We start from the raw sequence: 57,671 nt of genomic DNA, 5'->3' as shown, positions 1-57,671 counted from the left end.
TTTGGCAGGCTGGACAGCGAGTTGTAAATGTTGACATAGCTTCCTCTTTATTCTCATCGTTAGCCACCCCTCTTAACCTGAGTGGCTAAATCGGCGTATACTGTGGACTTTATGCCCGATTTTAAGAAAAAAATCGACATTTTCTGTATTAGAGGGGGAGTGATATGGATGGTGTGAATCATAACACCTCTATTCGCTTCTCCTGAACAATGACAACAAAAAAAGCAGGACGATAATGACTCAATATTACGCTGAAATTACGGGCTGGGGTAAGTGTCTACCTCCCGCCACGCTCTCTAATGAAGATTTAAGTACTTTTCTTGATACTAGTGATGAGTGGATTCGCTCTCGGACAGGGATTGAAGCTCGCCGTATTAGCCATGTGGACACGTCTGATTTGGCAACGGTTGCGGCGCAGCATGCCATTGCTTGTGCGGGGATTGAGGCACAAGAGATCGATCTGATTATTGTGGCTACCTGTTCTCCGGACTCATTAATTCCCAATATTGCGTCTAAAATTCAACAAAACTTAGCTATTGATAGCGCTGCCGCTTTTGATCTCAATGCGGCCTGCACTGGATTTATTTATGGGCTTGAAACCGCAACACGTTTGATGCAAGCCAGCCATTATCGCCATGCGTTAGTCATTGGTGCAGAGCACCTTTCTTTTTATATCGATTGGACTAAGCGAGATACCGCAGTTTTATTTGGTGATGGTGCAGGGGCTGTTGTATTGAGTAAAACTGAACAGAAAGTCGGTTTACAGCAGGCGCAAATTGGGTGTGATGCTCAAGGGAGAGATATTCTTGCTGTGCCTAAGTTTGGCAGTTCGATGGACCGTTTTGCTGCTGATAATGGTTACTGGGAATTTGATTTTATTGGTAAAGAGATTTTTAAGCGGGCGGTGAAAGGAATGGGCGCAGCCGTGCAACAGGTATTGGCTCGTAGTGGGTTGGCTCAGCAAGATATTGATGTGGTCGTTCCACACCAAGCCAATATTCGCATTATTCAAACGTTGTGTGACTTAGCTGGTATTGAGCAAAGCAAAGCATTTGTGAATATTCAACATTACGGCAATACCTCTGCAGCGACTGTGCCGATTGCTCTTTGTGAAGCGGTTGAGCAAGGTCGAGTCGCTGCTGGTGATGATCTTCTCGTCGCGGCCTTTGGTGCCGGATTAACTTGGGGTGCGGGCCACATTAAATGGGGTGAACGTGTTACTCCATTCGCCACCAGTGATGCGCAACTTCCCCCTTGCGAGCAGAGTGCTTTAGCATTATTGGAAAAAGCCATTGAGCATTGTAAAAACCGTCCTCTATCTCACGAATAGCGGTTTAAACAATTGGTATTTGTAATGCGTTAAGGAGCGGTTATAGCTCCTTTTTATTATCCTTTACATTGCGGTTTCATAACTTACAGAGAGATACAATTACGCCGATTTTTCTGATGCTTTTCAGATATTTGTTGATAATCTGTTCAATAGATTGTCTTTACTAAGATCGATGAAAGGATTTGTCATGAAAAGAACCGTACTTGTTTCGGCTCTGGCAGCCGTACTGTTACTGAGTGGCTGTAAAGAACCCGCTTCTATTGCTCCCTCTGCCACCTTACCCTTGGTGGTGACTCAACCCGTGAGTGTGATCTCTTACCAACCCAGCGCGACTTATATTGGCCGAGCTGAGGCCGTAGAAGATACGGATATTACGGCTCAGATCACGGGATACCTGAAAGAACGCCATTTTGCTGAAGGACAGATTGTAGAAAAAGGCCAGCTTTTATACAGCATCGAACCTTCATCATTTCAAGCACAACTTGCCAGTGCTAAAGCAGCCGTTGCGCAATCGGAAGCGGCACATAAGAAAGCCTCGTTAGATTTTAAACGCGCACAGAATTTGTTGCCTCGCGGCAGTATTTCTCAATCTGAATTCGACACTCTGAATGCGAATCTGTTAGGAGCCGAGGCTGCGGTAGAGGCTTCGAAAGCGCAGCTAAAATTGGCAGAAGTAAACCTCTCCTATACGGAGATCCGAGCACCGTTTACTGGCCGGATCAGCAGCAGTAAAGTCAGTCAAGGTGATTTACTGTCTCCTTCGTTGGGCGTGTTGACAACGTTAGTCAGTTTAGACCCTATTCACGCCAGCTTTAGTGTCAGTGAGCGTGAGCGCTTAATCTATGCCATTGATAAAGTCAGTGGTGATGGTCGCAGCGAAGTCAACGATATTGAGGTGCAAATATTATTAGAAAATGGCGAAGCACATCCCCAACTCGGTACGTTAGATTTTTTAAGCAACCGTATTGATGTAAAAACCGGCACGATTGCGATGCGAGCCTTACTCCCTAACCCTGAACATCGGTTATTGCCAGGGCAACATGTCAAAGTTTTGTTGAGAAGCAAGCTGGCGAATGAGGTCGTCGTCATACCACGTAAAGCGGTGCAGATGGATCTAGAGGGGCATTTTGTCATGGTCTTAACCGATGGGAATATTGTTGAACGGCGTAATGTCGAGTTGGGTTCTCAGCAACCACAAGGGGTGATCATTCATCAAGGTCTTAATTCTGGTGATGTTGTGGTCACTCAAGGGCTACAACGCATTCGTAACGGCGTTGCAGTACGAACTCAAACCGCCGAGGAAAAAGAAGGATAACGCGCCATGTTAAGTCGTTTCTTTATCCAGCGCCCTAAGTTCGCGTTGGTGATTTCCATTATTTTAACGCTAGCAGGATCGATTGCACTGCTACTGTTGCCGGTCACGGAATATCCCGCGATTAGTCCACCTTCAGTCAGTGTTACGGCATTTTATACCGGAGCCAGCGCTGAAGTCGTTGAGCAAGCGGTTGCTGACCCCATTGAAACCTCGGTCAACGGCGTGGAAAACATGATTTATATGTCATCCAAGAGTGCCAATGATGGCTCTTACAGCTTGACGGTAACCTTTGACATCGGGACAGATCCCGATATGGCTCAAGTTAACGTCCAAAACCGAGTGGCGCAGATTGAGTCAAAATTACCACAAGAAGTGCGTATGGTGGGCGTAACTGTCAAAAAACGTTCACCCGATATTCTGATGGTTCTCAACTTTTATTCACCGGATGGTCGCTATGACGATCAATTTTTGACGAACTTCATTAATCTCAATGTGAAAGATCAACTCGCTAGGGTGAAAGGCATCAGTGAAGTGAGCGTTATAGGCGGGGGTGAATATGCGATGCGGGTGTGGTTGGATCCGAAAAAAATGGCGAGTCTCAAACTGACCACATCGGATGTGTATGCGGCTTTAGCGGAACAAAATGCCCAAGTTGCGGCCGGACGAATGGGAGCTGCGCCTTATGCCAACCCACAAGATGTTCAGTTTAACCTTGTCACAAAAGGGCGTTTGGAATCCGTTCAGGAGTTTGAGAACATCGTTCTTCGGGCCAACAACGATGGTTCGAGCGTTTACTTAAAAGATGTGGCTCGTATTGAATTGGGTAAAAAATTCTACGATGGTAACGGTCAATTCCGTGGCCGGGAATCATCGATTGTCGCCTTATCATTACAGTCTGATGCGAATGCATTAGACAGTGGTAAAGCAGTCATGGAGAAGCTGGAGAGCATGAGCGGCATCTTTCCTGAAGGAATGGCCTATGAAACTAGCTATGATACGACCTTATTCGTTTCAGAATCGATACGAGGGGTGGTCAAAACCTTGGTGGAAGCGGTCGTTTTGGTCATTGCGGTGACCTATCTCTTTTTAGGCAGTTTCCGTTCCACCTTAATTCCGGTTGTGGCGATTCCAGTATCTTTGATTGGTACGTTTGCTTTTATGTTGCTGACGGGCTTTACCATTAACACCGTGACATTATTTGGGCTTATTTTGGCGATTGGTATTGTGGTTGACGATGCCATTTTGGTAATTGAAAACGTCGATACAACCATGGCGAAAGATCCCAGCCTTAGTCCACGTAAAGCCACACTGATGGCCATGAAAGAGGTGACCGGCCCAATCATAACTTCCACTTTGGTTCTGCTGGCGGTTTTCCTTCCCGTTGCGATGCTGCCTGGCATTACCGGGATTATGTATCGCCAGTTTGCATTAACTATCTGTATTTCGGTTGTGATCTCCTCGGTGAATGCTTTGACATTATCTCCGGCTCTTTGCTCACTGTTATTGAAACAAGGAGGAGAGAATACCGCCCGTTGGTTTAAAAGCTTTAACCGTGGCTTAAACCATATTACTCATCGCTATGGTCAGATCGCAGGCTTTCTCGTGAAAAAAAGTGTGTTGTTAGCCGCTTTCTTTATTATCGCGGTAGGCAGTGTGAGCTGGATGGCGAAAACAACCTCGACCGCTTTTGTTCCACAGGAAGATAAAGGGATTTTGTTGGTGAATATTCAGTTGCCAGATTCTGCCTCTTTATCTCGTACGGAAGCAACGACAGCACAATTGATGCAAATGATTGAGGAAGAACCTGGTGTTGATGGTGTCACGATAGCCAATGGTTACTCCTTTATGACGGGGGCGGCGGCATCGAATGGCGCATCCATGTTTATTAAATTGTATGACTGGGAAACTCGACAAAGTTTTTCGGGGGATCACTCCGCAAACGCCATTGCCTTACGCATTAATGCCAGAGCTGCGCAAACCTTACCTCAAGCTGTTGTCTTTGCTATGGGGCCGCCAGCGGTTCCAGGAATGGGCGCTGCATCAGGGTTTGAGTTTGTACTAGAAGATTCTTTGGGTCGTAGCCGAACCGATCTCGCTATGGTGATGGATGATGTAATACGAGCCGCGACTCAGCAGCCAGAAATCGCTTATGCCTTTAGTACGTTTCGTGCCAACGTTCCGCATTATTATCTGGATATTGATCGAGAGAAAGCTAAGCAGTTAGGCATTTCATTATCGGATATTTTCCAGACACTGCAGGGCAACTTAGGCTCTATGTATGTCAATGATTTTACGATGTTTGGTAAGAACTTCCGGGTGACTATGCAAGCCGATAGTGAACACCGTAACTCAATGACAGATCTGAAACATTTCCATGTTCGCTCTACTGGGGGGGAGATGGTTCCGCTCAATACCTTGGTCAGCTATAGTGAAGTGTTTGAGCCGGATGTAGCATGGCGTTACAACATGTATCGCAGTGCGATTATACAAGGGCAGCCGGCTCCGGGGTATTCCAGTGGCGATGCGCTGGCCGCAATGGAAAGAGTGGCGGCTCAGGTCTTGCCGCAAGGCTACCAGTTTGAATGGACGGGCATGGCCTATCAAGAAGTCCTCGCTGGCAACCAAGCCATTTATGCTTTTGCTTTAGCGTTGATCTTTATCTACCTATTTATGGTTGCTCAGTATGAGAGTTGGAGTATTCCCCTGGCCATTATTTTGGTAGTTCCCGTGGCTACGTTAGGTTCATTCCTCGCATTATTTGTGACTGGAACAGCACTTAACCTTTATGCCCAAATTGGGTTAGTGTTATTGATTGCCTTAGCCGCAAAAAATGCCATTTTGATTGTTGAATTTGCCAAAATGGAGCGTGAAGAGAAAAATGCTTCCATTGAACAGGCCTCCATTGATGGTGGTAAGTTGCGTTTTCGGGCCGTGAACATGACGTCTTGGTCGTTCATTCTTGGTATATTTCCGTTGATCTTTGCCTCAGGGGCTGGACATGTGAGTCAAAACTCATTGGGAATCTCTCTGGTTGGAGGCTTATTGTGTGTGCTGTTGGCAGGAACTTTCTTGATTCCTGGATTCTATGCTCTGGTGCAACGCCAGCGAGAAAAAGTTCATGGCGGTAATACACGTTTAACAAACGTTGATGACGAATAGTCTCACTGAGATATCAGGCACCACAATGGATGAACGGTATCCATTGTGGTGCTTTTACTCTAATATTGACAAAGATTTGACATCGTCATTTCTACAAATCTTCTACCCTATGCAACAACCGCAAGGAAGATAAACAGAGAGCGCTAGGATGGCAGAGCTACGTTATCTCTTCTATAGTTGAATACATAAGTAAATGTTATGCTTACTTTTGTATATATAGTCAGTAGGCCTCCAATCGATGACACCCAAAAAAGCGCTACAGTTGGCAGATGATGGTTACGCCACCGTATTAAAATTTTTCGACTTCATTACCATTAATTTCACACTTATGTTACTGCTCAATCTATTGGGCTTTAAAGAAACGGCGATTGATCTCACCGCTGGGTTTCTCTTTTCGGTAATTTTTTTATTGATAGGTGAATACCTCCATCTCTATTCCAGTTCCGTTTTGCGTCGGATCTGTCTTTCATTTTTCCGGCTTCTATTTACCTTAGTGATCGCGGCGCTTGTCATGGAGCTGGCGAAGTTTACGTTTAAAAATCTTGAAGGTTATCGAATTACCAATCTCAATCCGGTGATATTTGAGCAGTGGTATGCTCTTGCTTTTGCGATACTTTTAGCTATCCGAGTACTAGCGATTACGTCTGTGCGTGGATTAAGAAAAATTCTAAATCGACAACATCGTATTGCAGTGATTGGCTTAACTCCAGGTGGCTTAGCCATTGAACGGGCCTTAACACGAACGCACCATAAAAGTGATCTGGACATCGCGTTTTATGATGATCGTGCCGAAAGTCGTTTTGCTTATCCGAAACGTTCTGCGGTGGTTGGGAAGGTGGCAACAGTATTAGAAAAAGCACGCGCTGGTGAGCTTGATGAGGTGTATATTGCGTTACCTATGATAGCGAAAGATCGCATCCGTTATCTGTTGGATGAGTTATCTGACAGTACCGTGAACACGTTTTTAGTCCCAGATCTTTATACGTATAACCTCAGCGTTTCACAGATAAAAACGATTGATGGCGTACAAACCTTCAGTGTATTTAGTTCACCATTCGGTGGTGTGGGGGCACTGGTAAAACGTTTAGAAGATCTGCTGATTGGCAGCATCATTACCTTGCTGATTTCACCTATCCTTGTTGCGATTGCGATTGGTGTAAAATTGAGCTCTCCAGGCCCCGTGCTCTTTAAGCAAGATCGCTATGGGCTCGGTGGGAAGAAGATCAAAGTGTGGAAATTTCGTTCCATGAAAGTGATGGAAAATGATGCCGTCGTCACGCAAGCAACCAAAAACGACCCACGGGTGACACGGTTTGGGGCGTTTATTCGTCGAACTTCTTTGGATGAATTACCCCAATTTCTTAATGTGTTACAAGGTTCGATGTCGATAGTGGGGCCAAGGCCTCATGCCGTAGCTCATAATGAACAATATCGTCAAATTGTTGATAACTATATGATTCGACACAAAATTAAACCCGGTATTACCGGGTGGGCTCAAATTAACGGCTATCGAGGTGAAACCGATACCTTAGATAAAATGGAAAAACGAGTTCGGTATGATATCCAGTACATGCAAAACTGGAGCTTGTGGTTGGATCTCAAAATTATTTTTCTGACTATCTTCAAAGGCTTTGTCAGTGAAACGGCTTACTAGTACTGTATTGATCCTGAGTTTAACCCCAGTGGCTTATGCTGATCTTACGCCAAAATCCCATATTGGTTTGGCTGGAATTGATGTGCAAAGCCAGCTCGGGGTGGACTATGGTCATGAGAGTAATGTGACGTATCAACGCTGGTCTGACGATGCAGTAGATTCTGATTTTTGGACGGTATCACCGATGCTTCAAGCGATAGGTGAACGAGGGGAAGATCGTTATACCTTAATGTACAGCGGAGAATTTCGTCGTTATGACGCCTCTTCTGCGGATGATTACCAACAGCATTTTTTGCAGCTGGAAGCTTCGTGGCGTTTTGGTCGTATGCATGGCTTGTCGGTCAACCTTTCGCAAAACTACGGGCAAGAGCGTCGTGGACAAGGGATATCCGAAGGATTTAGCCAAGAAGATTTAGTCAAGTATGGTTTTTCTGAGGCGGGGTTGAAAAATTCACTGTCAGATAACCAAGTACGGTATAGCTATGGTGCACCAGAAGGGCGTGGCAAGTTTGAAGTTATGGCTCAGCGTAAAACCTTGTCTTTTCGGGATACGGATGACTTTGAACGGGATCAAGACTTCTATGACCATTTATTGCAACAAGAGTGGCGAGAAGACACGTTAGTGCTGGATCTGTTTGATCAATACAGCAGTAAAAGTCGTTTCCGTTACAGCTTAATTACTAACCGTCGTCACTATGAACAAGCAGACAATAAACGCAGTAATGAATATTACCTGCTATTTGGCGTCAATAGTGAGCGAAGCGGTAAAACGACCATCGAAGGCAATGTGGCGTTGCTCTACAAAGATTTTCCCAATGATGACAATGCCAAAACCTTTACCGGCTTTAACTGGGATTTAACACTGGATTGGCAGCCAGTGAATCATTCAACGTTCTCATTCTCTACTTGGCAGAAGGTAAAAGATCCTGAGCAAGAGGGTGGGTATATTTTAGAAAGTAATTATGGTCTTGCATGGACACATCATTGGTGGGTTGAGCGATTAACCACCACATTGGGTTACCGTTATCAAACCGATGATTATCGCATTCCTAATCAAGACCGGTTAGACCGAGTTCAGGTTGCTAAAGCATCAATCGGTTACGACTTTAGACCCTCGATTCGGCTAGAGTTAAATTATCAGTGGAGTAAGTTAGCCTCAAATACCCCGTCTAGTCGGCTAGTATTAAAAGAGCCTGACTATAATTCGAGCGGGGCTGACGGTACAGAAAAATCTGTAAATAGGCTGTTAGGTTATGAAGACTCCCTTATTCAGTTACTATTAAAGGTACAAATATAAATGCGAGCATTGATGTTTACGTGGTTAACCATGATCTGTTTGATTCTGATGCCGGCTCAGGCGGCGGTAACGCCTCAGCCATCGGCTGAGCCAGAACAGAGCCTTCCCCTTGTCAGTCAGGATTATCACTTAGGTACTGGCGATATGATCGACATTATCGTGCATGGTGAAAGTGATATGTCGATGAAGTTTAAGATCAGCAAATCGGGAGTGGTTAACTTTCCCTATATTGGTGAAGTGAAACTCAACGGGCGTACGGCGAATGAAGTCGAAACCGAAATTGAAACCCGTTTGCGTGGTGACTACTTACTCAATCCTATGGTGACGATCAATTTGAATGCCTTTCGGCAAATTTATGTCACGGGTGAAGTCAAACAACCTAATGGTTATGAGTATCAACCTCACTTAACGGTTGAGCAAGCGGTGGCTTTGGCGGGCGGATTTACCGATCGTGCTGATAGAAAAGATATCAGTATTCGCGTTTCATCTAGCGATGAATTGCAAAAGAAAGTTCCGCTAACCCATCTTGTCCAACCTGGTGATACTATCATCGTCGAGCAGAGTTTTTTCTAATATGTCAGTAGCAATGGTAGAAAACGGCCAAAAAATGGAAAGCAGTATTGATTTTATGCCGTTAATAAAGTCACTTAAAAAATACGCTTGGAAAGTGGTGTTAATCACTGTACTGGTGGTGGCGTTGTGTGTGCCATTAGTGATGTCATTAAGTGCTAAGTATGTTTCTACGGCAACGGTATTGCTTAAAGCGCAGGAAGATAATGCCACGCCTATTGAGCAAGTGGATGGTTATGATTCCACCCGTGGGCATTATTACGAAACGCAATATAATTTAATGCAATCTCGTGTGGTGTTGGAAAGTGCCATTCATGCATTAGGTTTAATAGAAGATGCTCGTTATAACGGCGATCAACCGCTGAGTGAAACGCATCCTGAGTGGACGCTTTCAGCGAAAGAGCGAATGGAAAAAGCGCTGAAATATGTGCGTGAACACGTTACTTTTACTGTTGTTCGCCAAACTCAATTGGTTTATGTCTCGTTTGAATCGGTAGATAACCAAGAAGCAGCGCGCATGGCGAATGGGATAGCTCAAGCATTTATCGACTACTCGGTTGAGAAAAAGGTGGAAAAAACTCAGACAGCACAAGGTTGGAACGAGCAACAAATGAAAACCTTAGCTGAGCAAATTGTCGCGAAAAAGAAAGAAATGGAGCAGTTTCTTGATGATGCTGGGTTACTGACTTTTCGTGGTATTGATGGGTATGAAACCGAAGAGCTGAGCATTACCACGAACAAGCTGGCAGATGCAAAAGAGCGCCGTTTGGCCTCGCAAGCTCAGTATGAGTTAGTGGCAAAAAATTTAAATGCGCCGATTGAAGAAATTGCATCACTGCCTGAAGTCTCTAACCACCCGCAGATGCAAGACTTACGTATTGCCTTGATTCAGGCTAAGCGTCATTTGGCTGATTTACAGCTTCGCTATGGTCCGAAACATAATAAGGTTTTGGAGGCACAAGCGCAGATCCAAGCGATTGAAGATCAAACTCGAGCCTTACTGCAAGAATTAAAAGTGGGGCTACTCAAACAATATCAAACGGATTTGGGGAAAGAAAATCGCTATCGAAGTGTGTTGAATGCTCAAAAAAGTGAGTTTAAAACTTTAGTGGCGAAACGTGATCATTACGAGAGCTTAAAAACCGATTTAGAAAAAACCGAAGATTTGTATCGTGATCTTTTCTTGCGCAGTAAAGAGTTGGCGTTAGCCGCACAATATAAAGAGCCTGATGCGGTTCTGTATGATCCGGCCACTGCGGCAAAACGACCACAAAAACCCAATAAAGTGTTGCTCTTGACTATGGTGGGAGTGTTAACACCGATACTTTGCATTCTATTTTTACTGATTCGTGTGGCATTGGATAGAAAAATTTATCGCTTAGATCAAGTGCAAAGAAAGTTGGGTTTAGTGCCATTAGCGGATTTGCCGGATTTTGCGCTTGATGGACCCCGTGAGCAGTTGAGTGACTTGGTGCAAACGAACCCGTACGCGATGGAAATGCTGCTTGGTTTGAAAACGGCAATCCGTTTAACCTCTCCCGATTCTCGTTCGATTGGGGTCGTGGCCACTACCGTACAAGAAGGCAGTTCATTGGTGGCAGAGCTACTGGCTAAAGCGTACAGCCATAATCAGCGAACCTTGTTGGTTGATCTGGATTATCGCAGTGAGCAGGCGCTGTCTCTTGCTATACCTCACAAGAGCGGATCAGAAGCATTAGGCGTGGCGCAATGGGTGAATGAAACACAACCGCTAGAATCGCTGATTCAGCCTCTCAGCCCACAGTGTGATTTCTTGCCTCGAGGCGAATGGACATCATCCCCGCTGGTTTTATTCGCTAACTCCCGTTACGCAGAACTCTTCACTCTCTTGACGGCTCAGTATGAGGTGGTCATTGTGAATTTACCGGCACTCAGTGACAGTAAAGATAGCCAAGTGGCGGCGCAAAGTTTGGATACCGTTTGCATTGTGGTGGAAGCAGAGCAGCGTCAAGCGCCTGCCATCGTGCATGATGTACAGAAATTGCAACAAGAATCCATTCATGTGTTGGGCGCAGTGCTCAATAAAGTGAATGCGGAGAATGTACAGACTGAGGAAAGCCAGCAATACATTACGCAAGGCAGTTTTGCTACCTTTGCGTTAGCGGAGTAGTGCATGAGTTTACTCAGAAGCATTTCAACCATTGCTGGTTCGTCCATCATTTCGCAAGTGATTGGTGCGGTTTCAATTTGGTTGATCTCTGACCGTTATGGTATGGCCGAAGTGGGGATCTACGCATTAACGTACAGCATTGTCCTCATCGGCGCGCAGGTCTGTACTTTCGCTTCTCAGCTTTTGCTTCCCAAGCAGTCTGAGGAGCATTTAGCTCAGAATCTGGTGTTCTGTTTACTGCAAAGCTTACTGCTGGCTGTACCTTTTACTGCCGTTGTGGTCGTTCTTTTTGAGCGCCCTTTTGTGCTGTTTTATCTATTGACGGTACTGCATGCTTGGGTCTTGATTTCGGAAAATTTATTGCTGCGTGATGAAAAAATGTCACTGCTCGCTATTCAGCGAATTTCGATGTCGGTCATTGTTGTCAGTTCAATTTTTTTCTCCTCCCAAGCCCAGATGTTTTATTGGCACTGGGCGGTGGTTTCGCTGAGCTGCATTAGCCTATGGTTATTTTATTCCATGCCTTTCCAACACATGCGTTGGAAATTATGGGGCTGGCGAGAAAATCACCGCTTTTTCCAGCAACATCGCCACCATATTTCTCGGGTGGGTAGCGCTGAGGTGTTGGCGATGGCGAATAACAACTTACCGATGGTATTGATTAACTTTTGGTTTTCTTCCGTGACCGCGGGTTACTTTGCCATTGTCAGCCGTTTTTGTTTATCACCGGTGGTGATTGTCGGTAATGCCGTCCGTAATTCGATTTTCTCTAAATGGTCGGTAGATTTTCGCCATCAACGTTTTCATTTCGCTGAGTTTGTGCGGGTACGCAAACTCTTGTTGATACTGGGTTCACTGGCGACGGCCGGGGTATTTGTCTGCTACCCACTGGTGATGGATTTTGCCTACGCTCAGCAGTGGGTGAGCCATGAATGGGTTGAGTCAGTTCCAACCTCGCGTTATATGTTGCCGTATCTCTTTCCTGCATTGGCGGTGTGCCCACTGACCGTGATTGAACTGGTTTTTGGTTCGCCACGCTATTTTCTACGCATCCAATTTGAACAGTTAGCGGTGGTGGTGGTGGCGTTTGTCGTATTGCCTTATTTTATTCCGGATTATGGGCTTTCTGTGCTGGCATTTGCGCTGCTTTCTGCGCTCCGCTATGGCTTTATCTATCTAAAAGTAAACCAGCGAGCTAATTTATTGCGCAAGCAAGAAGAGGCCAAACATGCTCAATAATGGTCTCTACATGCAAGTTTTTCTGTGGATGACGCTCGTTGTCTGTGGAATGGTGCAGTATTTTTCGGGGATTGGCGCGATATTGTGGCTGCCTTTTCTGCTTGCCATTGTCATGTTGCTTCTGATGCTATTGCAAACCCGCTATAGCCCGTTTTTCCTTGACCATCAAGAACGCATCATTATGGTGATTTTTATCGCCTTATTCGTGATGTCGACGCTGTCTACCGTGCTACAAAGTGGTCTTATTGTCACTATTGTTGGCCTAAAAAATGAGTTGGCGATTGGGCTTGTGCTCTTTTGTCTATTGTTGGGTTTTTGTCGTGAATCACAGATTTACCGACTGACGCAATCGCTGTACTGGATTTTCTACGCCCAATTCCCCGTGATGCTTTATCAGTTATTGGTGGTGGTTCCTCAGCGAGTGGCCATCAAAGGGGAATTTGAAATGTGGGATTCTGTGGTAGGGACTTTTGGTGGTGATCCGATGGGAGGCGGAAATACTGCGGCGCTTGGCCTTTTCTGCTTATTAATCATGTTGCTGAAAGTGTCTGAATACAAACATGGTGTAGCGAGTAAACTCAGTACGGCGCTGCATATTACGGCCGCTTTTGCCCTGTGCGTACTTGGTGAAGTGAAATTTGTGATTTTGATTGCGCCAATGTTGCTTGCTTTTGTCTGGTTTGTCCCCAGCTTTATGCGAGGAATGAAACGCTACAATGCACAAATGGTATTGATGATGCTGGGAGGTATCATCGTCTTACTGTTTGTCGCAATCATGTTGTTAGCGGCCTCTTATGAATCTGCGTTGGATGCGGATGCGAGCAAAGGCTCCTTGACCATTTTTCTTGACTCACTGGAATATATCTTTGATCCGAACTACATCATGGACAATGGTGAGTTAGGGCGGATGACGACAATTTTTTTCTGGTTGAATAACAGTGATTTATATGGCATTCCCAATCTATTGTTTGGTTACGGGTTAAACACGACGAACCATGGGAGTGCTGTGGCACCGGGGTTTCTTAATGAGGTGTTTAATGTACTGCTCGATTCTACCTCATTAAGTATGATGCTGTGGGAAATTGGTTTGATCGGGACTTGCCTATATCTACTGTTGATCGGCCTAGTGATTTGGGTCTCTATTCCGAAACCTGTGTTAGATGCCCAGCAATTGGACTGGGCTGATAAACGGCTGGTAGCCTATCAACCAGCCTACCTTGCTTTTGGATTAGCCGGATTGATGAGTATTCCTTACAGCCAAGTTTTGATGTTGGTTCCTATGATGCAATTTATGTTTTTCTTTTCGCTCGGGGCAGCTTTAGTTATTCGTAAGTCTGCCCTTGCTGCTAGAGAGTTCAGTTATGAATGAAATTCCCACTATCTCGGTCATTATAAAAACCTATAACGAAGAGCAGGGGATAGCAAAAACCATCGCCAGTATTCGTGATAGTTTAGCGATGTATCCTCATGAAATTCTGGTCGCAGATAGCTTATCGACGGATCAGACCCAACAGATTGCTCTCGATTTAGGGGTCACCGTCGTGTCCTTGGTGCATGCCGAAGAACGGTGTTGTGGGGTGGGGCACCAGTTGGGTTATCTGTATGCGCAAGGAGAATTTTTGTTATTGCTCGATGGGGATATGCAGCTGGCTGCTGGGTTTATTGAGCAAGGTATGGCATTTTTACACGCTCACCCTGATTATGCTGGCGTGGCAGGGATGGTAGAAATGGATGAGGCGGTCAGTTATGAGTTTAAATCACGTAAGCAGCGGCTGCACCAGATTTACCCCTTAGGCGATTGTCACCACCTTGCAGGTGGCGGCTTGTATCGTAAGTCAGCAATTGATCAATTAGGCTATTTAACGAATCGCAACCTACATGCGTATGAAGAAGCCGAACTCGGTATGCGTTTACAAAAAGCGGGGTTTAAACTACATCGCTTAGCCGTCCCTTATTTTCATCACACCTCTTATGTGATGTCGACCTTTGCGTTGCTTAAGCATCGTTGGCGAAGCCGTTATTTAGCAGCCTCAGGGGAGTTATTGCGCGCCTCATGGGGGACCTCACATTTTATGGATGCGGTTAAAACCGTTAAAAATGAACTGATTTTTACGCTTTATTTACTGAGCGTCGTTGTGTCCATGATTGCGTTACCGTGGATGTGGGTGGGGATAGCGTTTCTGCCATTGCTGGCTTTTTTTCTGCTCAAAGCGGTAAAAAATTGCTCTGTGCGCGATGCGCTACTCAGTATTGTGAATTTGTCGTTCTTTTCAGCGGGGATGGTGAGAGGGCTCTGTTCTACGCTTAAAAACCCTCGTCAAGCACCCGATAACCAAGTGATCAGAGGAAAAGAGTGATGAAAGTTCTGCTGGTGAATAAATTCTTTTTTATGAAAGGCGGGGCGGAAACGGTCTTTTTTCAAGAACGAGAAATGTTGCAACAAGCGGGTGTGGTTGTGGTGGATTTTTCGATGCAACATGAAAAAAATCTTCCTTCTGCTTACCATGACTTTTTTGTGCCGAATGTTGATTATTATCAAGGTCATGGGGTAGTGAGCAGTGTCAAAACCGCGGTAGATTTTATCCATAACCGAGAAGCGTGTCGTAAGCTACAAGCCTTGATCACCCAAGAGCAGCCAGATATTGTGCATTTTCACAATATTTACCATCAATTGACCCCCTCGATCATTAAGGTGGCGAAAAGCTTAGGCTGCAAAACCGTGTTGACGGCTCATGACACTAAAATTGCTTGTCCAAGCTACACCATGTATCGGGATAATCACACGTGTGAAGCGTGTTTACACGGTTCGGTTTGGAATGCCTGTCGTTACCGTTGTCAGCAAGGTTCACTATTCAAAAGCGCGTTATTGTCTTTGGAAGCCACCTATCAAAGGTGGGCAAAGAACTATCAGGCTTTAGATGTGATTGTTTCCCCGAGTGAATTTCTGGCAAACCTGTTACGTCAAAAGCTCCCCAACAATCGTATTGACGTGATTGTTAATGGGATTGATGAACAAGTTGACCACCATGATATAACCGATCAAGGGTACTTTCTTTATCTCGGACGGTTAAGTCAGGAAAAAGGAGTAGCGACCCTTGCTAAGGCTTACCAGCATTCTGCGCAGGCTCTTCCTTTGAAAGTGGTGGGGGATGGACCGCTATTCGATGAACTGGTGGCCAACTACCACAATATTGATTTTCTTGGGTTTCAACGTGGTGAAGCGTTACACACGCTCATTAAGCATTCCACAGCCGTGATTGTGCCTTCTGAATGTTATGAGAACTGCTCCATGTCGGTATTGGAAGCGATGGCTTATGGTAAACCCGTCATTGGTGCCAATATTGGGGGGATTCCTGAGCAAGTACGAGATGGCATTGAAGGGCGCTTATTTACGGCTGGTGATCCTCATTCGCTGGCTGAGGTAATGGACAGCGTAGCGGATAACAAAGAGCAAGTGATTGATATGGGATACAAGGCGCGTCAACGCTTATTAAATAAATATTCGTTGACTCAGCATCAAGCCAGTTTGATGCACCTCTATCAACAGTTACTCAGTGAGGTGAATCCCGTATGAAAATTACTGTATTAGGAACACGAGGCATTCCGGATGTGCTGGGTGGTGTAGAAACGCATTGCCAACATTTGTATCCCGAATTGGTGAAACAGTTTGGCGTCGAGGTATGTGTGATTGCTCGCTCTCCTTATGTCGAATATCAACACTCGAATTATCAAGGTGTGGTGACGAAATCGATTTGGGCACCCAAGAAAAAATCTTTAGAGGCTATTGTACATTCCACTTTAGCGGCTTTATCGACCTTATTTGATGGTTCACAAGTGGTGCATGTGCACGCTATCGGACCGGGGTTGGTGGTACCGCTGTTACGTCTACTGGGTAAGAAAGTGGTGTTTACCCATCACGGTCCTGATTATGATCGCCAAAAATGGGGTGGTGTCGCCAAGAAAGTATTAATGCTGGGGGAAAAGTTTGCGGCTAAGTGGGCCAATGAAGTCATCGTTATTTCAGAAGTGATCAATCGTATTTTGCAAGAAAAGTATCAGCGCTATGATGCTAACTTGATCTATAACGGCGTGCTTCCCGCCCCCCCTTTAAACGATACCATTCTTCATCAAGTACTGAGTAAGTATTCGCTTACCGCACAGCATTATCTGGTGGCGGTCGGGCGGTTTGTTGAAGAGAAAGGGTTTCACGATCTCATTGATGCGTACCAGCAATCTGGGGTCACCTTACCTTTAGTGTTGGTGGGCGACACGGATCATGAAACGCCTTATAGCCAAGCTCTCAAACAGAAAGCTCAACAGACACCGGGCGTAATCATGACGGGTTTTTTAAAAGGGGATGAATTAAAGGTGGTTTTCTCTCAAGCCCGGTTATTTGTTATGCCTTCTTATCATGAAGGTTTACCGATTGCCTTGCTCGAAGCGATGTCATTTTCTCTTCCTGCTTTGGTCAGTGATATTCCGGCCAATACTGAAGTGGCGCTAAACCCTGAGTGTTATTTCCCAGTGGGAGATGTGGCGCGCTTGAGTGATAAGCTACAACAAGGCGTGGAAGCCGAACGGATCAATTATGATGTGTATTTACAAAAATATGATTGGAAGACCATTGCACAGCAGACAATGCAAGTGTATCGCAAGGCCTTGGAGCAGTAAGTGACGACTCGAAAAAAAGAGCATCAATCCGTTAGCCAGTTTTATCAAATCTTAGATAAAACTGTGGCAGACAGTTTCAGTGATGATCAAAAACAGGCGATTGAGCAGGCGATCATCAGTAGTGGCTTGCATCATCGCCATGCCCTTGATGTGAGAAAAAGCTTACCTTGGTTTGGTAAGCGTTATTATTTGGTGTTACTGATGGGACGAGATCGTCGCCAGCAATTACGCAATCCAGAATCAAAAATAGCGAATTTTCTCATGACACTATTGATTTTAATCAGTGGTGTCACCGTGTTGGGCTTAGCGTTACTGGCGTTATATTTAATAAAATCTGCACTGGGTATCGATCTTTTTGATGATTTTTCGTTGGGTATCTGGGATTGGTTTAAAGGGTTAATGCAGTGAAAATCGCAACACCGGCATACAGAAAAAATGGCTTTAAAGCAGCCCTGAGTTTACTGCTACTCTTACCATTAACGGCGTGTCTGGCCGATAGAAAACAGGAATCCGATGCTTTCGTACCAGAGATCCCTGATTCTTTGAGTGAATCGATGATCCTGACTTACCCTGTCGCACTTGATGGCCCACTCCGTAACCCAGGTGTTGGGGTCGAGAGCTTCCATAATGGATGGGGAGAGACTTTAACTGAACAGCAATATCCGACGGAAGGTATTGACTATTATCGTTTTTACTGGGATGAGCTTGAACCTCAGGAAGGGCAATATAGGTTTGATACCATTGATCGTTTACTCACACAAAACCGAGCACACACACCACCGCGAATGGTTGCTTTGCGGTTTATGAGCGCCGCAACACCATCGAGTGGCAGTAAAATTCCTCAGTGGTTGATCAATAAAGGGATTCCAGGGCAATGGACGGGAGAGGGGAAAACCTTTATTCCGGATTTAGATGACTCTCTTTATCTAGAATATGTAGAAAAGCTATTGATGGCATTTGGGCAACGTTATGATGGTAATCCGAATTTGAGCCATGTGGATATTGGCATGGTTGGCTCATGGGGCGAATGGCATAACAGTAACTTTTCAGACTTAAAGCCATTGCACCAGCGCTATTCCAACGAAGATCTGAATCGGTTAGTGGATTTGCATTTTGCGGCGTTTCCACAAACCCCGAAACTGATGTTAATCAGTGGGGGAGAAAGTTTAGTCTATGCGACGGGTAAAGGTGCGGGTTGGCGAGCAGATTGCTGGGGAGACTGGCACCATTTTTCGCAGCAATGGAGTCATATGACGCATGATTATCCTCATCGCTTAGCGCAAGCGACCGAGGACGATAGTCAATTTCCTGAACGCTGGAAATCGGCACCAGTGAGTTTAGAAACCTGTGGGAATATGAGTGAGTGGCAAAGTACTCAGCACTATAGCAAAGAGCAAGTCAAAGCCAGCTTAGATTGGGCGATTGAACAACATGCTTCAACACTCAACCTGAAGTCGTATCCGATCCCAAGTCAGTACCGAGATTTACTTGATGAAGCTTTGCTACATATAGGCTATCGGTTGCGAGTGGATTCACTCTTACATCAGTCAGAAGCCACTGCGGGGCATATGTTGAATCTACAAGTGCGTATGGTGAATGAAGGGAATGCTCCGCCTTATCAATCTTACTATTTGGCCTTTCGGTTAATGAACGATCAAAATGAAATGGCCTTTTTAGCTATTTCTAACCATGATGTGCTCAGTTGGTTGCCGGGAGAGCACATCACTAACAGCAGTTTTTCTCTGCCGGAGTCTTTGGAAGCAGGATACTACATGCTTGAGTTAGCCTTGGTGGATCGTCATGGCCGAGCCGCTATTAACTTAGCGAATGAAGGAAGAGAGCCATCCGGTTGGTATCGCTTATCTTCAGTAACTATTAATGAGGGATGATATGAGCGCGTAGTCGGTAACGCTGTAGCTTGAATTCAGAGCATGCTCATTTGTATACGTATGAGCGGGTCAAATGACCCGCTTTTTTACGCAAGAGCCATGGCCAGTAGAGTGATGGGGTGCAGGCTTTCTAGTTGAGTATTTTCTTCAATTTGCCATTTACAGGTCTCACAATCCGTCACCGCAAAATTTGCGTTGGAATGATTAATGGCACGAAATAAGTGATTGCCAATTTTCATCGAAACATCGTAGTTTTCCTCTTTAAACCCATAGGTTCCGGCCAGTCCACAGCATTCACTGTCTAACACCACCAGTTCCAACCCTGGGATCATGCGTAGCAATTCAATGGTAAACATCACATTACCACTTCGTTCTAAGTGGCAAGGGGTGTGATAAACCACTTTTAAATTAAGCGGTTTCATTTTTGGGGCATTGCCATTCATAAACTCTTTGAGCAAAAAGCGGGTGATATATTCAATGTCATTGACCACTTTACTGTTATTCACCCCAAGAACATGAGGATACTCTTGCTGAAGGGTGAATGAACAGGTGGAAGAGGTGGAAATGATTTTGGTGTGATATTCCTCAACGGCAGATTCAATATTTTTGATATTAAGTAGGGCATTTTTGCGCGCTTTATCGTGAAAACCGTTGGCAATTAAAGGTACGCCACAACATTTTTCATTTTCCAGCAATCGAACGCCGATATTCATGGCATTAAGCACTCGCACTAAATCTTTCCCTAATTGAGGGTGGTTATAGTTGACGTAACAGCCATGAAAATAAGTGACCTGACGTTGATAGAGCGGCTGGCGGGTGCAGTTTTGTTTAAACCAGCGGCGAAACGTACCGTGTGAATATTTGGGTAGTGCTTTATGATCGTGAACACCAATGGTTTTATGCATGATGGTTTTCACCACTGGCAAAGTGGTAGCGAAATTGACCACTGGTGCAAATGGTGTGGCAATGGAGCCAAATAGGTCGGTGTGGCTCAATACATAGTCACGGACGAGTTTGGGATTCAATGGTTTTTTGCCATATTTACCGCGCGCAACGGCGATCAGATCGCCGATTTTAACCCCTGAAGGACATGCAGTTTCACAGCGTTTGCAGTTGGTACAATATTTTAACGCGTCATCGTAGTATTCAGGGCTTTTAATGCGCAAACGTTCACCATCTGGACCGCACTGCTTGGGACCGGGATAGTCAGGGTTGGCTTTCGCCACCGGACAATAAACGGTGCATACGGTGCATTTAATGCATTGGTCAAAGCTGGTGTTTTGAGGTGCAGCTTGCGAAAAGGGTACGTTCATATCAGCGCCTCCTGAGTCGAATAAGCGACAGAATCGGTTTTTAGCGCTTGCATAATGGCATAGTAAGCCGTGGCAATCGCCACACCTCCCCCACTGCCTTCAAACACGGGATCGTAGCCAGAGAGCATCGAACCACAGCAATAAAGGTTTTTGATCGCCATGCCTTGTTGATAAGGGTTCAACTGCGCATTTGTCTGAACGCCAAAGGTCATAAATGGGTGAGGGGTAGGCGCAAAAAATTGCGAATGTCGCCATGATGAGCGTGGTTCTGAATAGGTGATATCCAGCTCAAAGACCGGTTCAGAAATCTGTTGTTGTGAGGCTTTCAGCCCTTGGCTGAAATAACTGCCGGTCGCCATGATAAAGTGTTTCGCTTGAATCGGCATATCTCGTAAATTTTGGGTATAAATTTCGGTTAATTGGCCGTTGGAAAATGCTCCTTTCACCACTTTATCGCCTTTCAACTGAATACCACCAAGTTGAATAAAGGTGCGATTAAGGGTTTCTTCAATACGAATACCTAGCAGAGACGGGGGCATGGTGGGGACTTCATGAAAATGCAATTGCGTGGCTTCACGTAACTGATTCATCAAAATAAGCCCATCGCCATTGCCCATAATCGCCGGAAGAATCACCAAATCTTCCGGTGTTGCCAGCATCATTAATGTGCGGCAAAGATGATCCCATGCCTTTTCCTGTTTGAGAAAGCGGGCAATATCAATCGAGCGGAGTTCATTAGGATTACGCCGATACGCATCAAAACCGGGTAAGGTAATGGTTTTATGTTTAATGTGTATATTGGCAAAATCAACGTGCTGGCGAAGATTATCCTGCAACATTTGTGGGTGGAAATCTCGGTAACCCTCAATGGCAATTACCACAATGCGCTTAAACGGTAGAGGAGCATGATGCTGATAAACAAATGGCTGAGAAAGCCAAGTCGCCTTTAACGTTCCTAGCGGGGTGATGCGTTGATGATTGGCTCCCTCGGGTTGATGATACATAGGAAGCCCAGCATCGGTCATGATGTGTTGGAACCAATGAAGCCCTTCCATTAACGATGCTTGCCCCACAATGTTATAGGGGTGTTGATCATTTTGTTGTTTCAGTTTATCCAGTGCGTCAAAAGGATGGGTAACGGCGCTGCCATCGGGTAATTTGGCTAATACATCAATCGAGCCGGAAGAGAAATGCAGAGCGCTTTGCCCTTGGTTGATCAGCAAAGTTTTCTTTCCCGCCTGTAAGCCACGAACGGCGGCGGTGTATCCCGCAATGCCGCCACCGATCACGACAATGTCATAGTGCATCATCCGTTATTCTCCTCATGATTATTTGGCTGTGGAAGATCGCCTGCACCCAATAGCCCATCATAAATCCAGTAGCTAAATTCGGCTTCCCGCAGAGCATCGCCCCAAAAAATCGGTTTGATGCCTTTCCAGCGTTCTTCAAGGAACTCAGTAAGTAACAGGCTGGATTGCTGTCCTGTAAAATGACCATATTCAGAAAATAAGGTCGCTGCTCGGTAGCTGCACAGTTCCCCCTGACAAGGTCCCATGCCGAGGCGAGTTCGACGGCGTAAATCTACTAAATTGTTCACATCCAGTTGCTTGATCGCGTATTCAATCTCTCCTGCGGTCACCATTTCACATTCACAAATGATGGCTTGGTTTTTCATATCATCCGATAAAAACTGTTTGGCTCTTTCTCCATGACGATAAATTGCAGACTCATAAACGGGTTTGGCTATACTGGCGGTTTTTTTTACCTCTTTCGGAGTTTCGTTTGAGCCAGGAAGCGGGCGAAGATGTGTCGTACAAGGTTGTTGATTACCCAGTTTTTTTGCCACCAGATCCGTTGCCCATTCCGCCATTAAGCGGTAGGTCATCAGTTTGCCTCCGGTGATAGTGGTTAAACCATTCAGACCATCACGTTCTTGGTGATCCAGCAGCACAATACCTCGGCTGATATTACGTCCACTGCCGTCATCGTCAACGGAAACTAAAGGGCGAACGCCCGCATAGGCGCGCAGCACTCGTGTGTTCGCCATGATCGGAGCAAGTTTTGCTCCTTCTCGGAGTAACACATCCACCTCTTTATCGGTGACATGTAAGTTATCGATTTGATCATAGTCGATATGTTCAGAGGTTGTGCCGATTAGGGAGATGGTATCGCCGGGCACTAAAATATCGGCATCAGAAGGTTTACGGCAGCGATTGATGACGAGGTTATTAATTCGATAATCAAGAATGAGCAAAGAGCCTTTCGCCGGAAACATTTTGATATTCAGATCGGCATATTCACAAATATTCTGCCCCCAAATCCCTGCTGCATTAATGACTTGCTTCGAATAGATATCAAACACTTGATGGGTGCTCAGTTGCAAACAATGCACGCCTAATATGGTGTCACCTTGGCGGATAAGCCCTGTGACGATTGTACGGTTAAGTATTTTCGCCCCGTGTTCTTTTGCATCCAGCACATTCGATGCACAGAGACGAAAAGGATCTATCGTACCATCAGGCACTTTAACGGCTCCCAGCAAAGCGGGATTGACATTGGGTTCTAATGCTAACGCTTGCTTAGCGGTTAAACGTGACGTTTCAATACCGGCTTGAGTACAGGCCGTAATGAAACGCTCTTGGAAGGTTAAATCATCTTCCGGCAAGGTAATAAATAGGCCATTGGTCGCTTCTACACAATGCTTGGCTATTTTTTTGAGAATCAGATTTTCTTGAATGCACTCTTTTGCGGATTCAGGGTCAGTGACGGCATAACGAGCTCCTGAGTGGAGTAAACCGTGGTTTCGGCCTGTTGTGCCCGAAGCAATATCATCTTTCTCAAGTAAAACACAGGGGATACCACGCAATGCACAATCGCGCATAATGCCGGTTCCTGTTGCTCCACCACCGATGATGATCACGTCCGTCTCTATACGTTGTTTTGCCGTCATGATCGTTACCTTATTGGTTGGCTATACACTTACTATCATTGTGTCATTTCTCAATGTTGATGTTCGCTACATTGCTCACAAAAGCTCGAACGAAATAAATTATAAGCCATAAAGCTCATTTTTGTTCAGTTTTTGGTGAAACATATCGACGATTTTAGATAACAACGGTGGTTTTTGTAACAATTTCGCTACACCATGCGTGGTAAATAGATTGGAAAATGGAAACGAAAATGCCCTTTTAAGGATAAGTGTCCGTAATATAACGTGAAGATAAACAAGGCGATGACTAAAAGGTCGCGTTCATTTCATTTAGGTAAACCTTAATTAGTCTTTATTAATGGAATATCTGTTTGATTATGAGTATTGATCAAAATACTGCGTCAATTAACAGAAAACGAGTCTCATGTTAACATTTTTGTGCTCGAACGCTCATTAATAATCTTTGTTTGTTTTCGATAAAAGTTATCTATGGCAGATTTGCTGCACACAAACAACGTGTAAACCAATAACGTGTAAATAAACACAAGGATTCTTACTATGGCTCGAACAAAACAACAGACTCTTTTAGGAGCGTGTATCGCAGAGTTTATCGGTACGGGTTTGCTCATTTTCTTTGGTGTCGGCTGTGTTGCTGCCTTGGTATTAACCAATGCTCAATTTGGTCAATGGGAAATTAGTATCATTTGGGGGCTTGGCGTAGCGATTGCTATTTATTGTACCGCTGGCGTTTCTGGTGCCCATATTAACCCCGCCGTGACCATCGCTCTCGCCGCATTTCACGGCTTCGATAAAGCGAAAGTCATCCCCTACATCGTTGCACAAATGTTAGGTGCTTTTTGTGCAGCGGCGTTAGTCTACAGTCTATACAGTAACCTTTTTGTTGATTACGAAATCGCTCACAATTTTACGCGAGATAGTCAAGCCGCACTCGCAACCGCGGGGATTTTTTCTACCTATTCCCATGCATCGCTCTCTTTTTCTGGGGCGATGGCCGTTGAATTTGTGGATGGCCGTTGAATTTGTGATTACTGCAGTGTTGATGTTTGGCATCTTAGCTTTGGGTGATGAAAATAATGGGGCACATCGTAATGCGTTAAACCCATTATTAATCGGTATATTGATTGCAATTATTGGTGGGTCGCTTGGCCCATTGACGGGCTTTGCGATGAACCCTGCACGGGATTTTGGGCCTAAGCTATTTGCTTACTTTGCTGGTTGGGATTATGCCTTAAGCGGCGCTAAAGACATTCCCTATTTTATTGTTCCCATCGTAGCACCGATTGTTGGTGCTTGTTTTGGGGCTTGGGCGTATCCGAAATTTATTGCGGTTTATCTCCCGAAGGTGGGCACCGGATGCACAATTCCTAACCAGTGTGATAAAGCGGAAGAAAACGAACAAGCACACGTGTAAACAGATCCCATAATGATAGTTAACCGATTTATTCGAACGTGAAATAATAAGGAATACACCATGACTGAGCAAAAATATGTCGTTGCATTAGATCAAGGAACCACCAGTTCCCGAGCGGTAGTACTGGATCATAACGCCAATATTGTCAGCGTTTCTCAGCGTGAATTTACACAAATTTATCCTCAAGCGGGTTGGGTCGAACATGATCCGATGGAAATTTATGCAACCCAAACCTCCACCTTAGTGGAAGTGCTTGGTAAATCCGGTATTCGTAGTGATGAGGTTGCTGCGATCGGGATTACGAACCAACGTGAAACAACGATTGTTTGGAATAAAGAAACTGGAAAGCCTGTTTATAATGCGATTGTGTGGCAATGTCGTCGCACGGCTGAGATTTGTGAAGAATTAAAAATGCGTGAGGGCTTAGAGGCCTATGTTCGGGAGAATACGGGGCTGCTTCTCGACCCTTATTTCTCGGGCACCAAAATTAAGTGGATTCTTGATAATGTTCCTGGCGCACGTGAAGAGGCAGAAGCGGGTAAGTTACTGTTTGGAACCGTGGATACTTGGCTGGTGTGGAAAATGACACAAGGCCGCGTTCATGTGACGGATTATACCAATGCTTCTCGTACCATGCTTTTTAATATCAATGAATTACATTGGGATGAGCAAATTTTAAAAGCGTTCGGTATTCCGCTAAGCATGATGCCTGAAGTGAGATCTTCCTCAGAGGTTTATGGGCAAACGAACATCGGGGGGAAAGGTGGCACGCGAATCCCGATTGCAGGGATTGCTGGTGATCAACAAGCCGCTTTGTATGGGCAAATGTGTGTGGAAGCGGGCCAAGCCAAAAATACCTATGGTACAGGCTGTTTCTTATTAATGAATACAGGTCAAGAAAAAGTCACGTCCAAAAATGGTTTGCTCACAACACTGGCTTGTGGTCCGAAAGGTGAGCCTGCCTATGCGTTAGAAGGGGCGGTATTTATGGGTGGAGCATCGATTCAGTGGTTACGAGATGAACTGAAATTGATCTCGGATGCTCATGATTCTGAATACTTTGCAACAAAAGTGGATACCTCGAATGGTGTGTATGTTGTCCCCGCATTTACTGGGCTTGGTGCGCCTTACTGGGATGCTTATGCTCGTGGAACCATTGTGGGTTTAACACGAGGGGTGAATGCTAACCACATCATCCGTGCAACGCTGGAGAGTATTGCTTATCAAACGCGTGATGTATTGGATGCGATGCAGGCCGATTCAGGCATTAAACTGGCCGCACTACGAGTCGATGGAGGCGCAGTAGCGAATAACTTCTTAATGCAATTTCAGTCTGATGTACTTGATACGGAAGTTCACCGTCCTAAAGTGACAGAAGTTACAGCACTGGGAGCGGCATATTTAGCTGGTATCGCGGTAGGGTTCTGGGACGGATTAGAAGAGCTACAAAACAAAGCGGAAATTGATCGTTCCTTTATGCCACATCAGGATGAAGAGAAACGTCAACGCCGCTATCGAGGCTGGAAGCGTGCGGTGAAATGTGCTCAGTCATGGGCCGCGCTGCATTCTGAAGAAGATTGACGGGCAGTCACTCTCTCTTAGCCAATGCCCGACATCTGCCGGGCATTTAGGGGAGAATAAATGAATAAAGATTCAGTCGTTTTAGGCGGCGTTTTGTACGCCGTCATTCTTTTTTGCTTTTTGCATCTTCACTAAAAAGTAGACGTTAACACAGGCGATAAACGCATTGGTTGCAACGACTGGCCAAGCATCAATCATTAACGCATAAGCAACAAATAAACTGCAGCCGATAAAGTTCAGTATTCTTAGTTTTACGATGTCTTTCATGGTGAGGGAAATTGCGACCATAATTGAGGCAGCGTAGCCCATGATTTCAATCATATTCATATCCATTATTGTATCCTCTTGCTGTTGGCCCAAGCCGGGTCAGTCGCGGCACGCTGTTTTTCATCATGAAAATGGACAAAGCCTTACCGAAAATGGCTGGATTAACGTTTCTAATGAAAACTATAACAACGGTTAATCTGTGATGAAACCCTCAAAAAGAGCTTCGGAGAAGGTTAGCGATTACGCAAACGATTAACGCTAATAATAAATTTGTTATTACATTATGTGTTGATATGTTCTGGCCAATCTGTATTCAAAAAGAAAGTCCGCTTATCGCGGACTTTACATAAGTAGCCTTGTTACTAAGCGGGCGTTACTTTTTTCCACCCTGAGTCATCAGCTTATCTTGTTCCGTGAGTTCACGAATACGACGGCTAATTTCACGGCGCTCTTTAGAGATTTCAGCACTTTTAATAATGTGGTCATCAACACGATCTTCATAATCCGATTTCATGTTTTTGACAATCTCAATGATCTCTTCTTGAGTCATGTCTGGTTTGATGTAGTCCACTAAGTTTTCTAGCAGATCAACACGTTTACGGTTATCACGAACTTTCTTTTCGTTATCAAGCAGTTCACGTTTTAGTTTGTTTTTACGACGAGCTAAGCTCACAATTTCAAATACGCTGTTCATAGGTCCCTTTTCCTATCATGAATGCCACTAACAGAGATTAAAGCACATCGTTAAGGCGCATAACAGACCTAAGATCAAACCTCATTGCATCTTGCTGAATAAATCACCAGAATGTGTGGTTTTTGATGACCTTAGATATACACCGCTAGTGTACATCAATAAAAAGGCGCTATATCATGTATTCAACGACGGATGAAACAACTATTTAATTATGTCAGGTTCAAAAATTGTTGTTCCAACATCGAAAGAGAACGATTCCTTTACTGTGCAACAGCAGAAATTCCGCCAAGCCTATTTGTATGAACGGCAAAATCTTGCCTTGCTTGAAATTGAATTAAACCGCTCCAAAGTGGTTATGATTGATGAGCATGGCCGATTTCTTCGTTTGGCTTTTGTGTTAGAGCACTAGGGAGATTAAGGGTGATCACCGAGGTAACTTGGTGTTTTGTGAAATAAACGCTATCTCAGATAACAATAAGGAAACGCAGATGCATAATGAACTTTCCCACTTAGAAGCGAGAGTGATTGGCTGCTTAATTGAAAAAGCGGTCACGACACCTGATCACTACCCACTTACCCTCAACAGTTTAACGACCGCATGTAATCAGAAAAGTAACCGTGAGCCCGTCCTTTCATTGTCAGAAGCTGAAGTGCAAGACACGGTTGAAGGCTTAATTGCTCGTCGTTTAGTCAGTGATGAAAGCAGCTTTAATAGCCGAACTCGTAAATATCAGCATCGTTTTTGTAATACCGAGTTTGGTGACTTAAAACTGGATGAGCAAGAGTTGGCATTAGTGTGCTGTTTATTATTACGAGGCCCTCAAACACCGGGCGAGTTAAGAACACGTACGAATCGCTTGTGCAGTTTTAGTGATGTTAAACAGGCCGAAGCTATTCTAGAAGTTTTAGTGGAACGAGAGTTGGTTGTTAAATTACCACGAGAGCCCGGTAAGCGAGAATCTCGATATCATCACCTGTTTTGTGGAGATGTTGATCTTACCAGTTTTGCCTCCAGTACACCTTCTGAGTCGGCTTCTGCTCAAATTGAAGCATTAGAATTAGAGGTGGCGACTTTGCGTAAAGAGGTGGCAGAGTTACGAGCGCAGCTTGCACAATGTCGATAAGTGAAAGGGAGAATTCTTCCCCTTCGCTCTGGTGGGTGTATTTAATTCGTACTTCAGGAAACGCGCTGTATTGCGGTATTACGACGAATACTCAACGGCGTTTCCAGCAGCATCAAACCGGGCAGGGGGCTAAGGCATTAAGAGGCAAGGGGCCGCTGACTTTGGTGTGGCAATCAGCAGTCGGTCCAGATAAAAGCCAAGCGTTAAAGTTGGAGTATCGTATTAAACGGCTGAGTAAAGATAAGAAAGAGAGCCTCGTTGCAGGAACGAGTGCTCTGTCTGAATTTCCTTGGGGAGTGATAGCATCATCCTATGCGCGGGGTGAGATTAAACCTCATCACAACAGTGATTCGGTTTAATTTTTGATGTTCAATTACCTAGCGGCTATTGGTACTGAGGAATTTACGAGATTCGGTGTTGAGACAAATTCAGAATTTGAGTACGTAAGTCATCCGTCATTTCGATCATCGAAGAAAATTTTATCCCCACGAGGTAGCCTTTATCTTTACGACGAAGGCTGACCACATGGCTGGCTAAATCTTGCGGTAGCCAAGAATCGAGCGCAGATGAGAGTGACACCGCATGGTTCAGTTGTAGCTCATTTTCTCCATCGATAAATACCCCACAGCCAGAGACAGAAAAATCCACCAAAGTTCCTGAGAAGCTTTTTTCAAAGTGATCATTTTGTTCTGTTAATGTCACCGGAAGTGAAATTTTGTATCTTTCATGCTCTCGAATCGCTTTGCTGGCAAAGTGTTTTGGGTAGCGAATGAAAAGCAGATTAAAAGGAGTTGAAATAACCTGATAGATAGAACTTCGAAAAGCAATAATATGCCCAAGTTCTGTATCTGTCATCCCTCTGATCACAATTTGTACATTAGAGAGTTTTCGCATGACTAAACTTTCATACGTTTTAATCGGCATATCTAATAATAAAAATTGTGTTGCTTTAAAACCAACGAGGGTCGTCGAAAAAGTGAGACTATCTTGTGGACCAAATTGAATACTGGCAGAGATTTTCATACCTGGTTGTAGGTAATTACCCAATTTCTCACATGGGATAGATCCCGAGGTTGTCATACTTTATCCTAGCAAATAGAAAAACAGAATGTCGCGCACCCTGATGCTGAGCCATCATCTCTACACAGCAAGGTTCCACAGAAAGAGAATTTTCTCGATCACCATGAAAATTAAGGCGACATAACTGAATAGAATACGCGAGTGCTTAAGCTTTTAAGGATAATATTATAGTACGAGTTCATAAATAACGGACTACCGCATAACGATTTACTTTGTAAGAAAAAGGCTAAAATTGGAACCTTACACCCATGCTGATCTGTGGACCCCATAACCCAGCGTTTCGAGCTTCAGCTGAAATGGTCATTTGTTGGGTGGAGTGAAAACGCAATCCGCCGATAAAAATCGAGTGATCTTCATTTCGACCCACACGAAGATGGCCTTCTATTTGATTGGTTAGCCATACACGAGTACCGATGTTGAGTTCCATCATGACATCATTTTTATTGCCTTCATCATTACTTCCACGGACACTGTGCACTAACATTTGACCATAGATATCAGTGAATGGGTTGATTGGGCCATTAAAGCCAATACCGCCTGCGGCGTCCCAGTCACCTTCAAAGCGAGAATCGATGCGAGCGACCACGTGTGAGTTTTCAGTGAAGTAGGTATTGAATTCAGCCCCCATGGATTCTGGGCTTAAGGCGGTTCTTACTTCAAAAAAATTGTAGTCAAAATTGTTTGCTGAAGCAGGGGTTGGCAGAAGGGTAGCCAAGAGTAAAGTACCGACTAAAGAGGCTCTTTTGAACATTTTGGATTCATCCTAAAAAGAAGAAAGCGTAAAGATACAACAATGCTATGCGAATTTCAGGCCATTTATGCAAATTATTCCATCTTCTTGCAGGGATTGTTGTTAAAATAAGCATAGAAAGAGAGTTTTGTACAATATTTCTCCGCTGTCCAGTCCGAGAATCTATACCAAAAAGCATTTTTATGGGTCAATGAATAAGTATGAATAACGAGTAAACGATGAAAAAACAAATTTATATACTAATTGCCCTGTTGATGAGCCCGATAATTTGGGCGCAAGAAACCATCCATATATATGCGGCCTCATCCATGACGAATGCGGTCAATGATCTCATTGATCTTTATCAACCCCAACATGAAGCGAACGTTGTGGCGGTATTTGGTGGTTCTGCATCGTTAGCTCGACAAATTGAACATGGAGCTCCGGCTGATGTGTTTCTTTGCGCAAATGAAGAGTGGGTACAATATTTGATTGATAACCAGTATGTGCGCAAAGATAAGGTCACTTTACTGGCTGGAAATCAAGTGGTTCTCATTCAGCCGTCTTCGTCTCAGCTAGCGGAGTTTAATGTGGCAGACCCGACACAGTGGCAACAACGATTAATTCAGGCTCGTTTAGCTGTCGGCAACACGGACTCTGTTCCTATTGGAATGTATTCTAAAGAGGTACTGACGAATTTGGGGGCTTGGGATACAGTACGGCCTAAACTGGCACAGACGAATAATGTCCGATTGGCTTTAGCTTTGGTGGAACGAGGAGAGGCTCCGCTGGGAATGGTTTACCAAACGGATGCTATGTCGAGTGATAAAGTCAGTATTGTCACCGTGTTTGATACCACACTTCACAGTACGATTCATTACCCCCTTGCACAGCTTAATGATAAGCCAAGTAGTCTCTCATTTGTCGAGTTCCTCTCTTCACCAGTCGCTAAATCAGTACTAGCTAAGTATGGGTTTAGAACGGATATGAAAAATGAAACATTTGCTCAGTGAGTATGAATGGAGCGCTTTACTACTCAGCTTGAAAGTGGCCGGATATACCATTGTGTGGCTTTTGCCAGTGGGCATTGTGCTGGCTTGGTTGCTGGCTCGCAAAGAGTTTTTTGGAAAAAGCGTATTAGATAGTTTGATACATTTACCTCTTGTCTTACCGCCTGTGGTGATCGGCTATGTGCTGCTCATCAGTATGGGCAGGCGAGGGGTGATTGGCCAGTGGTTAGAGACGTGGCTGGGGGTTTCATTCAGTTTTAGCTGGCGGGGAGCGGTTTTGGCTTGCTTTGTCATAGCCTTACCTTTGATGGTAAGGGCTATCCGTCTGAGTATTGAAAGTGTGGATCCTAAACTAGAGCAAGCGGCTCGGACTTTAGGGGCTTCCCCTATCAAGGTATTTTTTACCATCACCTTACCCTTAATATTACCGGGGCTCATTACTGGAACCATGCTTTCTTTTGCGCGTAGTTTAGGCGAGTTTGGGGCGACCATTAGCTTTGTTTCTAATATCCCAGGAGAAACACAAACTTTGCCTTTAGCCATGTACAACTTTTTAGAAACTCCGGGGGCTGAAATGGAAGCGGCTCGTTTATGCATTATTTCCATCGTGATTGCTTTGTTATCGTTATTTATTTCGGAATGGGTTAATCGACGTATGCAACGCCGTTTAGGGGTTAATGGTTAATGACATCCTTATTTGTTCAAGTTAGCAAGCAACTCGGTGACATGGCGCTGAGTGTTGATCTGCATTTACCGGCTACTGGTATTACGGCAATTTTTGGCCGTTCAGGCTCTGGTAAAACCTCATTGATTAACCTAATTAGTGGTTTGATTACACCTGATAATGGGCAAGTACGGCTTCCTCATCGCGTCTTATTTCATGCGAAAAACAGGGTTAGTTTACCGGTTGAAAAACGAAAAATTGGGTATGTTTTTCAAGATGCTCGGCTGTTTCCTCATTATCGAGTGCGTGGCAACCTTACCTATGGAATGACCGCGAAAGATACGGAATATTTTAATCAAGTTGTACAACTGCTGGCGTTAGAACCGTTATTAGATCGCTATCCACATGCTTTATCGGGCGGCGAAAAACAGCGAGTCTCTATTGGACGTGCTCTATTGACTAAGCCAGATTTATTGTTGATGGATGAGCCACTCGCTTCTCTGGATTTACCACGAAAACGGGAAGTGATGCCTTTTCTTGAACAACTGACTCAGACGGTCAATATACCCGTATTATACGTAACTCATAGTATGAATGAAGTTTTACGCTTGGCCGATCATTTAGTGGTTTTGGAGCATGGGAAAGAGTTGATTTCTGGCCCGATAGAACAAGTGTGGTCCTCTTCTGTTATGCGGCCTTGGCACTCTTTTAGTGAGCAAAGTACGCTTTTGTCTGGCTGCATTGTTCAACACCACGCCGATTATGGCCTGAGTTATATCACCTTAGCGGATAACGTTGGGGTCTGGGTTCAACAAATCGAGGGAGAGTTGGGGGGCTCCATCCGGCTGAAAATTCGGGCTACAGATGTTTCAGTCACATTAGAAAAGCCGCAGAGAACGTCTATTCGTAATATATTGCCTGCTAAAGTGAGCAAAATTGAGCACCTACAGCATGGGGAGAATAGAAAGAGTATCGCTTTACAATTAGCATTAACCCAAGACTGTTTTTTATGGTCAACCATTACGGAATGGGCATTGGAAGATTTACAACTGACGGTTGGTTCTTCTGTCTATGCTCAGATCAAAGGGGTAAGTATCGCGCAGCGCGATATTGCGTTGAGCCATCACTAACCCAATAGTAAGAATTTCAATAACATGTCATTAACTAAACCTATGTGTCTGCCTGTATGAAAAAAGCGTTTCCTCTTGGTGCTGTGATCCCTCACTCGTGTTGGTGGGTCGTTGCCAGTATTCCATTCATGGGAGTGGCTCAGGCTCATACGAATAGTGAGCAAGCATGGGGGATTGCTGCAATGTCTCGTCTTGCATCCATTCCCTTTAACAGCGTGGTCGGAGACTCTCACGTTACCACATTTGTACCCATGATGTATTTTCATAATGAAACCCTTTTTATTGATGGGCTAGAGGGGGGCGTGTACCTTTACAATCCAACTGATTCGGCTTTTAAAATCAGTGCTCTTACTCGCTTACGCTTTGTGGATGTCCCGCAGTCGATACAAAACTCGATTGAAGGTGACTCCGCAGATTTCGGGGTACAAGTTCGCTATCAACATAATGAGATATGGCATGTTGATACGGAAATTATGAGCGATGATCAATTTCGTTTTCACGCGAACCTTCGAGCTACAGCGGAGTATGAAGGGGGAGATTGGGAACTATCACCGAGTGTCACGATTAGATATAAAGAGGCGGATTTCAATAGCACCTATTATTCGTTTTCACCGCTTGGCGGAGAAGCTATCGGGGCGGGGGTGGATTTCAAAGTCGGGATTGATGCCCGCTATCATGTTATCTCAAATTTCTACTTGTTGGGTTCAACAAGTCTGACTCGTTTGGATAACAACGCCTATTCTAGTACAGCGGTGGATGAACGTTACCAAGGTGAAATTTCACTGGGTTTTGGTTTCTTTAATGATAAAACGAAATCGTTAAAACAAGCCTTGGTGAACAAGCGTTATGTGCGTTTGGCTCACGGCTGGGCAACGCCTTCGAATATTGGTGAGATCATAAGTTTTGATGCTGAGCAAGATCCTTACCATGATCAATTAACCTCTGTATTTTACGGTCACCCATTAACCGATGAACTGTTTGGTTTTCCACTGGATCTTTATTTTACTTCTGGCCTTGCTCACCATTGGTCATCAACGGCCCAGTCTGCGAGTACGGAGTGGATCGCGGCAATCAAAGCCTATTACACTTTTGATTGGCCGACCACATGGCGTTTCGGTTTTGCAGAAGGTATGTCTTATATTGATAATATTACCTACATTGAGCAGGTAGAAATGGATGAAAAAGGTTATACCCCGAGCCATTTACTCAACTATCTTGATTTCTCCTTTGATGTGAATGTGGGAGATCTGATTCAGCAACCAGAGTTTAAACATGTTTGGTTCGGGTATTCTTTGCACCATCGTTCGGCGATTTTTGAAAAAGCATCACAGTATGGACGAATTAAAGGCGGCAGTAATTATAATACTGTCTACTTACAGTTTGATTTTTAATTCGTCTAACGGGTTTCTTCGCTCGAGATCTATACGTTATCGAAGATGGATCGCTTTATATGCGAATATCTAGCAGGCTACCGAGCATGGCTTGCTCTCGCTGAATCACACTGCTTCCCACACGGTTGTATTGTTGAGCTTGATCCAGTTTGATTAAGGCATCATGGGTATCGGTTGTGGAAGAGGGTTTGTCAGAGGTTACTGTATTCTCAACATTATTAAAATCGAGAGCGCTGGGCTGTTTTGTATTTTCGGTTTGATGGTGCTGAATATCCAGCGTAGCATCTTCAGCCATTTTTGATGATTGCTGAAGAATGGGATAACCCGAAGAAACGGCTGAAATAGACATCACTTTTCCCTCACTGTTTTAGTAAGCTTATGTCTAGGTGCAGTGAAGTGCAAGTTTAACGAAACAGATGGGAGAGTGTTTCTATCTCTTCTTCTGTGAGTAGTGTTGAGTTGCCTTCCACCAATGAATGAGTGATTTCTCCTTGCAGCATCTTTAGTTGCTGAGGTGTCAATAATTTCACTTGAGATTTTAATCGTTCAAACTGCACTTTATCCATACCGTGTTTATGTATGGATGAGAGCGTCATGGCTGCCAATTGTTCATGTTCAGTCATCATCCTTTACCCTGGTCAACTTAACGTGATTGCTCGGTGGGAATCATTTCCCTTTTCTATTTGAAGCGGCGATTCAGTCGTTCAAATATGTTCCAGACTACGTTATCGGTCATTTGCCTACTACCTGAATGTTGACATCCAAGTCGTTTGGGTATGCTCTTATTTTTCTAAGTATAGAAAATAATCATTCTGATGGGAAAGTTGTCCGATGAATGTTAGAGATTCGTTAAGATAAAAGTGCTGTTACAGAAGAAAAAGGATGCTTCAAAGAATTGAGAAGCATCCGATCAGTTTAGTTAACCCGTACCGCAAATTTGCTGGCAAGTGAATGCAGCTCTGGTAGCATGCGATATATAAGATGCAGTTGTTGCAGCACCATTCTTGCGGAGCTATCGTCTTCCTCTCTCCATTCTGCTAGCCTTTTTTCTAGCCCTGCATCATCAATATTACTGGTATCACATTCATCACAATGGGTAAATAATTGCTGATAAAGCACCTCTAAATGCTGGTGAATGACTCGGTGTGAATCAAGTACCAGTTGATGAACGTGCTCATCATCAATTCTTGTTCGATGGGCACCTAATGCTGATATATAGCTTAATAAGGCGTGGTTCAGCGTTAAAAATCGAAAGCTTTCGTCGGTCGCGGCTCGGTATTTTCCCGGTTCTGCGAGCATGTTGCTTACCGCAGCAGAAAGCGCGGCATCTTGGTTGTGTGCATCACGTCTTGCAATTCTATAGCTGAGGTTGTCCTTTTTACCGATTCGATATTGGCCAATAATTTGTGCCAAATAATGTTTATTGGCTTCAATCGCTTCTGCCATGACCTTATGTAGTCGTTTAGATTGCCAGTCAGGCAGGATTAAAATGACGGCCGCGACCGCTAAAATACAACCGATCAACGTATCCGCTAAGCGAGGTAATACGACGGCGTAGCCTTCCCCTAATTGGTTAAAACAGAAAAGAACCAATAAGGTAATAAAGCCAGTCGCATAGCCATAATTGTTTAGGCGAAAAGCAAAAAACATGACCCCAGAAATAACAATAAAGACCAGTTGGCTTTCTTGTGAAGGGAATAACGTTAATAAGGGAACACCAATCAGTAGTCCGGCGAGTGTCCCTATGACGCGTGAAACGAGCTTTTGCCGTGTTGCTGCGTAGTTTGGCTGACAAACGAAGAGGGTCGTTAACAGTATCCAGTAGCCTCGTTCTAACCCTAATCCTTGCAAAATGGCATACCCTGTTGTAAGCGCAATTGACATTCGAACGGCATGGCGAAAAAGCAATGAGTCGGTGTTGAGGTTGGCTTTTAATCGTAGCCACATAGATTTTAGCGAATGTGCCTCGGTATCATGCAGAACATTATCTTCCGATTTATGGACGTCAGGGTTACTTACGTTGTTAAGCTGCTTCTCAACGGTAGCTAAGTTGTTGAATAAATAGCCTAACTGAGCCAATAAACGCTTCCATTCTGGGCGTTGCTGCTCTTGTAAATAGGTCAATGACAGTAATAATTCATCTAAGGCAAGAATAGAGTCACCGCGGTGTTGGTAAGGAAGTCCCAAACGAATGGATAGTGCAATATCACGGCAGGCTTGAGCTTGAGCTTGCAGCAAATGTTTAAACCGAAAGAGGACATCGGTTCGGCCAAAATGTTCAGCAAGTTCCTGATATCGATAGTGGCTTGAACTTGCACGTTCATGGATATCTTGAGCTAAGAAATACAAACTTAAAAAACGGTCACTTGCGCTATCAACATGTCCGCGTTTGGCCCGAGTCAGTAAGGTGGCTTTACATTGGTTAAGCGCATTTACCGTAGCTGCATTTAAATTGGCTTCAGCAATTCGATAGGGCTGAGGCACTAAGTCCGAGACGGGATAAAAGAGTTGTGATTTAGCATCGAGGTAGTGACCTAGTTGGATGAAAACCGAGGCCAAGTTTTGCTGTACAGGCTGCATTGGCCAAAATGCATACCACAGCATGGATAAACAATAGTACCAAGCACTGCCACTGAGCAGTAAAAGAGGTTGAAACCAGATATTGGTACTTTGGTGAGCTCCCAACATGGTATAGATGGCGATCAACAGTGAACCAAAGGCGATGCTGGCGTAACGAGCTCCCATTGCGCCTAGCATAATAAAACCAAATGTTGAGCTAAAAAGCCCAATCGCAAACAGTAGGGGGGTTTTAAATAAAATCTCAATAGAAAAGGCGGCAATCGCAAAACAGATAAAGGTTAACGTAATGGATTTTAACCGGCCGGTGAAACTGTCATCACGCTCAGCGAGAGCTGCAGCAATCACCCCTAAAATGAGAGGCGTAATCCAAGTATTGAGGTTGTAATGCCAAGTAGGAATGACGACGCCTAACAAAGTGATAAGGATCAGTAGGCAATAATTAATGGTTCTGTTTGCCCAGTAGAGCCGAATTTGATTGAGTCTTTTCACGGTAATCATCAATGCTAGAAAGAAAACGCTGAGTGTAGCAGAAGTTTAAGCTAAGGGTCTGATCGAAAATAAGAAAGCTGCTGATTCTGGAGTAAATATTGACATTAATTTTTCATTGCAATAGTCGTTTAGGTTATGATACCGAACCGTTAAAACCATGGGGTCGTCAACATGCAGCTAAGTGCAAGCAAAACTGCACAATTTTTTATCGCTAATGAATACCATCACGTTGGCTTAGAAGACGAGCGTCTGGTGCTGATCTCATTGCATAGTGAAGAGCGTATTCCTTTTACTGTGTGGAATGGACAAGTAAAAATTCGTCGAGGTTTATTATGGGCAGAACTACAATTCTTTGCTCATCCAGAACAAGTGACGCAACGATCATGGTTGGTACAAGGGTTACCTTGGCCTCAAGCTCGTCAATTTGCGCATAAACTCGTAGCTGCGTATCAGACATGGTTCAATCGTCAATGTGTTGAGTTATCGACACATCTGCCAGCTTGGCAACAGGCATTACATGAACTCGTCCATTTGCCGGCCTTTTTACCACATTCTCGCGTTGAACAGTGGGTTAGCCAAGTATTTAGTGACCTTACTAAAATGGGAATGAGTTTAGAAGAGGCCATTAACCATTTACCCCAAGCCATGGGCTCACTCACGCCTTGGCTATTAGAGACCAATCAAACCTTATTGACTCGTAATCACTATTGGTTAGAAGTTGAACGAAATAACTGGACGGTGCTTTTTTCCCAGTTAGAGTCTTCGCCTTTGAACTTATCTCAACAGCAAGCCGTATTGCTGAACGATGATCATAATTTAGTCTTGGCTGGCGCAGGTTCTGGTAAAACCAGCGTGCTGACGGCTCGAGTGGCTTACTTACTACAAAGCCACCTTGCTCAAGCAGAAGAAATGTTGTTGATTGCTTTTGGTAAAGAAGCCGCCAATGAGATGGCGCAACGCTTAAAAAATACCATTGGTTTAGCCGCAGACCATGTACGAGTCAATACGTTTCATCAGCTAGGCTTGTACATTATTAACCAAGTGGAGGGGCAGGATGTAGCTATCTCTCCGTTGGCTCTAGATGACAAACAAAAGAAAGCTTGGTGTATGGACTGGCTTAAGCGCCACTGGATGACGCCCACAAATTTCAAACGATGGCAAAAACACTTAACCCAATGGCCGATTGCTTATCTTGCGGGAGATGATGAGCTCGGCAGCCACGTAGAAGATCCTAAATTGATTGCTTGGTTGGAAAGGCAGCTTGATCAACTTGCGCAATTAGCGCTTGGTAAGAAAGCGATTCAACAGCAACTTATTGATCATCCTGACTATCCTCGGCTAAATAGTGAACTCGCATTATGCTGGCCATGCTTTCAAGCATGGCAACAGATGCTAAAAGAAAGCCATCAAATTGATTTTAATATCATGATTAGCCGAGCTGCTGAGTATGTACGCAAAGGTAAATTCACGGCGCCGTGGAAATATATCATGGTCGATGAGTATCAAGACATTTCACCACAACGGTTAGAATTAATACAGGCTTTGTGTGAACAAAGACCAGCTTGTCCGAATTTATTTGCGGTAGGCGATGATTGGCAATCCATTTATCAATTTGCTGGGTCAGATGTGAACTTGACCACAGAGTTCTCCGTGCGATTCCCTCATTCAACCCTTCATCATTTAGATACCACCTATCGGTTTAATGATCAGATTGGTGCTGTGGCAAATGCATTTGTACAGAAAAATCCTCAGCAGTTACCGAAAACGCTCAACAGCTTTAAAACTCAAAAGCAGCGAGCAGTACATCTTTGTGCCAGTAATCAGGTTGAAAAAGTATTAGACCAATTAAATCGACAAGCCAATACGACAAAACGTGTTTTATTACTGGGGCGTAATCATTATCATCGACCTGAGCACTTATCAGATTGGCAACAGCGTTATTTATCCCTTAAGCTGGAATTTATGACTTGCCATGCCAGTAAAGGAAAAGAAGCGGATTATGTGATTATTCTGGCCGTGAATGAAGGGCAATTTCCTACGCGAGTGAAAAGCCTTCATCTCGATAGCGCGCTCAGCCAGCCAGAAAAAGCATTCCCTTATGCAGAAGAACGGCGCTTATTTTATGTGGCTATGACCAGAGCGAAAGAGAACGTTTGGGTAACCTACAGTGGCAATGGTTCTTGCTTTGTACAAGAGTTATTAGCCGATGATGACTATCCGGTTATCAAACAAAAGTAATCTCATGATATATGAAGGAAGGAACCAATGAGTAAGGCCTTGATTTTAGTTGATGTACAAAATGACTTTGCGCCTGATGGGGCGTTGCCCGTTCCCGATGGTGACGCGATTGTTCCTGTTATTAATCTTTTGATGCCCCATTTTGATCATGTGATTGCGACCAAAGATTGGCACCCTAAAGGCCACGCTAGTTTTGCTTCTACACAAGGAAAACAACCGGGAGAGAAGATACAGCTATCTGGTATTGAGCAGATACTTTGGCCTGATCACTGCGTACAAGAAACCTACGGAGCTGAGTTTATTACTGGGCTCAATCTCGATGCCATTGAACGTGTAATATATAAAGGAACTCACCCTGATATCGATAGCTATAGCGGTTTTTTTGATAATCAGCGTGACCAATCCACAGGATTAGCGGACTATCTGCAAAAAATCGGGGTGACTGAACTGTATATCACGGGGTTAGCCACCGATTATTGCGTTAAATTCACCGCGTTAGATGCGCTTTCATTAGGCTTTAAAACATGGGTGATTCAAGATGCTTGCCGTGGCGTTAACCTTATTGATGGTGATGTTGAAGCGGCTTGGAGTGCAATGCAAGAAGCGGGTTGTCAGTTGACGGTATCATCATCCTTTTTACAAAAAGGGTATTAGTCAGTCACTAAAAAGAAGCGCTTTTTGAAAAAGGAAGCACTTCTTTTTTCCTACTTAAATTGGTAGGAGGATAAAGCTTCACTCTCTGTGTCGGACTTCGATCGGTAACCGATTTGAGGGCAAAAGTGTTTCAGCCAAGACTGGTTGAAAGCATGTTCATTAAGCGGTCTTTCGTCATTAACGACTAACCGATTTTGTTGTTTACTTAATCTCTTCGGAAATATGACGCAGACAGCGCCGAGCACTAGCACTGACTCCCGATAACTGATGGAATCCGTGGATAACACCTAAGTAACGTTCACAATACGCTTCAACCCCAGCATTGAGTAATTGTTTATAGCATTGCTCACCTTCATCTCTTAAAGGATCAAATTCAGCGGTAATAATGTAAGTTGCTGGCAGTCCTTCAAAATCTGCGCACTCGAGTGGGTTTAGCTCTGGGTTTTGAGTAATCAATTCTTTTCCCATATCCGCCGTGTACATGGAAAACCCTGAAAGCAGCATATTCGCGGTAATCATGTAATCTGTACCGTTTTCGACGTAACTTTTAGATTTTCCGAAGGGATCCAGCATTGGGTAAATCAAAATTTGTTTTTGAGGAAGCCAGTTTTGGTTTTGTTTTAAACGCAAAGATGTCGTTAAGGCTAACTGACCACCAGCGCTATCCCCAACGAAATAAATCATGTTCGTATCACCACCGTAAGTGCTACCGAACTCCTTTATTGCAAGCACGGCATTGTACACATCGTCATGTGCTGCTGGATAACCATTTTCAGGTGCTAAACGATATTGAATACAAATAACGATACTGTTCGATAAACTGGCTATCTGTCTCAATTGCTGTTCGTGAGTTTTAAATCCTCCGCTAATGAAACAGCCACCATGGAAGTAGATGGTAATGGGTAAACCAGTTGTGTTACTTGGTTTGTAGATTTTTAGTGTCGCCCCGTTAAGCTCATCAATGAATTCTTCAAACATCTCAGGGCTACTGCCAGATAAATCAGTACTAGATAGGTAACCAGCCCTTCTACTATCAATATCAAAAGTCGAAGGACATTGTTTTCCTTCTGCTATGAAGTTTTCGACTAACTCTTTGATTCCACTTTCTAATTGATTCAGCATGTACATCACCTATGAATACCAATTCTTTTTAAGAATTGTGCGATAAAGGTGTATATATGTACAGTTAAATCAGTATGGAATTGATAATAAGCCTTAGTCGTTCCATTCGTTTAATTAGGATAACTAACGTTCTAGGTGAGTCATCGGGTAAATTTGAATGGGGCATTTCAATTTAGCAATGGCAGCATGCCGGTTAGGCTGCTGCCATTTTAGTATGAGAGTTTAATACTTCTCATATGCACGTCACTCAAACACCTTTAGATAGGAATTAAGTGCGATCGGCAAGGTAAGCATGATAATCCGGGATTTCAATATCAACTTCTTGTCCCATCAAGATGGAATTAAATAAAAACTTTGCGGTTGCACGGTTAGTCGCTACAGGAATATTCCATACGCTGGCAATACGCAGTAGTGCTTTTACATCTGGATCATGGGGAACGGAGTTCAAGGGATCCCAGAAGAAGATCAATACATCAATCAGCCCTTCGGCAATTTTTGCACCAAGCTGCTGATCTCCTCCCATTGGGCCACTGATCATACTGGTGATTGGAAGCCCCGTTTCTTTCGTCAGCATGTGGCCTGTCGTGCCTGTCGCATACAATTCATGGTGTTGTAGCTTTTCTTCATTCTCTACCACCCAACGTAGTAGCTCACCTTTATAGTTATCGTGAGCGACTAGAGCAACATGCTTCTTTGCCGCCATGGTGCGTGTGGTCTTTTTCATAACAATCGTTCCTAATGTGTATTTGTTCTGCCTTTCATAACCAAAAGTATACGCTTATTCAATAAGTTTGGGTGGAAAAGTCGAAGTTCGATTGATAATTCTTGTATAAAATAATCAATTTTTTTGAAAGTTTAACGCCCCATCAAGAGTGCTGGCTCGAAGGTTAAGGGAAGGTTATTTGGCAGATAAGGTTTGGTTGTCCACATTGCCAATGCCGATGATCTGAGAGAGTTGTATTAAATAAAGGTTCAGTTTCAGGGGGGATTTTATCAAGGAATAGAAGAGACCTAAAAATGTAAGAATACATTGATTTTGGAATTTTAATTCCATGTTTTTTTTGTATTTTACAATGGTGATGCATACTTAAAAACAATTGGTTGAAGCTTGCTTATGGTGATGTTTTGTACGACATGTTTATCGTTAGTGTTAATTGGTTCTACCATTAGTGACAATTATCACATTAGTGATTATTCAAGTTACTTTACATCATTCTATTTAAGCTATTATCGAGGTATTAATTATGTACAAGGATGTTTAGCCTGATGCTAAAAAGCTTTATACCAATCACGGCTATCGTGATCACTCTATTAACGACTTCATCTTATGGTAGTGAATCGTTAAAACTGTCAGGAAAACCTGATGATGATAAACTTCATCTAACTTTGATTAAAGAAATTGTTCATCGTTCTGATCGATTTGATCGTATCGAATATATTTATAAAGAGACAGGAGACCCTGCGCCATCGCGTATTATGGCCGACTTAGAATTAGGGAAATTAAGTCTCATTTGGTCGGCAACCAGTAAGGAGTTAGAAGAGCGTTATACGCCTTTATATTTCCCTATATATAGAGGCATGCTTGGGATGCGGATTGGACTTATTCATAAAGAAAACTCTCGTTTACTTTCTAATATTAGAGGTAAATCTGATCTACAAAAATTTAAAATTTGTACAGGTAAGACTTGGCCGGATACATCAATTTTGGATGCGAATCAATTACAAACAGCAAAATCACTAAAATATCCCAACATTTTTGAAATGATGCTTGCTGGCAATCGGTGTGATTTTTTTGCTCGAGGAGTTATGGAACCATTTTCAGAGGTTAAGAATCATCCACACTTACCGATGGCAGTGGATAGTCATATAATGCTTCGCTATCGAATGCCGTATATGCTTTTTGTTAGTAAAGGTAATATTGAATTACAAAGCCATCTGATGGAAATCATTGAAGAAATTTTTAATGATGGAACTTATGAAAAAATGTTCTTTTCAGATAGTGAAGTAAAAATGGCTTTATCTAAAGCTAAGCTCAATGAGCGAGTAATTATCGACCTTGATAATCCATTTCTGACTGAAAAAGCAAAATCTATTCCAGTGAAATATTTCTTTGACCCGCTATCAGAACGAGAATAATATTATGAACAAGCTAACAAAAAAAATACTCATCATGACTACACTTGTGATGGCTACGGTTTCGATTATTACACTATCTGGGCAATATTTACTTAATAAAAATAAATCGGAAAAAGATGCTGCTATCAATGCACAATCTGTAGAAGCTGAATTATCAGTTATATTACAAGAGCCAATTTATGTTTATGATAAAGCTTTAATTAAAAATATTATTGATGCTTATGCTAAAAAACCGGCTATATCCTCTATTCGTGTGGATGATCAGAATGGTGTTCGTTTAGCTGAAGTTGATATAAACAAGGTTGAGCATAGTTCTTCTATTACTATTTACTGGGATAATCTACCTGTTGGTCAGGTTCATATTGGATTTAACCAATATGCAGAGAGAGCCGCTTTATCTTATGCAATGAAAGTTTCCTCATTGATTTTATTGAGTGTATTTTTTGTAAGCCTTTTATTAATCGTTTTAATTTTAGATAAAAAAGTAGTTACTCCAATTAAAAACATGTCGAGTCGTATGAATGATATTGCTGCTGGAGGGGGGGATTTGACGTCACGAGTTGGTGAAAGTGGTAATGATGAAGTTACGGAGCTAGCAAGATCATTTAATAAGTTTGTGGCTACAGTACAAACGATTATTATTGATACTGCGAAAACAACGGATAGCCTTAAAACTAATGGTGAAAATATTGTTCAGTTACGAGATGAAATGAATATACAAACTCGTCAGCAGTCATCATTAACTCAAGAGAGTTTAAACAAAATAGAGCAGTTTAATCTGGCTACGAAAGAAATTGCTTCTCATACGGAAAATACACTGCACCAAACTAATGATGCTTTAACATTAAGTCATCAAAGTGGTGAAACGATGAATATTAATGCTCAAAATATTGATGAGCTGGTGGAAAGTTTAGAAAGTGCAGCTAAATGTGCAAACTCATTAAAAAGTAGTAGCGAGCATATTGGTCGTGTTATTGAAGTGATTAAAGCCATTGCAGAACAAACAAATTTATTAGCTTTAAATGCTGCAATTGAAGCAGCAAGGGCAGGTGAAAGCGGTCGAGGATTTGCGGTTGTTGCAGATGAGGTTCGGGCGCTAGCTTCTAAAACTCATGAGTCAACCAATGAAATTGAAACCCTTATTGAGCGGTTACAGATGGAAGCGGCAGACTCGTTTAATGCGACTCAAAAATCTAAGGTTTTGGTTGAAAAAACGCAAGAAAGTTCGGCTGAAATTCAATCTGCATTGTCATTGATTATTAAATCAGTTTCCTCAATTAATGAAATGGTCGATTCAGTTGCTTCTGCTTGTGAAGAGCAATCTAATGTGAGCGCTACCGTTGCAAGTGATATGAACCTTTTAGATAACAGTTCTTCAGAAATGCAGAAGGTGAATAGAGATCTACAATTTCTTGCCGATGATATTTTAGGACATACTAATGATCTGACTACGCAAATAGCACGGTTTAGATATTAATGAATAAAACCCCTCTTCATTCATTAATGAAGAGGGGTTTCAGAGAGCTATTATCTAGCAGCCCAGCGGTGCTGATGTTAGGTCACCTTAGACCAATGCTTGAGAAAGAATTTCTCGTGATTGCTGTAACGTAATGGCTTGATGCTCTCCGAGGGCAACCATGCCGTGTGCTTGCAGCTGATTAACAACCTTTTCCACCGCTTGTTCTGGTGTAACATTAGGGGCTGAGAAGTGTGTTTCAACGCCTAATTGATGGTAAAATGCTTCGATAGCATCAATCGTGCGAAGGGCGAGATCTTCTCCAGAGGGAAGGCCAAAAACATGTTGTCCCATTTGTTCTAATTTGGCTTTTTTAACCGTCAATTGGTTACGCAATAGAGAAGGCTGAACAATCGCAAGAGAACGTGCATGGTCAACATGCCATAATGCAGTCAATTCATGACCAATCATATGTGTCGCCCAGTCTTGTGGAACACCACTACCAATTAAACCATTCAGTGCTTGGTTTGCTGTCCACATTAAATTGGCGCGCCAAGCATCATTGTCTCGCTGCTCAAAATCACGACCAAGGACTAATAGGTTTTTCAATAATGCTTCAGCATATCCATCTTGAACCATGGCTTGAGTTGGCATCGTCAGATATTGTTCACAGGTATGAACCCACGCATCAACTAAGCCATTAATCAGTTGGCGCTCTGGGAGCGTTTTCATGACATCCGGGTCCATAACGGCAAATTGAGGTTGCACATGTGGTGATAAAAATGCCAGTTTGTCAGCGGTTTCTGCCTTGGTAATGACCGCCCCTGAGTTTGATTCAGAGCCTGTTGCTGGCAGCGTTAAAATCGCACCGATAGGTGTTGCATCCGAGACCGTATGTTTACCTAGCATAATATCCCAGCCATCACCGTCGTATTTAGCCGCTGCAGCAACATATTTTGAACCATCAATGACTGAACCACCGCCAACCGCAAGGATGAAGTCGATATTTTGTTCTTTAACAATAGCGACGGCTTTATCTAAGGTTTCTTTCGTTGGGTTTGCTTCTACGCCAGAAAATTCTAACCAAGTATGATTTTTTAATGCATCACTCACTTGATCATACACACCGTTACGTTTAATTGAGCCGCCACCATAAATCACCAGCACTTTTTTATCTTGTGAAATGGCTTTTGTTATTGCTGCGATTTGTTGTTGACCAAAATAAATTCGAGTCGGATTAACATAAGTAAATTGCATTACTTTCACCTCTTATTGTAAGGATAACCACCAAAGAATGAGCCTAAAACTCGGCTTGTGCTGGTGGGGTTACTTCGCTGATGAATGCATAATAATAGACTAATAGTCGCACTTATAGAGCAATTCCTGTAAATTTATTGCCTATTTCTACAATGTGATAACTATGAGGGTGATGATGATTCCATGTGGTGATATGGGGGAACTTGCAGAGTTAATGCAACGGTATGTGGATAAGTACCAGCTTGAACAACTTGAGGGCTGTGTTGAAACTGCGATTCCTGGAGTTTGGTTTTATCGCAGTAGCCAAGGCAATGCTCGACAACCTTTGATTTATCAATCTGGAATTATTATTTTGGGTCAGGGTTATAAGCAGATTCATTTAGGAACAACGTCCGTTGAGTATGGTCCGAATGATTATTTGGTGGTCGGTGTACCCATGCCTTTAGAGTGTGAAGCGATCGCAAAAGATAATGAACCATTATTGGGGTTAACCATAGATATTGATCATTCATTACTACTCAAACAAGTTGCTGCACTTGAACAATATGGTTTTCAGCCTAGTACCACGCCAAGAGAGAATACTTGCGGACTCAAGTCTGTCAAAATGAATGGCAGTATGCTGACCAGTTGTCAAAGGCTGATTTGTGCATTACTAAATGGTTTAGAAGCTCAGCTATTAGGGGCTTCTTTGTTAGAAGAGATGGTTTTTCGCGCGCTAACGAGTTCAGAAGGGCATGTGCTTTTTGAACTGGCTCATCATGAAGGGCATTATGCGCGTATTGCAAAAGCACTAAGTCGCGTACATCGAGATTACGCTATGCCTCTGACTGTGCATACCTTAGCGGAAGAAGCCAGCATGAGCGTTTCTGCATTCCATCAAGCTTTTCGTGGTATTACGTTAGAGTCACCTTTGCAGTATATAAAAAAAGTTCGCTTAAACAAGGCCAAAGAGCTGATTCAAGTTGAAGGGAAAAGAGTGAATGATGCCGCTCGGCTGGTGGGGTATAGCAGTCCGTCACAGTTTAGCCGGGAATATAAACGCCATTTTAATCAAACGCCGAGAGGAACGTTACTTCGATTGTGATTCTCCTGGTTAATGGTATTGAATGACCCACAGAACAATGACCTTAGGTGGAGTAGACTAAAGAGGAAAAAGAAACCAAGAAGTTTACTCTTTTAGTCATCCTCTCCTTACCTGATAATTATTCCCCCCTTATAGGCATTTTTTATATGCTTATACTTATTGCCCGTTTTTATAGCGGGCAATTTTTTTGCTGATTTTATCATCAATAAGTTAGTGCTTGCTGCAAAATAACCCTGTGATCATTGTTAGGTGGTAGGGGTAGTTTGCGAGTGATTCTTAAGTTTTACACTTTACTGAGTGCCAAATTATTGGGCTGTTCTACAGTAGTTTTACACAAAATTTAAGGCTGTCAGAGTAAGGACTGATAGCTTTAATAAAGTGGAAACAACAACTTAAGGAAAATATCATGCGCTTAAAGCAAGCAATAGTACCTAAGAATTTATTTACTCTTAGTACGCTCACCGCATCGTGTTTAATGGCGTTTAACAGCTATGCCGCCATTGATTGTGAAACACTGAATCCTTGGCAATCTGGGACGGTGTATAACGGTGGTGATCAGGTTCAGTATCAAGGCGTCGCCTATCAAGCGAATTATTGGACACAAAATAATAGTCCAGACCAATTTTCAGGCGATTATGCTCAGTGGCGGGTTCTTGATACTTGTGCAACAGGAGAGGTCAGCAATCTTGCTCCGACCATTTCTTTGACTTCTCCTTCCTCTAGCTTATCAATTTTGGCTAACCAAGATGTCACTCTGGCGGCTGAGGCTACTGACAGTGATGGTGAGATTTCAAGGGTTGATTTTCTCGTCGATGGCGTGGTGGTTGAGCAGGTGACACAGTCTCCTTATCATGCCACATGGCTGGCTGTTGCTGGTTCACATACGATCAGCGCCATCGCTTATGATGATAAAGATCTCGCCAGTGAAGTCAGCAGTGTGACGATTAATGTAGAAGAGTCATCAGTACCGGGAAATCAAGCACCGACGGTCGAGGTTGCTTTGTCGTCTAGCTTGGTTGAGCAAGGTGAAATTGTCACCCTTTCTGCTAAGGCTGATGATGCTGATGGACAAGTCGAAAAAGTGGAATTTTTTGTTGGTGGGAGCCTGATAGCAAGCGTAACGGAAGCACCTTATACGTATGATTATACAACCGAGCGTTCAGGTGCTTTGGCTGTATTAGCAAAAGCCACTGATGATAAAGGGGCGGTTTCAACGTCAGCAACGGTAACGTTGACGGTTAACCGTGCCCCTATCGCCAATACCTGTCGGCCGGATGGACTATATCAAACCGAAGGAGTCAATGTTCCTTATTGTACGATTTACGATGAAGATGGCCGAGAGATCATGGCGGGTGGACAACCCAGACGTGTGATTGGTTACTTCACCAGTTGGCGTTCTGGTGATGATCCACAAACATCGTATTTAGTCAAAGACATCCCTTGGCAGCATCTGACTCATATTAACTACGCTTTTGTGAGTATTGGCTCTGATGGAAAAGTCAATATTGGCAACGTAAATGATCCTGAAAACCCAGCGGTAGGAAAGGAATGGGATGGGGTTGATGTCGACCCAGCATTAGGTTTTAAAGGGCATTTTGGCGCATTGGCGACCTATAAGGAACGTTATGGGGTTAAGACGCTGATCTCTATCGGGGGGTGGGCTGAAACTGGCGGCCATTTTGATGAAAATGGAGAACGTGTGGCAGACGGTGGTTTTTATACCATGACAACCAATGCCGATGGCTCTATTAACCATCAAGCCATTTCTACTTTCGTTGATTCTGCCATTGAAATGATGCGTCAGTATCGCTTTGATGGACTCGACATTGACTATGAATACCCAACATCCATGGCTGGGGCGGGTAATCCAGACGATAAAACCTTCGCTGAGTCTCGTCGTCCTCATCTGATGCGCTCTTACCATGAACTCATGCGAGTATTACGCGAGCGGTTAGATGTTGCGAGTGAACAAGATGATGTTCACTATATGTTAACCATTGCCGCGCCTTCCTCTGCTTATCTATTGCGCGGCATGGAAACTATGGAAGTCACTAAATATCTCGATTATGTCAATATTATGAGTTATGACTTACATGGTGCGTGGAATGATCATGTTGGCCATAACGCTGCACTGTATGACACAGGTAAAGATTCAGAGCTAGCACAATGGGGGGTTTATACGACTTCTCAATATGGCGGGATCGGTTACCTTAATACTGATTGGGCGTTCCATTATTTTCGCGGCTCAATGCCAGCTGGGCGTATTAATATTGGTGTGCCCTATTATACCCGAGGCTGGCAAGGTGTGACGGGCGGCGAAAATGGGCTTTGGGGACGCGCTGCATTGCCTAATCAAAGTGAATGTCCGGTTGGAACTGGAGAAGGTGAAAAAAATAATTGCGGATATGGTGCAACCGGTTTAGATAACATGTGGCATGACTTAGACGCGAATGGCAATGAAATGGGTGCAGGTTCTAACCCCATGTGGCATGCGAAAAACCTCGAAAAAGGTATTTGGGGCTCCTATCTTGCTGCTTATGGGTTGAATCCTGACAATGCACCATGGGTTGGTCAATATCAACGTCATTTTGATAGCGTAGCGGTTGCACCTTGGCTATGGAATGCGGATAAACGTGTGTTCCTCTCTACAGAAGATAAGCAGTCAATTGATATTAAAGCCGATTATGTAATCGACAAAGAGATTGGCGGCATTATGTTCTGGGAGCTAGCGGGAGACTACAACTGCTACATTCTTGATGAAAATGGCCAACGTACACAAGTGGATCGGACAGAGCAAGCGTGTGTAAGTGGTAATGGTGAATATCATATGGGTAATACCATGACCAAAGCCATGTTTGAGAAGTTTAAGTCGGCTACCCCTTATGGCAATACGTTGGCGACAGAAGTTATACCGTTAGAAGCGGTTGATATTCGTGTCGCGATTGATGGTTTTAAAGTGGGCGATCAAAACTACCCCATCAACCCGACATTGACGTTTACTAACCAGACGGGGGTTGATCTACCGGGAGGAACCGAGTTCCAGTTTGATATTCCTGTTTCTGCGCCTGATAATGCGAAAGACCAATCAGGTGCTGGGCTGTCTGTGATCGCATCGGGCCATACTCGTGCCGATAATATTGGTGGGTTTGATGGCACAATGCACCGTGTCGCTTTCTCATTACCTGCATGGAAAACCTTACCGTCTGGAGAGAGTTATGAGCTGGATATGGTTTATTATTTACCCATTTCCGGCCCAGCAAACTATACCGTGCGTATTAATGGGGTGGACTATGCTTTTCAATCAGAGCAGCCGGATCTTCCGCTTGCCGATCTTTCGACTGGAACCGGAGGAGAGAACCCAGGTGGTGAAGGTGGAGAAACGCAACCAGGCTCGGTGGTACAATGGCAGCCGGGAGTGAGCCAAGTCGCCAATGGTACAACGGTGATCTATAACAATAAATGTTTTACTGCCCAAAATAGCCCAGGAGTATGGGAGTCGCCAACTCAGAGCAATTGGTTCTGGAAGGAAGTGACTTGCCCGTAAATGGGGGAATGAGTCAAAGGCCGTGCTTAAGCACGGCCTTTTTTGTCATATTACAGGCGTTGAAACTGATAATTTTCAGGTACAACAACAATCCCCTTCTCCGATACGGTAAAGCGTTGTTTATCTTCGTTATGGTTTATACCGATGTGAGTGTTCGGAGGGATTTTGACATGTTTATCCACAATACAACGCGCCAATTGGCACCCCGATCCAACCTCAACACCATCAAGCAAGATACTGTCCATCACCGTTGCACCATCATCAATGTGCACACCAGAAGAAATGATGGAACGCTGCACGGAACCACCAGAATTAATCACGCCATTAGCGATGATGGAGTTAATAAAAATGCCTTCATTGCCTGTTGCAGAAGAAACCGTTCTAGCCGGAGGCAATTGCGGTTCATAAGTACGGATGGCCCAATCTTTTTGATACAGGTTCATCGGTGGTATGGGATCGAGCAAATCCATATTAGCTTCGTAAAATGAATCTAAGGTGCCCACGTCACGCCAGTAGCAATCTTTTGCGACGCGGCCTTTTTCACTGCCAAACGGATAAGCAAAAACCTGACCGCTTGGAATGAGCTTAGGAATAATATCCTTCCCAAAGTCATGGCTCGATGACGTTAAAGAGGCATCATCGACTAGTGCTTGTTGCAGGGTTTCCATATTAAAAATATAGACACCCATAGAGGCTAAACTGCGATTGGAGTTATTAGGGAGTGTTGCTGGTGTTGCTGGTTTTTCAGCAAAGTGCTGGATACAGTGACGAGTGTCAATCGAAAGGACGCCAAAAGCCTGTGCCTCTTGTTGGCTTACCTCCATGCTGGCAATGGTAAGAATCGCCTTATTTTCAATATGTTCTTCAAGCATGGCGGCATAATCCATCCGATAGATATGGTCTCCAGAAAGAACCACAACGTATTTCGCATCACTGCGAGATAGTAACCACATATTGTGATAAAGCGCATCAGCGGTACCTTCATACCACTTTCCACCTTTGCGCATTTGTGGCGGAATGGCGGTAATGTATTCGCCTAATTCTGGATTAAAAATCGACCAGCCATCCCGAAGGTGTTTGTGAAGTGAATGCGATTTGTACTGAGTTAATACTAAAACTCGGCGTAATCCCGAGTGCAGGCAATTGGTTAGGGTAAAATCAATGATGCGATATTTACCCCCAAAAGGGACAGCAGGTTTTGCTCGACCATCGGTGAGTGGTGATAATCGTGAGCCGATTCCTCCGGCTAATACGATGGCTAATGTTTCTTGCATCTTCTTGCTCCCTATTTTCGTGCAATACCTTTGCTCTTCATCTGGGGTACAAGTTTCACGCCAAATAATCAGAATCGACATGTATCTTACTTAATCGTTTTAATATTAACGGGTTATCAGAAATGTCGGGTTAGGTATTTACCAAAATAAGAATAAGAATAGAGGCCATTGCACCAATTTAAGGCGCAATGTTATAGAAAGTTGCACCTAATTAGAGCAAGGCAAGCAGGAAACTTCTTTTGGGGAAACTAAGATAGATTTACAATGTAAATGTGAGTGTTGGCCTTGGTTTTGTCGAGAGAGAAACCGAGACGGCCAGTCTTGTTTTCTTAACTAACCGTTCAGCAAAACACGAATCATCATAAATGGATGAATAAAATTTAAAGTTCGCCGTTTGTAGGCCGCTAAAAAGGTAATCTTATGCAGTTGATAGAACATCATCATTGTAAATTCTCTTTTACTTAGATATGGATCGCACCGTAATGAAAAAACTATTGATGATCTTTATTCTGTTGTTGGGTTTAGCGGGCGCTGGTGCGGGTTACTATCTGTTCTATTACAAACCTCAGCAAGAACAAGCGCAGAAAGATAAAGATGCGTTGCAGGACAAACAAGCCAAAGCCTCTAAAAAGGAGAAGGCTCCGAAACTTGTAGAAAAAGCCAGTACGATAACGCCACCGGAAGTGATGAATTATTATGTTGAGGCTGCAACCGTTGGTGTGCGTGAGCTGCCTGAAATGAAGGCTTTTGTTCATCGTTTATTGTACCGAGGTGAAAAAGTACATCTCTATGAAAAAAAACAAGGGTGGGGGCGTCTTTCTCCCTACTTTGTTTATCAAGAAGGGGGGCCTGAAGTCGCTGAATGGATCCCATTGCAAGGTCTTGCAGAGCAAGCACCGATCATTACTCCTGAAGAACGATATAAAACCTTATTAAGCTATATTGCCGAGTCTGATGACTTACCCTTATTCGAAGAGATTTTTATTGAGAAGACAGAGCAACTATTAACGGATGGCTCTTGTTCTCCAACCGATTTTAAAGAGTTGGGCGGGTGGATGCGATCGGTCCGTTATCAAGATAGAGATGTCTATTTTGTGTATTGCGGAGGGTTTAACCAGACCAATAAAATTTATTTAAATGTACAAAATGGGCATGTGTTCTATCAGTAGCCCCGCCGATGTTACTGACATTCTTTTTGGGGTTTTAGGGAAGAATGTCAGCCCTTCACTGTATTGGCTGATGCTGTCCAACTAAGCCAATGTTGCCCCTGAACTCTCTATTTTCTCGAAATTTTACTTGAGTACTTTTGTTCTCAGACCTACACTGAGTCATCTTATTTCTAGTGGTTATTTTATTTTGAGTCGTTGGACGCGTTTGTTTTGGTTTGTATTGTTTGCCGCTCTGCTTCCTGCGCAGGGTCAAACCGCTGCCGCCAATTCAGAGGCTAATCAACCAGCAATCAGCCAAGAGTGGCACCAAGCGGTTGCTTTCTCTCAGCGGTTACCTCTTGATTCTGAAATAGGAAACACCTCACCAGAGGTGGACTCATCCCCGGTCACCGAAGCACCGAGAATCGGGCAGCAACAGGGTATTTTGTATTCTCCACGCTGGCTCATGAGTGAAACGCATTGGCAAGATGAGGAAGATGCCGATGTTTATCGCTCTGGGTTAGATGTCATACCTTGTCTCAACATATCATTCTTAATGATGACGGCGGTATTATGGGTAAAGCCACCGTATCAACATTTCCACCCCTCTCATCGTCTTTCTGGTTGGAAAGAGAGCAATGCCATGTATGTGGCGCTCAATAGTCAATTTTTTACTGCTTAATTTTCTCTATCAGTGACCTCGTCACTCCTTAAATTTTTTAACTCGGCGATAAGCCCGAGGAGAGAGTTATGCAGAAAAAAAGCAGCAAGGCATCCACTCGTTTAATGAATCACTATTCGATGTGGAAATATCTAATTCTTGTGATTTCGGTTGGTATCTTAGCGTTAAGCGCGATCCCTACGTGGTATGGCGAACAGCCATCCATTCAAATTCAATATTCACCGTCTAACCAGCAACTGAATAATATTGTCAGCATTAACCATTTGCTCCAAGAGCAAGCCATTGAGGCGCAGGAAATCCGCCAACAAGACAATGTACTCACGTTTGTTTTCAGGAATGAAACCGAGCAAGCTCAAGCACGTCAAGTGTTGGACCCCATGGTAAAAGAGGGGGAAAATATTACGTTTTCATACGTCTCCATGGCACCAGAATGGTTGACTCAGTTAGGGTTTAACCCGATCAAATTAGGGTTAGACCTGCGTGGCGGGGTACAGTTTCTATTGAATGTGGATGTTGATAAAGCTTTTCAAGAACAGCGTGATGCGCTGACGGATGAACTGCGCGATATGCTTCGTAGTGAATCCATTCGAGGTGCCAGTATTCAGCATCTCGGTAATGATGGATTTACGGTATTGGTGAATTCAAGTGCTGCTCAAAGCCAGATCCATCAATTTATAAAAGAAAATTATGCGGGTTGGGAAATCAAACCAGCGTCAGATCAAATCACTGTTCAGCCGAGTAAACAAAATAAGCTTGAGTTTCAATCTGCCACTTTGCAACAAAACTTAAAAATTATGCGGGATCGGATTGAAGAACTCGGGATCACCGAAGCGTTGGTTCAGCGCCAAGGAGAGCACAGTATTCGTATCGAACTGCCTGGTGTACAAGATCCTTCTCAAGCTAAAAACGTGATTGGCGCCACAGCGAGCCTCGCTTTCTATGAAGTGAAAAGTAATGCCACTCGTGATGATTTGATCTTAAAAGATAATTCGAGCCGGGCTGTTATTTTAAATAAACGGCCAGTATTAACGGGTGATCATATTATTAATGCTCGGTCTGGCATGGACAAAATGGGCTTTTCGGAAGTCAATATTTCATTGGATCACGCGGGTGGGAAAGTGATGAGTGACTTTTCTGCAAAACACATCGGTGAACCAATGGCAACCGTGTATCGAGAATATAAAACGAACGCTCATGGAGAAACGGAACGCACTGAACGAGTGATCAGCGTAGCGACGATTCAATCTCAGTTAGGAAGCCAATTTAGAATCACAGGGGCGGGTTCTAATCAAGAAGCTCAGCAACTTGCTCTGCTATTGAGGGCTGGCTCATTGACGGCTCCGGTTACGATTGTTGAAGAAAGAACCATCGGTGCGTCATTAGGGGCTGAAAACATTGAAAATGGGTTTGCCGCATTAGCGTTAGGTATGGCCATGACATTGACCTTTATGGCGTTATGGTATCGCCGACTTGGTTGGGTTGCTAACGTGGCATTGGTTACCAACATGGTGTGTTTGTTGGGGCTTATCGCACTATTACCGGGAGCGGTATTAACGCTCCCCGGTATTGCAGGGTTAGTTCTCACCGTGGGGATGGCCGTTGATACTAACGTGCTGATTTTTGAACGTATTCGAGACAAACTGGCAGAAGGGCGAAACTTTGCTCAAGCGATAGACAGTGGATTTAGTAGTGCATTGAGTACCATTTTGGATGCCAATATTACGACGATGATTACTGCGGTCGTTCTGTATTCAATAGGTAATGGGCCGATTCAAGGATTTGCATTAACTCTTGGCTTAGGGTTGTTGACGAGTATGTTTACCGGGGTCTTTGCATCACGGGCATTAATTAATTTAGTTTGGGGACGAGATCGTCGCCGAGATGTGAGGGTGTAATGATGGTGAACTATTTAAAAACACACATTCGTCGTATCCGATATATCACCAGTTTTGTATCTATCGCATTGACATTGTTAGCATTGGGAACCTTTTTCATAAAAGGATTGAATCTTGGCCTCGATTTTACCGGGGGAATGGTTACCGAAGTGAGCGTAGAGAAATCATTGACTCACGATCAATTGCTAGCGGTGATTAAACCGGTTTTGGGCGAATCCACCATGCTCACCCAATCGGGAGAAGAAGGTCGCTGGGTGATTCGTTATCCACTGGTTGAGGAGTCACAGACCGCTCCTGACGTACAAGCCTTATTAAAGACGGTTTCCTCTTCAGTTCAAGTGATCAGCAACAGTATGGTGGGCTCACAAGTTGGGGACGATTTGGTGGATCAAGGTGGTTTGGCATTACTGATTTGCTGCTTATCCATATTGGGTTATCTTTCATTTCGCTTTGAGTGGCGGTTAGCCAGTGGGGCACTGGTCGCATTGGTGCATGATGTTGTGTTAGTGCTTGGTTTTTTTGCGATAACACAAATGGAATTTAACTTAACGGTGTTTGCGGCAATATTGGCGATATTAGGGTATTCATTGAATGACTCCATTATTATTGCAGATCGGATCCGAGAGCTCTTGGTTGCTAAACAGAAAACCCCCACGGCCATGATTACTGACCAAGCGGTGATTGCGACGTTTTCTCGTACCATGGTTACGTCGGGAACCACACTGATTACGGTGGCGGCGTTATGGCTTATGGGTGGGGCACCATTGCAAGGGTTTGCAACGGCGATGTTTCTTGGCATTATTTCAGGGACATGGTCTTCAATTTCGATTGGGACCGTTTTGCCAGAGTGGTTACATTTAGAACCTAAACATTATTTGCCCGTGGAAGTGGATCTGGCTCCTTAAAGGCAACATGACAATGGCGAGCATTGTGCTCGCCATTGTCTATTTATTGAACCATTATGGGCTGGTGCTTGCCCACTGTCCGTTACACTTGGAAACGGTTCACTGTATTTTGTAACTGAGCTGCGAGTTGGCCTAGCTCAATGCAAGATTGCGCCGCGCTGGATGAGCCATTAGCCACTTGTTTGGCTGATTCATTAATGCGCTCAATATTGCGGCTTAACTCTTCACTCACCGAATCTTGTTCACCACATGCGCTAGCAATTTGAATGGTCATATCCGCAATTTGTGCACTTTGGGTGCTAATTTGCTCGATGGCTTGTTGAGTTTGGTGACTTTGCTCTACACATTGTCCCATTAATTCACTACTTTGAGCGGTGGCTTCACGAGCTTTAACAGCACAGGTTTGGAGGTTTTGAATAATGGTGACAATGTCTCCGGTAGATTGCTGAGTTTTTCCTGCTAAAGCACGGACTTCATCCGCGACGACCGCAAAGCCACGCCCTTGTTCACCGGCACGAGCGGCTTCAATGGCCGCATTGAGTGCCAGCAAATTGGTTTGGTCGGCAATATTGCTGATCACATCCACCAC

48 protein-coding genes and 1 pseudogene (1 of these 49 running past the window's edge) are annotated in these 57,671 nt (G+C 43.8%); 33 read left to right on the top strand and 16 right to left on the bottom strand.

The genetic code is table 11. The features are described from left to right. Window positions 1-37, bottom strand: partial view of a thioredoxin TrxC gene (gene trxC / locus EXA13_RS03270; RefSeq protein ID WP_238131872.1) — the beginning only. It extends 398 nt beyond the left edge of the window; only the first 37 of its 435 coding nucleotides appear in the window; it begins with the start codon at window positions 35-37; the stop codon falls past the left edge of the window. A 198-nt stretch (window positions 38-235) separates the two neighbouring features. Here trxC and EXA13_RS03265 point away from each other — a divergent pair, with 198 nt between their 5' ends. The 14 genes from EXA13_RS03265 to EXA13_RS03200 all read left to right on the top strand — a co-directional run bounded on the left by EXA13_RS03265 (window position 236) and on the right by EXA13_RS03200 (window position 19,273). Further along, entirely contained in the window at window positions 236-1,330 is a 1,095-nt protein-coding gene (locus EXA13_RS03265) for a ketoacyl-ACP synthase III (protein ID WP_238131871.1), read from the top strand. Between the two features lie 187 nt (window positions 1,331-1,517). Further along, window positions 1,518-2,645: an efflux RND transporter periplasmic adaptor subunit gene (locus tag EXA13_RS03260; RefSeq protein WP_238131870.1), complete on the top strand. Its 1,128-nt coding sequence runs from the start codon at window positions 1,518-1,520 to the stop codon at window positions 2,643-2,645. Between the two features lie 6 nt (window positions 2,646-2,651). Continuing rightward, on the top strand, window positions 2,652-5,804 hold the full coding sequence (locus EXA13_RS03255) for an efflux RND transporter permease subunit (RefSeq protein WP_238131869.1): 3,153 nt from the start codon (window positions 2,652-2,654) through the stop codon (window positions 5,802-5,804). Between the two features lie 238 nt (window positions 5,805-6,042). Beyond that, window positions 6,043-7,458 (top strand): undecaprenyl-phosphate glucose phosphotransferase, encoded by a 1,416-nt coding sequence (locus EXA13_RS03250; RefSeq protein WP_238131868.1) that lies wholly within the window; start codon window positions 6,043-6,045, stop codon window positions 7,456-7,458. Beyond that, a complete protein-coding gene (locus EXA13_RS03245; protein ID WP_238131867.1) occupies window positions 7,442-8,755 on the top strand; it encodes an outer membrane beta-barrel protein in 1,314 nt (437 codons plus the stop codon). Before EXA13_RS03250 ends, EXA13_RS03245 begins: the two co-directional genes overlap by 17 nt. After that, window positions 8,756-9,328 carry a polysaccharide biosynthesis/export family protein gene (locus EXA13_RS03240; protein WP_238131866.1) on the top strand — a complete coding sequence of 191 codons (573 nt, stop codon included), beginning with the start codon at window positions 8,756-8,758 and terminating at the stop codon, window positions 9,326-9,328. 1 nt (window position 9,329) lies between these two features. Then, window positions 9,330-11,474 carry a GumC family protein gene (locus EXA13_RS03235; protein WP_238131865.1) on the top strand — a complete coding sequence of 715 codons (2,145 nt, stop codon included), beginning with the start codon at window positions 9,330-9,332 and terminating at the stop codon, window positions 11,472-11,474. A 3-nt stretch (window positions 11,475-11,477) separates the two neighbouring features. Continuing rightward, window positions 11,478-12,713, top strand: a complete 1,236-nt coding sequence (locus tag EXA13_RS03230) for a lipopolysaccharide biosynthesis protein (RefSeq protein WP_238131864.1) — start codon at window positions 11,478-11,480, stop codon at window positions 12,711-12,713. Next, window positions 12,703-14,082, top strand: a complete 1,380-nt coding sequence (locus tag EXA13_RS03225) for a capsular biosynthesis protein (protein WP_238131863.1) — start codon at window positions 12,703-12,705, stop codon at window positions 14,080-14,082. The genes EXA13_RS03230 and EXA13_RS03225 overlap by 11 nt, the downstream gene beginning before the upstream one ends. Then, window positions 14,075-15,070, top strand: a complete 996-nt coding sequence (locus tag EXA13_RS03220; protein ID WP_238131862.1) for a glycosyltransferase family 2 protein — start codon at window positions 14,075-14,077, stop codon at window positions 15,068-15,070. The genes EXA13_RS03225 and EXA13_RS03220 overlap by 8 nt, the downstream gene beginning before the upstream one ends. Then, window positions 15,070-16,287, top strand: coding sequence for a glycosyltransferase family 4 protein (locus EXA13_RS03215; RefSeq protein ID WP_158116456.1), 1,218 nt, complete (start codon window positions 15,070-15,072; stop codon window positions 16,285-16,287). Before EXA13_RS03220 ends, EXA13_RS03215 begins: the two co-directional genes overlap by 1 nt. Beyond that, complete coding sequence (locus EXA13_RS03210) at window positions 16,284-17,384, top strand: glycosyltransferase family 4 protein (protein WP_078927283.1); 1,101 nt, start codon at window positions 16,284-16,286, stop codon at window positions 17,382-17,384. Before EXA13_RS03215 ends, EXA13_RS03210 begins: the two co-directional genes overlap by 4 nt. Beyond that, window positions 17,385-17,792, top strand: a complete 408-nt coding sequence (locus tag EXA13_RS03205) for a hypothetical protein (RefSeq protein WP_078927284.1) — start codon at window positions 17,385-17,387, stop codon at window positions 17,790-17,792. After that, window positions 17,789-19,273 (top strand): DUF4832 domain-containing protein, encoded by a 1,485-nt coding sequence (locus EXA13_RS03200; RefSeq protein WP_238131861.1) that lies wholly within the window; start codon window positions 17,789-17,791, stop codon window positions 19,271-19,273. Before EXA13_RS03205 ends, EXA13_RS03200 begins: the two co-directional genes overlap by 4 nt. A gap of 86 nt (window positions 19,274-19,359) precedes the next feature. On the opposite strand, the gene glpC is transcribed toward EXA13_RS03200, so the two are convergent. Genes glpC through glpA form a run of 3 tightly spaced genes read right to left on the bottom strand, consistent with a single transcriptional unit; the run spans window position 19,360 to window position 23,536 of the window. Beyond that, window positions 19,360-20,586, bottom strand: a complete 1,227-nt coding sequence (gene glpC / locus EXA13_RS03195) for an anaerobic glycerol-3-phosphate dehydrogenase subunit GlpC (protein ID WP_238131860.1) — start codon at window positions 20,584-20,586, stop codon at window positions 19,360-19,362. Beyond that, a complete protein-coding gene (gene glpB, locus EXA13_RS03190; protein ID WP_238131859.1) occupies window positions 20,583-21,896 on the bottom strand; it encodes a glycerol-3-phosphate dehydrogenase subunit GlpB in 1,314 nt (437 codons plus the stop codon). The genes glpC and glpB overlap by 4 nt, the downstream gene beginning before the upstream one ends. Beyond that, a complete protein-coding gene (gene glpA, locus EXA13_RS03185; protein ID WP_238131858.1) occupies window positions 21,893-23,536 on the bottom strand; it encodes an anaerobic glycerol-3-phosphate dehydrogenase subunit A in 1,644 nt (547 codons plus the stop codon). The genes glpB and glpA overlap by 4 nt, the downstream gene beginning before the upstream one ends. Before the next feature lie 537 nt (window positions 23,537-24,073). On the opposite strand from glpA, the pseudogene EXA13_RS03180 reads away from it, so the two are divergent. Beyond that, window positions 24,074-24,947: pseudogene (locus tag EXA13_RS03180) on the top strand (MIP/aquaporin family protein). 60 nt (window positions 24,948-25,007) lie between these two features. Next, a complete protein-coding gene (gene glpK / locus EXA13_RS03175) occupies window positions 25,008-26,528 on the top strand; it encodes a glycerol kinase GlpK (RefSeq protein ID WP_238131857.1) in 1,521 nt (506 codons plus the stop codon). Between the two features lie 81 nt (window positions 26,529-26,609). Here the strand turns inward: glpK and EXA13_RS03170 are convergent, their stop codons facing one another. Next, window positions 26,610-26,861, bottom strand: a complete 252-nt coding sequence (locus tag EXA13_RS03170; RefSeq protein WP_238131856.1) for a YgjV family protein — start codon at window positions 26,859-26,861, stop codon at window positions 26,610-26,612. A gap of 307 nt (window positions 26,862-27,168) precedes the next feature. After that, a complete protein-coding gene (locus EXA13_RS03165) occupies window positions 27,169-27,489 on the bottom strand; it encodes a DUF496 family protein (RefSeq protein ID WP_238131855.1) in 321 nt (106 codons plus the stop codon). A 211-nt stretch (window positions 27,490-27,700) separates the two neighbouring features. On the opposite strand from EXA13_RS03165, the gene EXA13_RS03160 reads away from it, so the two are divergent. From EXA13_RS03160 to EXA13_RS03150, 3 genes are all read left to right on the top strand, one after another. Next, complete coding sequence (locus EXA13_RS03160) at window positions 27,701-27,898, top strand: hypothetical protein (RefSeq protein ID WP_238131854.1); 198 nt, start codon at window positions 27,701-27,703, stop codon at window positions 27,896-27,898. A gap of 79 nt (window positions 27,899-27,977) precedes the next feature. Further along, entirely contained in the window at window positions 27,978-28,613 is a 636-nt protein-coding gene (locus tag EXA13_RS03155) for a YceH family protein (protein ID WP_238131853.1), read from the top strand. After that, window positions 28,604-28,972, top strand: coding sequence for a GIY-YIG nuclease family protein (locus EXA13_RS03150; RefSeq protein WP_238131852.1), 369 nt, complete (start codon window positions 28,604-28,606; stop codon window positions 28,970-28,972). The genes EXA13_RS03155 and EXA13_RS03150 overlap by 10 nt, the downstream gene beginning before the upstream one ends. A 43-nt stretch (window positions 28,973-29,015) precedes the next feature. Here the strand turns inward: EXA13_RS03150 and EXA13_RS03145 are convergent, their stop codons facing one another. After that, window positions 29,016-29,693, bottom strand: a complete 678-nt coding sequence (locus EXA13_RS03145; protein ID WP_238131851.1) for a flagellar brake protein — start codon at window positions 29,691-29,693, stop codon at window positions 29,016-29,018. Window positions 29,694-29,919: 226 nt separating this feature from the next. Beyond that, window positions 29,920-30,444, bottom strand: coding sequence for a hypothetical protein (locus EXA13_RS03140; protein ID WP_238131850.1), 525 nt, complete (start codon window positions 30,442-30,444; stop codon window positions 29,920-29,922). Window positions 30,445-30,662: 218 nt separating this feature from the next. Here EXA13_RS03140 and modA point away from each other — a divergent pair, with 218 nt between their 5' ends. The 4 genes from modA (at window position 30,663) to EXA13_RS03120 (ending at window position 34,618) form a co-directional block, all read left to right on the top strand. Further along, the gene (gene modA / locus EXA13_RS03135) at window positions 30,663-31,436 is read left to right on the top strand and encodes a molybdate ABC transporter substrate-binding protein (protein WP_238131849.1); all 774 of its coding nucleotides are present in this window, start codon (window positions 30,663-30,665) and stop codon (window positions 31,434-31,436) included. Continuing rightward, the gene (gene modB, locus EXA13_RS03130; protein WP_238131848.1) at window positions 31,417-32,118 is read left to right on the top strand and encodes a molybdate ABC transporter permease subunit; all 702 of its coding nucleotides are present in this window, start codon (window positions 31,417-31,419) and stop codon (window positions 32,116-32,118) included. The genes modA and modB overlap by 20 nt, the downstream gene beginning before the upstream one ends. Then, complete coding sequence (gene modC / locus EXA13_RS03125; protein WP_238131847.1) at window positions 32,118-33,227, top strand: molybdenum ABC transporter ATP-binding protein ModC; 1,110 nt, start codon at window positions 32,118-32,120, stop codon at window positions 33,225-33,227. The genes modB and modC overlap by 1 nt, the downstream gene beginning before the upstream one ends. Window positions 33,228-33,355: 128 nt before the next feature. After that, window positions 33,356-34,618: a MipA/OmpV family protein gene (locus tag EXA13_RS03120; RefSeq protein WP_238132175.1), complete on the top strand. Its 1,263-nt coding sequence runs from the start codon at window positions 33,356-33,358 to the stop codon at window positions 34,616-34,618. A 55-nt stretch (window positions 34,619-34,673) separates the two neighbouring features. Here EXA13_RS03120 and EXA13_RS03115 read toward each other — a convergent pair whose 3' ends face one another. The 3 genes from EXA13_RS03115 to yccS form a co-directional block, all read right to left on the bottom strand. After that, window positions 34,674-34,967, bottom strand: coding sequence for a hypothetical protein (locus EXA13_RS03115; protein ID WP_238131846.1), 294 nt, complete (start codon window positions 34,965-34,967; stop codon window positions 34,674-34,676). Between the two features lie 55 nt (window positions 34,968-35,022). After that, window positions 35,023-35,244: a hypothetical protein gene (locus tag EXA13_RS03110; RefSeq protein ID WP_238132201.1), complete on the bottom strand. Its 222-nt coding sequence runs from the start codon at window positions 35,242-35,244 to the stop codon at window positions 35,023-35,025. Window positions 35,245-35,533: 289 nt separating this feature from the next. Further along, a complete protein-coding gene (gene yccS, locus EXA13_RS03105; RefSeq protein ID WP_269136859.1) occupies window positions 35,534-37,696 on the bottom strand; it encodes a YccS family putative transporter in 2,163 nt (720 codons plus the stop codon). Window positions 37,697-37,858: 162 nt separating this feature from the next. Here yccS and helD point away from each other — a divergent pair, with 162 nt between their 5' ends. Next, the gene (gene helD, locus EXA13_RS03100) at window positions 37,859-39,925 is read left to right on the top strand and encodes a DNA helicase IV (RefSeq protein WP_238131844.1); all 2,067 of its coding nucleotides are present in this window, start codon (window positions 37,859-37,861) and stop codon (window positions 39,923-39,925) included. A 27-nt stretch (window positions 39,926-39,952) separates the two neighbouring features. Continuing rightward, the gene (gene pncA / locus EXA13_RS03095) at window positions 39,953-40,579 is read left to right on the top strand and encodes a bifunctional nicotinamidase/pyrazinamidase (RefSeq protein WP_238131843.1); all 627 of its coding nucleotides are present in this window, start codon (window positions 39,953-39,955) and stop codon (window positions 40,577-40,579) included. Window positions 40,580-40,780: 201 nt separating this feature from the next. On the opposite strand, the gene EXA13_RS03090 is transcribed toward pncA, so the two are convergent. Together EXA13_RS03090 and EXA13_RS03085 are read right to left on the bottom strand one after the other, a co-directional pair. Further along, window positions 40,781-41,701, bottom strand: a complete 921-nt coding sequence (locus EXA13_RS03090) for an alpha/beta hydrolase (protein ID WP_238131842.1) — start codon at window positions 41,699-41,701, stop codon at window positions 40,781-40,783. Window positions 41,702-41,969: 268 nt separating this feature from the next. Then, window positions 41,970-42,425, bottom strand: a complete 456-nt coding sequence (locus tag EXA13_RS03085; RefSeq protein ID WP_238131841.1) for a methylglyoxal synthase — start codon at window positions 42,423-42,425, stop codon at window positions 41,970-41,972. A gap of 542 nt (window positions 42,426-42,967) precedes the next feature. On the opposite strand from EXA13_RS03085, the gene EXA13_RS03080 reads away from it, so the two are divergent. Then, window positions 42,968-43,837 carry an ABC transporter substrate-binding protein gene (locus EXA13_RS03080; protein WP_238131840.1) on the top strand — a complete coding sequence of 290 codons (870 nt, stop codon included), beginning with the start codon at window positions 42,968-42,970 and terminating at the stop codon, window positions 43,835-43,837. Window positions 43,838-43,841: 4 nt separating this feature from the next. Then, entirely contained in the window at window positions 43,842-45,314 is a 1,473-nt protein-coding gene (locus EXA13_RS03075; protein WP_238131839.1) for a methyl-accepting chemotaxis protein, read from the top strand. Between the two features lie 87 nt (window positions 45,315-45,401). On the opposite strand, the gene EXA13_RS03070 is transcribed toward EXA13_RS03075, so the two are convergent. Further along, window positions 45,402-46,550 carry an iron-containing alcohol dehydrogenase gene (locus EXA13_RS03070; RefSeq protein WP_238131838.1) on the bottom strand — a complete coding sequence of 383 codons (1,149 nt, stop codon included), beginning with the start codon at window positions 46,548-46,550 and terminating at the stop codon, window positions 45,402-45,404. A 193-nt stretch (window positions 46,551-46,743) separates the two neighbouring features. Between EXA13_RS03070 and EXA13_RS03065 the strand changes: the two genes are divergently transcribed. Beyond that, window positions 46,744-47,634 (top strand): AraC family transcriptional regulator, encoded by an 891-nt coding sequence (locus EXA13_RS03065; RefSeq protein WP_238132174.1) that lies wholly within the window; start codon window positions 46,744-46,746, stop codon window positions 47,632-47,634. A 406-nt stretch (window positions 47,635-48,040) separates the two neighbouring features. After that, the gene (locus EXA13_RS03060; RefSeq protein WP_238131837.1) at window positions 48,041-51,178 is read left to right on the top strand and encodes a chitinase C-terminal domain-containing protein; all 3,138 of its coding nucleotides are present in this window, start codon (window positions 48,041-48,043) and stop codon (window positions 51,176-51,178) included. Window positions 51,179-51,228: 50 nt separating this feature from the next. On the opposite strand, the gene glgC is transcribed toward EXA13_RS03060, so the two are convergent. After that, entirely contained in the window at window positions 51,229-52,533 is a 1,305-nt protein-coding gene (glgC, locus tag EXA13_RS03055; protein ID WP_269136858.1) for a glucose-1-phosphate adenylyltransferase, read from the bottom strand. A 401-nt stretch (window positions 52,534-52,934) separates the two neighbouring features. Here glgC and EXA13_RS03050 point away from each other — a divergent pair, with 401 nt between their 5' ends. The 4 genes from EXA13_RS03050 (at window position 52,935) to secF (ending at window position 57,082) form a co-directional block, all read left to right on the top strand. Then, on the top strand, window positions 52,935-53,621 hold the full coding sequence (locus tag EXA13_RS03050) for a hypothetical protein (protein ID WP_238131835.1): 687 nt from the start codon (window positions 52,935-52,937) through the stop codon (window positions 53,619-53,621). Between the two features lie 187 nt (window positions 53,622-53,808). After that, entirely contained in the window at window positions 53,809-54,282 is a 474-nt protein-coding gene (locus tag EXA13_RS03045; RefSeq protein ID WP_238131834.1) for a hypothetical protein, read from the top strand. 68 nt (window positions 54,283-54,350) lie between these two features. Then, complete coding sequence (gene secD / locus EXA13_RS03040; RefSeq protein WP_238131833.1) at window positions 54,351-56,177, top strand: protein translocase subunit SecD; 1,827 nt, start codon at window positions 54,351-54,353, stop codon at window positions 56,175-56,177. A gap of 2 nt (window positions 56,178-56,179) precedes the next feature. Continuing rightward, window positions 56,180-57,082, top strand: a complete 903-nt coding sequence (gene secF / locus EXA13_RS03035; protein ID WP_238132173.1) for a protein translocase subunit SecF — start codon at window positions 56,180-56,182, stop codon at window positions 57,080-57,082. Between the two features lie 82 nt (window positions 57,083-57,164). Here the strand turns inward: secF and EXA13_RS03030 are convergent. Then, on the bottom strand, window positions 57,165-57,671 hold a 507-nt coding region (locus tag EXA13_RS03030; protein WP_238131832.1), incomplete at its 5' end, for a methyl-accepting chemotaxis protein.

The sequence above is a fragment of the Vibrio cincinnatiensis genome, assembly GCF_022113815.1.
Lineage (GTDB): Bacteria > Pseudomonadota > Gammaproteobacteria > Enterobacterales > Vibrionaceae > Vibrio > Vibrio cincinnatiensis_A.
This window is presented reverse-complemented; position numbering and strand designations above follow the sequence as displayed.

What these genes read in the sequence shown, in the direction of transcription:
- EXA13_RS03265 (WP_238131871.1), top strand. Translation starts at nt 236, where the DNA reads ATGACTCAATATTACGCTGAAATTACGGGCTGGGGTAAGTGTCTACCT.
- EXA13_RS03260 (WP_238131870.1), top strand. Translation starts at nt 1,518, where the DNA reads ATGAAAAGAACCGTACTTGTTTCGGCTCTGGCAGCCGTACTGTTACTG.
- EXA13_RS03255 (WP_238131869.1), top strand. Translation starts at nt 2,652, where the DNA reads ATGTTAAGTCGTTTCTTTATCCAGCGCCCTAAGTTCGCGTTGGTGATT.
- EXA13_RS03250 (WP_238131868.1), top strand. Translation starts at nt 6,043, where the DNA reads ATGACACCCAAAAAAGCGCTACAGTTGGCAGATGATGGTTACGCCACC.
- EXA13_RS03240 (WP_238131866.1), top strand. Translation starts at nt 8,756, where the DNA reads ATGCGAGCATTGATGTTTACGTGGTTAACCATGATCTGTTTGATTCTG.
- EXA13_RS03235 (WP_238131865.1), top strand. Translation starts at nt 9,330, where the DNA reads ATGTCAGTAGCAATGGTAGAAAACGGCCAAAAAATGGAAAGCAGTATT.
- EXA13_RS03230 (WP_238131864.1), top strand. Translation starts at nt 11,478, where the DNA reads ATGAGTTTACTCAGAAGCATTTCAACCATTGCTGGTTCGTCCATCATT.
- EXA13_RS03225 (WP_238131863.1), top strand. Translation starts at nt 12,703, where the DNA reads ATGCTCAATAATGGTCTCTACATGCAAGTTTTTCTGTGGATGACGCTC.
- EXA13_RS03220 (WP_238131862.1), top strand. Translation starts at nt 14,075, where the DNA reads ATGAATGAAATTCCCACTATCTCGGTCATTATAAAAACCTATAACGAA.
- EXA13_RS03215 (WP_158116456.1), top strand. Translation starts at nt 15,070, where the DNA reads ATGAAAGTTCTGCTGGTGAATAAATTCTTTTTTATGAAAGGCGGGGCG.
- EXA13_RS03210 (WP_078927283.1), top strand. Translation starts at nt 16,284, where the DNA reads ATGAAAATTACTGTATTAGGAACACGAGGCATTCCGGATGTGCTGGGT.
- glpC (WP_238131860.1), bottom strand. Translation starts at nt 20,586, where the DNA reads ATGAACGTACCCTTTTCGCAAGCTGCACCTCAAAACACCAGCTTTGAC.
- glpB (WP_238131859.1), bottom strand. Translation starts at nt 21,896, where the DNA reads ATGATGCACTATGACATTGTCGTGATCGGTGGCGGCATTGCGGGATAC.
- glpA (WP_238131858.1), bottom strand. Translation starts at nt 23,536, where the DNA reads ATGACGGCAAAACAACGTATAGAGACGGACGTGATCATCATCGGTGGT.
- glpK (WP_238131857.1), top strand. Translation starts at nt 25,008, where the DNA reads ATGACTGAGCAAAAATATGTCGTTGCATTAGATCAAGGAACCACCAGT.
- EXA13_RS03170 (WP_238131856.1), bottom strand. Translation starts at nt 26,861, where the DNA reads ATGGATATGAATATGATTGAAATCATGGGCTACGCTGCCTCAATTATG.
- EXA13_RS03165 (WP_238131855.1), bottom strand. Translation starts at nt 27,489, where the DNA reads ATGAACAGCGTATTTGAAATTGTGAGCTTAGCTCGTCGTAAAAACAAA.
- EXA13_RS03160 (WP_238131854.1), top strand. Translation starts at nt 27,701, where the DNA reads ATGTCAGGTTCAAAAATTGTTGTTCCAACATCGAAAGAGAACGATTCC.
- EXA13_RS03155 (WP_238131853.1), top strand. Translation starts at nt 27,978, where the DNA reads ATGCATAATGAACTTTCCCACTTAGAAGCGAGAGTGATTGGCTGCTTA.
- EXA13_RS03150 (WP_238131852.1), top strand. Translation starts at nt 28,604, where the DNA reads ATGTCGATAAGTGAAAGGGAGAATTCTTCCCCTTCGCTCTGGTGGGTG.
- EXA13_RS03145 (WP_238131851.1), bottom strand. Translation starts at nt 29,693, where the DNA reads ATGACAACCTCGGGATCTATCCCATGTGAGAAATTGGGTAATTACCTA.
- EXA13_RS03140 (WP_238131850.1), bottom strand. Translation starts at nt 30,444, where the DNA reads ATGTTCAAAAGAGCCTCTTTAGTCGGTACTTTACTCTTGGCTACCCTT.
- modA (WP_238131849.1), top strand. Translation starts at nt 30,663, where the DNA reads ATGAAAAAACAAATTTATATACTAATTGCCCTGTTGATGAGCCCGATA.
- modB (WP_238131848.1), top strand. Translation starts at nt 31,417, where the DNA reads ATGAAACATTTGCTCAGTGAGTATGAATGGAGCGCTTTACTACTCAGC.
- modC (WP_238131847.1), top strand. Translation starts at nt 32,118, where the DNA reads ATGACATCCTTATTTGTTCAAGTTAGCAAGCAACTCGGTGACATGGCG.
- EXA13_RS03120 (WP_238132175.1), top strand. Translation starts at nt 33,356, where the DNA reads ATGGGAGTGGCTCAGGCTCATACGAATAGTGAGCAAGCATGGGGGATT.
- EXA13_RS03115 (WP_238131846.1), bottom strand. Translation starts at nt 34,967, where the DNA reads ATGTCTATTTCAGCCGTTTCTTCGGGTTATCCCATTCTTCAGCAATCA.
- EXA13_RS03110 (WP_238132201.1), bottom strand. Translation starts at nt 35,244, where the DNA reads ATGATGACTGAACATGAACAATTGGCAGCCATGACGCTCTCATCCATA.
- yccS (WP_269136859.1), bottom strand. Translation starts at nt 37,696, where the DNA reads ATGATTACCGTGAAAAGACTCAATCAAATTCGGCTCTACTGGGCAAAC.
- helD (WP_238131844.1), top strand. Translation starts at nt 37,859, where the DNA reads ATGCAGCTAAGTGCAAGCAAAACTGCACAATTTTTTATCGCTAATGAA.
- pncA (WP_238131843.1), top strand. Translation starts at nt 39,953, where the DNA reads ATGAGTAAGGCCTTGATTTTAGTTGATGTACAAAATGACTTTGCGCCT.
- EXA13_RS03090 (WP_238131842.1), bottom strand. Translation starts at nt 41,701, where the DNA reads ATGCTGAATCAATTAGAAAGTGGAATCAAAGAGTTAGTCGAAAACTTC.
- EXA13_RS03085 (WP_238131841.1), bottom strand. Translation starts at nt 42,425, where the DNA reads ATGAAAAAGACCACACGCACCATGGCGGCAAAGAAGCATGTTGCTCTA.
- EXA13_RS03080 (WP_238131840.1), top strand. Translation starts at nt 42,968, where the DNA reads ATGCTAAAAAGCTTTATACCAATCACGGCTATCGTGATCACTCTATTA.
- EXA13_RS03075 (WP_238131839.1), top strand. Translation starts at nt 43,842, where the DNA reads ATGAACAAGCTAACAAAAAAAATACTCATCATGACTACACTTGTGATG.
- EXA13_RS03070 (WP_238131838.1), bottom strand. Translation starts at nt 46,550, where the DNA reads ATGCAATTTACTTATGTTAATCCGACTCGAATTTATTTTGGTCAACAA.
- EXA13_RS03065 (WP_238132174.1), top strand. Translation starts at nt 46,744, where the DNA reads ATGGGGGAACTTGCAGAGTTAATGCAACGGTATGTGGATAAGTACCAG.
- EXA13_RS03060 (WP_238131837.1), top strand. Translation starts at nt 48,041, where the DNA reads ATGCGCTTAAAGCAAGCAATAGTACCTAAGAATTTATTTACTCTTAGT.
- glgC (WP_269136858.1), bottom strand. Translation starts at nt 52,533, where the DNA reads ATGTCGATTCTGATTATTTGGCGTGAAACTTGTACCCCAGATGAAGAG.
- EXA13_RS03050 (WP_238131835.1), top strand. Translation starts at nt 52,935, where the DNA reads ATGAAAAAACTATTGATGATCTTTATTCTGTTGTTGGGTTTAGCGGGC.
- secD (WP_238131833.1), top strand. Translation starts at nt 54,351, where the DNA reads ATGCAGAAAAAAAGCAGCAAGGCATCCACTCGTTTAATGAATCACTAT.
- secF (WP_238132173.1), top strand. Translation starts at nt 56,180, where the DNA reads ATGGTGAACTATTTAAAAACACACATTCGTCGTATCCGATATATCACC.